54 protein-coding genes, 2 pseudogenes and 1 other annotated feature (2 of these 57 cut by a window edge) are annotated in these 57,671 nt (G+C 33.0%); of the genes and pseudogenes, 43 read left to right on the plus strand and 13 right to left on the minus strand.

What is annotated here, in order from left to right; translation table 11 throughout:
- From DT250_RS05230 to DT250_RS05305, 16 genes and pseudogenes are all read left to right on the plus strand, one after another.
- Nucleotides 1-220, plus strand: partial view of a T7SS effector LXG polymorphic toxin gene (locus tag DT250_RS05230; protein WP_149212726.1) — the 3' portion only. The gene continues 1,421 nt to the left of window position 1, outside the view; only the last 220 of its 1,641 coding nucleotides appear in the window; its start codon lies off the left edge, out of view; its stop codon occupies nucleotides 218-220.
- Between the two features lie 10 nt (nucleotides 221-230).
- A complete protein-coding gene (locus DT250_RS05235) occupies nucleotides 231-947 on the plus strand; it encodes a PoNe immunity protein domain-containing protein (RefSeq protein WP_106074909.1) in 717 nt (238 codons plus the stop codon).
- A gap of 249 nt (nucleotides 948-1,196) precedes the next feature.
- A pseudogene (locus DT250_RS32555) lies at nucleotides 1,197-1,910 on the plus strand (cytoplasmic protein); the annotation flags it as partial.
- A gap of 1 nt (nucleotide 1,911) precedes the next feature.
- Nucleotides 1,912-2,346 carry an SMI1/KNR4 family protein gene (locus tag DT250_RS05245; protein WP_000872947.1) on the plus strand — a complete coding sequence of 145 codons (435 nt, stop codon included), beginning with the start codon at nucleotides 1,912-1,914 and terminating at the stop codon, nucleotides 2,344-2,346.
- 402 nt (nucleotides 2,347-2,748) lie between these two features.
- The gene (locus DT250_RS05250) at nucleotides 2,749-3,396 is read left to right on the plus strand and encodes a hypothetical protein (protein WP_255450013.1); all 648 of its coding nucleotides are present in this window, start codon (nucleotides 2,749-2,751) and stop codon (nucleotides 3,394-3,396) included.
- Between the two features lie 28 nt (nucleotides 3,397-3,424).
- Entirely contained in the window at nucleotides 3,425-4,672 is a 1,248-nt protein-coding gene (locus DT250_RS05255; RefSeq protein WP_149212729.1) for a PoNi-like cognate immunity protein, read from the plus strand.
- 99 nt (nucleotides 4,673-4,771) lie between these two features.
- Nucleotides 4,772-5,086, plus strand: a pseudogene (locus tag DT250_RS05260) (immunity protein Imm33 domain-containing protein); the annotation flags it as partial.
- A 146-nt stretch (nucleotides 5,087-5,232) separates the two neighbouring features.
- Nucleotides 5,233-5,697 (plus strand): hypothetical protein, encoded by a 465-nt coding sequence (locus tag DT250_RS05265; RefSeq protein ID WP_149212731.1) that lies wholly within the window; start codon nucleotides 5,233-5,235, stop codon nucleotides 5,695-5,697.
- 211 nt (nucleotides 5,698-5,908) lie between these two features.
- Nucleotides 5,909-6,841, plus strand: coding sequence for an AAA family ATPase (locus DT250_RS05270; RefSeq protein ID WP_149212732.1), 933 nt, complete (start codon nucleotides 5,909-5,911; stop codon nucleotides 6,839-6,841).
- On the plus strand, nucleotides 6,838-7,947 hold the full coding sequence (locus DT250_RS05275; protein WP_149212733.1) for a DUF58 domain-containing protein: 1,110 nt from the start codon (nucleotides 6,838-6,840) through the stop codon (nucleotides 7,945-7,947). Before DT250_RS05270 ends, DT250_RS05275 begins: the two co-directional genes overlap by 4 nt.
- 15 nt (nucleotides 7,948-7,962) lie before the next feature.
- Entirely contained in the window at nucleotides 7,963-8,697 is a 735-nt protein-coding gene (locus tag DT250_RS05280; protein WP_149212734.1) for a signal peptidase II, read from the plus strand.
- 193 nt (nucleotides 8,698-8,890) lie between these two features.
- Nucleotides 8,891-9,397: a DUF3902 family protein gene (locus DT250_RS05285; RefSeq protein ID WP_097857780.1), complete on the plus strand. Its 507-nt coding sequence runs from the start codon at nucleotides 8,891-8,893 to the stop codon at nucleotides 9,395-9,397.
- A 228-nt stretch (nucleotides 9,398-9,625) separates the two neighbouring features.
- Nucleotides 9,626-10,792 carry a serine hydrolase domain-containing protein gene (locus tag DT250_RS05290; RefSeq protein ID WP_060487218.1) on the plus strand — a complete coding sequence of 389 codons (1,167 nt, stop codon included), beginning with the start codon at nucleotides 9,626-9,628 and terminating at the stop codon, nucleotides 10,790-10,792.
- A 736-nt stretch (nucleotides 10,793-11,528) separates the two neighbouring features.
- Nucleotides 11,529-12,005, plus strand: a complete 477-nt coding sequence (locus DT250_RS05295) for a YbaK/EbsC family protein (protein WP_000278060.1) — start codon at nucleotides 11,529-11,531, stop codon at nucleotides 12,003-12,005.
- A 23-nt stretch (nucleotides 12,006-12,028) separates the two neighbouring features.
- The gene (locus DT250_RS05300) at nucleotides 12,029-12,790 is read left to right on the plus strand and encodes a YqcI/YcgG family protein (protein WP_149212735.1); all 762 of its coding nucleotides are present in this window, start codon (nucleotides 12,029-12,031) and stop codon (nucleotides 12,788-12,790) included.
- Nucleotides 12,783-13,421 (plus strand): LysE family transporter, encoded by a 639-nt coding sequence (locus tag DT250_RS05305; RefSeq protein ID WP_149212736.1) that lies wholly within the window; start codon nucleotides 12,783-12,785, stop codon nucleotides 13,419-13,421. The genes DT250_RS05300 and DT250_RS05305 overlap by 8 nt, the downstream gene beginning before the upstream one ends.
- A 287-nt stretch (nucleotides 13,422-13,708) precedes the next feature.
- Here DT250_RS05305 and DT250_RS05310 read toward each other — a convergent pair whose 3' ends face one another.
- A complete protein-coding gene (locus DT250_RS05310) occupies nucleotides 13,709-14,284 on the minus strand; it encodes a sugar O-acetyltransferase (protein ID WP_149212737.1) in 576 nt (191 codons plus the stop codon).
- A 124-nt stretch (nucleotides 14,285-14,408) separates the two neighbouring features.
- Here DT250_RS05310 and DT250_RS05315 point away from each other — a divergent pair, with 124 nt between their 5' ends.
- From DT250_RS05315 to DT250_RS05325, 3 genes are all read left to right on the plus strand, one after another.
- Nucleotides 14,409-15,287 carry a LysR family transcriptional regulator gene (locus DT250_RS05315; protein ID WP_088609185.1) on the plus strand — a complete coding sequence of 293 codons (879 nt, stop codon included), beginning with the start codon at nucleotides 14,409-14,411 and terminating at the stop codon, nucleotides 15,285-15,287.
- Between the two features lie 291 nt (nucleotides 15,288-15,578).
- A complete protein-coding gene (locus tag DT250_RS05320) occupies nucleotides 15,579-17,333 on the plus strand; it encodes an adenine deaminase C-terminal domain-containing protein (RefSeq protein WP_149212738.1) in 1,755 nt (584 codons plus the stop codon).
- Nucleotides 17,334-17,445: 112 nt separating this feature from the next.
- Nucleotides 17,446-17,973, plus strand: a complete 528-nt coding sequence (locus DT250_RS05325) for a hypothetical protein (RefSeq protein WP_088609183.1) — start codon at nucleotides 17,446-17,448, stop codon at nucleotides 17,971-17,973.
- Nucleotides 17,974-18,098: 125 nt separating this feature from the next.
- Here DT250_RS05325 and DT250_RS05330 read toward each other — a convergent pair whose 3' ends face one another.
- Nucleotides 18,099-19,478, minus strand: a complete 1,380-nt coding sequence (locus DT250_RS05330; RefSeq protein WP_149212739.1) for a catalase — start codon at nucleotides 19,476-19,478, stop codon at nucleotides 18,099-18,101.
- 271 nt (nucleotides 19,479-19,749) lie between these two features.
- On the opposite strand from DT250_RS05330, the gene DT250_RS05335 reads away from it, so the two are divergent.
- The 5 genes from DT250_RS05335 (at nucleotide 19,750) to DT250_RS05355 (ending at nucleotide 27,212) form a co-directional block, all read left to right on the plus strand.
- On the plus strand, nucleotides 19,750-20,967 hold the full coding sequence (locus DT250_RS05335; protein ID WP_097908312.1) for an aspartate aminotransferase family protein: 1,218 nt from the start codon (nucleotides 19,750-19,752) through the stop codon (nucleotides 20,965-20,967).
- Between the two features lie 296 nt (nucleotides 20,968-21,263).
- On the plus strand, nucleotides 21,264-22,286 hold the full coding sequence (locus DT250_RS05340; protein WP_088063826.1) for a hypothetical protein: 1,023 nt from the start codon (nucleotides 21,264-21,266) through the stop codon (nucleotides 22,284-22,286).
- 223 nt (nucleotides 22,287-22,509) lie between these two features.
- The gene (locus tag DT250_RS05345; protein WP_149212740.1) at nucleotides 22,510-24,027 is read left to right on the plus strand and encodes a glycosyltransferase family 2 protein; all 1,518 of its coding nucleotides are present in this window, start codon (nucleotides 22,510-22,512) and stop codon (nucleotides 24,025-24,027) included.
- A gap of 52 nt (nucleotides 24,028-24,079) precedes the next feature.
- The gene (locus tag DT250_RS05350) at nucleotides 24,080-26,401 is read left to right on the plus strand and encodes a glycosyltransferase (protein WP_179952836.1); all 2,322 of its coding nucleotides are present in this window, start codon (nucleotides 24,080-24,082) and stop codon (nucleotides 26,399-26,401) included.
- A gap of 568 nt (nucleotides 26,402-26,969) precedes the next feature.
- Nucleotides 26,970-27,212, plus strand: a complete 243-nt coding sequence (locus DT250_RS05355) for a hypothetical protein (RefSeq protein WP_000752473.1) — start codon at nucleotides 26,970-26,972, stop codon at nucleotides 27,210-27,212.
- Between the two features lie 141 nt (nucleotides 27,213-27,353).
- On the opposite strand, the gene DT250_RS05360 is transcribed toward DT250_RS05355, so the two are convergent.
- Both DT250_RS05360 and DT250_RS05365 read right to left on the minus strand, forming a co-directional pair.
- Nucleotides 27,354-28,841 (minus strand): glycosyltransferase, encoded by a 1,488-nt coding sequence (locus tag DT250_RS05360; RefSeq protein WP_149212742.1) that lies wholly within the window; start codon nucleotides 28,839-28,841, stop codon nucleotides 27,354-27,356.
- An 87-nt stretch (nucleotides 28,842-28,928) separates the two neighbouring features.
- On the minus strand, nucleotides 28,929-29,189 hold the full coding sequence (locus DT250_RS05365; protein WP_000889750.1) for a hypothetical protein: 261 nt from the start codon (nucleotides 29,187-29,189) through the stop codon (nucleotides 28,929-28,931).
- 403 nt (nucleotides 29,190-29,592) lie between these two features.
- Between DT250_RS05365 and DT250_RS05370 the strand changes: the two genes are divergently transcribed.
- Entirely contained in the window at nucleotides 29,593-31,050 is a 1,458-nt protein-coding gene (locus tag DT250_RS05370) for an MFS transporter (RefSeq protein ID WP_097907109.1), read from the plus strand.
- A 58-nt stretch (nucleotides 31,051-31,108) separates the two neighbouring features.
- Here the strand turns inward: DT250_RS05370 and DT250_RS05375 are convergent, their stop codons facing one another.
- The 3 genes from DT250_RS05375 to DT250_RS05385 are packed head-to-tail and all read right to left on the minus strand — an operon-like array spanning nucleotide 31,109 to nucleotide 34,282.
- Nucleotides 31,109-32,218: a DUF4018 domain-containing protein gene (locus tag DT250_RS05375; protein WP_149212743.1), complete on the minus strand. Its 1,110-nt coding sequence runs from the start codon at nucleotides 32,216-32,218 to the stop codon at nucleotides 31,109-31,111.
- Nucleotides 32,193-33,356, minus strand: coding sequence for a DUF58 domain-containing protein (locus DT250_RS05380; RefSeq protein WP_088063821.1), 1,164 nt, complete (start codon nucleotides 33,354-33,356; stop codon nucleotides 32,193-32,195). Before DT250_RS05380 ends, DT250_RS05375 begins: the two co-directional genes overlap by 26 nt.
- Nucleotides 33,353-34,282 (minus strand): AAA family ATPase, encoded by a 930-nt coding sequence (locus DT250_RS05385; protein ID WP_149212744.1) that lies wholly within the window; start codon nucleotides 34,280-34,282, stop codon nucleotides 33,353-33,355. The genes DT250_RS05380 and DT250_RS05385 overlap by 4 nt, the downstream gene beginning before the upstream one ends.
- A 203-nt stretch (nucleotides 34,283-34,485) precedes the next feature.
- On the opposite strand from DT250_RS05385, the gene DT250_RS05390 reads away from it, so the two are divergent.
- Both DT250_RS05390 and DT250_RS05395 read left to right on the plus strand, forming a co-directional pair.
- Entirely contained in the window at nucleotides 34,486-34,803 is a 318-nt protein-coding gene (locus DT250_RS05390) for a PadR family transcriptional regulator (RefSeq protein ID WP_098134109.1), read from the plus strand.
- A gap of 7 nt (nucleotides 34,804-34,810) precedes the next feature.
- The gene (locus tag DT250_RS05395; RefSeq protein ID WP_149212745.1) at nucleotides 34,811-35,347 is read left to right on the plus strand and encodes a DUF2812 domain-containing protein; all 537 of its coding nucleotides are present in this window, start codon (nucleotides 34,811-34,813) and stop codon (nucleotides 35,345-35,347) included.
- 320 nt (nucleotides 35,348-35,667) lie between these two features.
- On the opposite strand, the gene DT250_RS05400 is transcribed toward DT250_RS05395, so the two are convergent.
- Complete coding sequence (locus DT250_RS05400) at nucleotides 35,668-35,916, minus strand: hypothetical protein (protein ID WP_048547666.1); 249 nt, start codon at nucleotides 35,914-35,916, stop codon at nucleotides 35,668-35,670.
- A 283-nt stretch (nucleotides 35,917-36,199) separates the two neighbouring features.
- Here DT250_RS05400 and DT250_RS05405 point away from each other — a divergent pair, with 283 nt between their 5' ends.
- The 8 genes from DT250_RS05405 to DT250_RS05440 all read left to right on the plus strand — a co-directional run bounded on the left by DT250_RS05405 (nucleotide 36,200) and on the right by DT250_RS05440 (nucleotide 41,517).
- Entirely contained in the window at nucleotides 36,200-36,583 is a 384-nt protein-coding gene (locus DT250_RS05405; RefSeq protein WP_001049855.1) for a VOC family protein, read from the plus strand.
- A gap of 14 nt (nucleotides 36,584-36,597) precedes the next feature.
- Nucleotides 36,598-37,140: a GNAT family N-acetyltransferase gene (locus tag DT250_RS05410; RefSeq protein WP_149212746.1), complete on the plus strand. Its 543-nt coding sequence runs from the start codon at nucleotides 36,598-36,600 to the stop codon at nucleotides 37,138-37,140.
- Entirely contained in the window at nucleotides 37,140-37,721 is a 582-nt protein-coding gene (locus tag DT250_RS05415; protein WP_149212834.1) for a kinase, read from the plus strand. Before DT250_RS05410 ends, DT250_RS05415 begins: the two co-directional genes overlap by 1 nt.
- Nucleotides 37,722-37,883: 162 nt before the next feature.
- Nucleotides 37,884-38,618 carry a LytR/AlgR family response regulator transcription factor gene (locus DT250_RS05420; protein WP_088609176.1) on the plus strand — a complete coding sequence of 245 codons (735 nt, stop codon included), beginning with the start codon at nucleotides 37,884-37,886 and terminating at the stop codon, nucleotides 38,616-38,618.
- Entirely contained in the window at nucleotides 38,618-39,934 is a 1,317-nt protein-coding gene (locus DT250_RS05425) for a GHKL domain-containing protein (protein ID WP_149212747.1), read from the plus strand. The genes DT250_RS05420 and DT250_RS05425 overlap by 1 nt, the downstream gene beginning before the upstream one ends.
- Before the next feature lie 89 nt (nucleotides 39,935-40,023).
- Nucleotides 40,024-40,701: a YhfC family glutamic-type intramembrane protease gene (locus DT250_RS05430; protein WP_149212748.1), complete on the plus strand. Its 678-nt coding sequence runs from the start codon at nucleotides 40,024-40,026 to the stop codon at nucleotides 40,699-40,701.
- Between the two features lie 2 nt (nucleotides 40,702-40,703).
- Nucleotides 40,704-41,090 (plus strand): DUF3887 domain-containing protein, encoded by a 387-nt coding sequence (locus DT250_RS05435; protein WP_088063812.1) that lies wholly within the window; start codon nucleotides 40,704-40,706, stop codon nucleotides 41,088-41,090.
- Between the two features lie 115 nt (nucleotides 41,091-41,205).
- Nucleotides 41,206-41,517 carry a hypothetical protein gene (locus DT250_RS05440; RefSeq protein ID WP_149212749.1) on the plus strand — a complete coding sequence of 104 codons (312 nt, stop codon included), beginning with the start codon at nucleotides 41,206-41,208 and terminating at the stop codon, nucleotides 41,515-41,517.
- 40 nt (nucleotides 41,518-41,557) lie between these two features.
- On the opposite strand, the gene DT250_RS05445 is transcribed toward DT250_RS05440, so the two are convergent.
- On the minus strand, nucleotides 41,558-41,773 hold the full coding sequence (locus DT250_RS05445) for a helix-turn-helix domain-containing protein (RefSeq protein WP_000974615.1): 216 nt from the start codon (nucleotides 41,771-41,773) through the stop codon (nucleotides 41,558-41,560).
- 10 nt (nucleotides 41,774-41,783) lie between these two features.
- On the minus strand, nucleotides 41,784-42,266 hold the full coding sequence (locus DT250_RS05450; RefSeq protein WP_088063810.1) for a DUF2975 domain-containing protein: 483 nt from the start codon (nucleotides 42,264-42,266) through the stop codon (nucleotides 41,784-41,786).
- 322 nt (nucleotides 42,267-42,588) lie between these two features.
- Here DT250_RS05450 and DT250_RS05455 point away from each other — a divergent pair, with 322 nt between their 5' ends.
- The 4 genes from DT250_RS05455 to DT250_RS05470 all read left to right on the plus strand — a co-directional run bounded on the left by DT250_RS05455 (nucleotide 42,589) and on the right by DT250_RS05470 (nucleotide 49,801).
- Nucleotides 42,589-44,250: an alkaline phosphatase gene (locus DT250_RS05455; protein ID WP_088063809.1), complete on the plus strand. Its 1,662-nt coding sequence runs from the start codon at nucleotides 42,589-42,591 to the stop codon at nucleotides 44,248-44,250.
- A 302-nt stretch (nucleotides 44,251-44,552) separates the two neighbouring features.
- A complete protein-coding gene (locus DT250_RS05460) occupies nucleotides 44,553-46,934 on the plus strand; it encodes an immune inhibitor A domain-containing protein (RefSeq protein ID WP_088609171.1) in 2,382 nt (793 codons plus the stop codon).
- Between the two features lie 375 nt (nucleotides 46,935-47,309).
- Nucleotides 47,310-48,341: a Delta(5) desaturase DesA gene (desA, locus tag DT250_RS05465; protein ID WP_142291766.1), complete on the plus strand. Its 1,032-nt coding sequence runs from the start codon at nucleotides 47,310-47,312 to the stop codon at nucleotides 48,339-48,341.
- Nucleotides 48,342-48,622: 281 nt separating this feature from the next.
- On the plus strand, nucleotides 48,623-49,801 hold the full coding sequence (locus DT250_RS05470; protein WP_149212750.1) for an RtcB family protein: 1,179 nt from the start codon (nucleotides 48,623-48,625) through the stop codon (nucleotides 49,799-49,801).
- 205 nt (nucleotides 49,802-50,006) lie between these two features.
- On the opposite strand, the gene DT250_RS05475 is transcribed toward DT250_RS05470, so the two are convergent.
- Together DT250_RS05475 and DT250_RS05480 are read right to left on the minus strand one after the other, a co-directional pair.
- Complete coding sequence (locus DT250_RS05475; RefSeq protein WP_048560674.1) at nucleotides 50,007-50,354, minus strand: VOC family protein; 348 nt, start codon at nucleotides 50,352-50,354, stop codon at nucleotides 50,007-50,009.
- A 297-nt stretch (nucleotides 50,355-50,651) separates the two neighbouring features.
- Entirely contained in the window at nucleotides 50,652-52,076 is a 1,425-nt protein-coding gene (locus DT250_RS05480) for an amino acid permease (RefSeq protein WP_098134097.1), read from the minus strand.
- Between the two features lie 270 nt (nucleotides 52,077-52,346).
- On the opposite strand from DT250_RS05480, the gene DT250_RS05490 reads away from it, so the two are divergent.
- Both DT250_RS05490 and DT250_RS05495 read left to right on the plus strand, forming a co-directional pair.
- Nucleotides 52,347-53,096 carry an IclR family transcriptional regulator gene (locus DT250_RS05490; protein WP_000250770.1) on the plus strand — a complete coding sequence of 250 codons (750 nt, stop codon included), beginning with the start codon at nucleotides 52,347-52,349 and terminating at the stop codon, nucleotides 53,094-53,096.
- Nucleotides 53,097-53,172: 76 nt separating this feature from the next.
- Complete coding sequence (locus DT250_RS05495; RefSeq protein ID WP_088063804.1) at nucleotides 53,173-54,813, plus strand: M20/M25/M40 family metallo-hydrolase; 1,641 nt, start codon at nucleotides 53,173-53,175, stop codon at nucleotides 54,811-54,813.
- 191 nt (nucleotides 54,814-55,004) lie between these two features.
- On the opposite strand, the gene proC is transcribed toward DT250_RS05495, so the two are convergent.
- Nucleotides 55,005-55,823 carry a pyrroline-5-carboxylate reductase gene (gene proC, locus DT250_RS05500; RefSeq protein WP_149212751.1) on the minus strand — a complete coding sequence of 273 codons (819 nt, stop codon included), beginning with the start codon at nucleotides 55,821-55,823 and terminating at the stop codon, nucleotides 55,005-55,007.
- Between the two features lie 339 nt (nucleotides 55,824-56,162).
- Nucleotides 56,163-56,373, plus strand: a binding site (T-box leader).
- 144 nt (nucleotides 56,374-56,517) lie between these two features.
- Between proC and proB the strand changes: the two genes are divergently transcribed.
- Nucleotides 56,518-57,621, plus strand: a complete 1,104-nt coding sequence (gene proB / locus DT250_RS05505) for a glutamate 5-kinase (protein ID WP_088063803.1) — start codon at nucleotides 56,518-56,520, stop codon at nucleotides 57,619-57,621.
- Between the two features lie 31 nt (nucleotides 57,622-57,652).
- Nucleotides 57,653-57,671 carry the start of a glutamate-5-semialdehyde dehydrogenase gene (locus DT250_RS05510; protein WP_088609168.1) on the plus strand. Its footprint extends 1,229 nt past the window's final position, so the window shows 19 of its 1,248 coding nt (coding positions 1-19); the start codon lies at nucleotides 57,653-57,655; its stop codon lies beyond the right edge, outside the window.

Here is a 57,671-nt window from a genome sequence, read left to right on the forward strand (position 1 = left end):
GCAACTTTCAAATACAAAAGATGGAAAGCAAATGAGCGAAACATGGATAGATGGTTCTAGACGTTTGGAATCAACTGTTGGAGAAGAAATGGCAGATAAAATTCGAGAAGAAATGCTTTTGAATCCTGAAAATGTACAAAATATACTAATTAATGTTGATAAGGATGGTAATGTGGTTAAAAGCATTTTGGATTCTTCTGGGAAGAAAATAATTGAGTAAGGAGAATAAAATGAGAGATATTTTAAAAAATGAAGATTATTTCGAGGATTATTTAAATAGACAGAATAATAGAATAGAAAAATATAAAGAATTAGCAATAAAAGTAAAAAATGAAAGACCAAATGATTTAGGTAGTATTAAAAGAGCTTATGGATATATTGAATCAATTTGTATTGATAAATTTAATTGTTTATATTCAATGGGAAGACCTATGGAAGTACTAAGAGATTTTTACCCCGAAATAATTGAGGCGATGAAAAAGGGATGGAGTGGTAAATATAGATATATAGATTTATTGTGGGTTCTTTCTATTGGGATAATGCTAGATGTTTCAAAAGATTATATAATTGAATTAGAAAAGTTGGTAGAAAAAGAGAAATTGAATGATTATTTGATTGATTTTTTATTTAATTATAAAGGTGAAAATTGGGAAGGGAATACCACAGAATTTATCTTTGCAGACCCATATAAATCAATTTATCATGTGATCAATGCAAAGAATAAAGAAGAATCAGTAAAGGAATTGAAAGAATATTTAGAGGGGAAATGGTATAAGGGGCATAGTGATACAGGCTGGTATGACTCACATGAAAATAAAAATGATATCTACAATGGTTATTGGAGTTATGAAAGCGGAGCAATCGTAAAGATTTTAAAATTAGATGATTCAAGTTTAAAAAATACTTTATACTACCCTTATGATATGGTGCATTATCAAGGAAAATAAATGTAAGAATCCACAGTGTTCAACTTTTTACACTGTGGATTTTTTAGTTTGTGTTAAAGTATCTATAAGGGTAATGTTGGTAAGGGATCTAGTGAGCTAGAAGTAAGATTGATGCAGAACTAATTAGGAATTATCACTGTTTTTTTTATCTAAATAATCATAATATCTAATTGAATGTTAGTAAATTCATCAACATATTGTTATCACCCTCTGCTTACATCTGTATATAGAAATTAATTGAAGGGTTTAGCTAAATCTTCAATAGGCCATATCACAAAAGGAGCACAAGCATCAAGTGGAGTAAGTACATTTGCTAATGCAGTAAAACTAGCAAAAGAATTGAAGCCTACCCTTGAAATGTTACAATCATTTAAGAGAAATGCTTCCTATGCATTCTCTAGTGTTGGTGGAACTATTGTAACCAAAATACCTCAAGGCGAATTGATAGAAGCTTTTTATAAGTTTGCGAAGTCTAAAGATGGTGGTAAGGGTAAGGGTGATGTTGGTAAGGGCGTCAGTGGGGCTGGAAGTAAGATTGATGGAGAACTAATTAGAAAATATGTACGAGATATTGAAACACAGACAAATAGAAAAATACCAAAAAACCAAATGGAAGAATTAAAAAGTGCATTAAGAAATACAGAATATAAAAAGATGACGTCTTCAGAAACAAAGAGATATAGACGAGAGTTTAATAAAATTAAGAATTCATTAATTGATGAATGGGAAAAACAAACTGGTCAAAAATGGCCAACTTATACAGAAGATGTGATTTCAGAGAAAACAGGAAAAATCTTAAGAAAAAAAGGAGAACCTTATGATGCTCATCATATAATTGAAAACTCTTATCGTGGGGAACATGAGTGGTGGAATATCCATCCTGCTAAATTTCCTAATGAGCATCAAGGTGGTATTCATGGTTCGGGTTCACCAGGAAATAAACTTTTTAATGGAGGTAAATAATATGAAGTATGATTATCTAGTATCAAATAAACATAATAGCTTTTATCCAGTAGCATTAGAAGAGATAGAAGAAGTGGAAGAGGTATTAGGTTTGAAATTTCCAAAAGAACTAAAAGATTTCTTCTTAAATGTTGGGTATGGCTTTATCAAAGGTTCTAAGTACAATATTAATCGTATTATGGACCCTTATTCTATTAGAGATTTTCGATTAAAGCAAAATGATTATGAATTTTTTCCAGACATTGAAGTTTATGATGATCTTGAAGAAGAAATAATCTTTTTTGAAGGTAATGAAACAGTTTTAATTTCAATTAAATTAACAACAGAGGAAAATAATGGGATTTATTATGATGAATTTAAAATTGCCGATTCACTAGAAGATTTTCTTGCAAAAATATCAGAAAATGATTTATATTATATGGATTTAATTGATTGAAATAAGAAGAAATATTTTTATCAAATAATCATAGTTCGAGAACGTAGTCTTATTGAAAAGAGGGTAGAAGCTCGTTCGATTAGGAAACGGCTTTTGTAATCGGATGAATGATAAAAACTATAGTATGTATTAAGATGAAAACTCCAGTGATTTTATGAATCATGACTGGAGTTTTTTATTCGAATATCCACATTTTGGGATTTTGTATAACCTTCCATAATATCTAATTGATTTTTAGCAACTTCATCAACATATTATTTTTATTATTTATTTATATAGATATAGCAGAGTTTAGCTAAATCTTCAATAGGCCATATCGCAAAAGGAGCAAAAGCATCAAGTGGAGTAAGTACATTTGCTAATGCAGTAAAACTAGCAAAAGAATTGAAGCCTACGCTTGAAATGTTACAATCATTTAAGAAAGAGGCTTCCTATGCATTCTCTAGTGTTGGTGGAACTATCATAACCAAAATACCACAAGGTGAATTGATAGAAGCTTATTATAAGTTTGCGAAGTCTAAAGATGGTGGTAACGGTAAACCTAGCAGTAACAAAAATAAAACTGTAGATAATTTTGATGCAAAAACAGCTACCAATAAGCAAAAAGGTAATTATGGTGAAATAAAATCTAGTGACAATTTATTGAATAATCAAAGTTTAAAAGAAGCTGGATTTGATTTAAAACCAGTCGGAAAAAGTGCACCAACAGGTATAAATGATAAAATAGTAAAAGGAATTGATGGATTATACGAAAATGCAAATCAAAATTCAAATATTAAATATGTTATTGATGAAGCAAAGTTTGGTAGTTCACAATTAGGAAAAACTAAAGATGGACGACAAATGTCAAATGATTGGTTGAATGGTGCGAAGACCCGAAAAAGTAGGATATTGAAGGCTGTTGATGGAGATGCAAAATTAGCATCAAAGATTACGAAAGCATTACAAGATCAGGAAGTTGAGAGAGTGTTATCAAAGGTTGATAGTAGTGGAAATGTGAAAACATTTAGAATAGATGCAAAGGGAGACATAATTGGAGAATGGCCATAATTTAAGGCACTAGGAGGAATTGAATAGTATGAGAGATCCTTTATGTATAGAAGAAAAATGTAGAGAAGGAATAGAATATAATAAAGAGTTTATTGAGGAAAATAGAGAGGAGATTAAAAGTTTTGAAGAAGATGAAAGGAATGGTATTCAAAGAAAGGCTAAAGATAATAAAAGTCTTATAGAAGGAAGGTATCTATTAAATTTTAATTATGAGTTAGAGGATATTAACGCAAAATATTCCCTAGGAGAAGCTATCCATACAATAGAAGGAGATTTTGACAACGCTCTTATTGATTTGGGGCATATAGGGGAAAGAGAAGTTGGATATTTAAATCTAATTTGGATGATATCTCTAGGAATTTTATTAGAGACGGAGAAAAAGAATCTTGTAAGTTTAGCTAAGCTAGTTGAGAAGGAAAATATGAATGACGCAGTAATTGATTTCCTCTTATGCGCTAGTGATATTGGATACACAAACATGACGAACAGATATTATAAAGAAAATCCATATGCAAAAACGAGAGAGATTATAGAACTTGCACAAACAGATAAAAAAGAAGCGTCTAAAAGATTACAAACGTACATGGAGAAAGAATGGTTTAGAGGCCATTATGATTATGAATGGGAAAATGCGCATAAAGAACCTGGATATGTAGGATATTGGAGTTTTGAAACGGCAGCGCTTGCAAAAATTTTGGAACTGGATGATATAAGTTTAAAAGATAATAATCACTATCCTTATGATTTGGCACATTATAAAAATGAAATGAAATTTAAGCATATAGACCTAAGTGAATATCACTATGAAGATGAGACAGAAGAAAATGAAGAAATAGTAGAAGGAATTGAACATAATCCTGCATTGGAAAATATTATTCCGCCAAAATGGCATTCATTGGTCAATGAATTAATACATGACTATGAGAATATGGATGATAGTAGTTTTTATGAAAAATACAAAAAAACGATAGGAATAGGTCAAGTGTGGTTCTTACCACAAGAGTATGAAGAAGAAAATGAGCAAAAAAACCTATTAGGAAGTTTAATTGTGTTTGCCCTGACGGTAAGAGATTATATATTACAATTGGACTATAAAGAAGATTTAGAGGACTACATTGATAATCTTAAAAATTTCTGGAATGGATCAGAAACAAAGTTAGTTCAATTCGTTTTAGAGAATGATCAAAATTATTATGCATGGGTACCGAAAGAAGTAAATATCCCAAATATGTATGAAGTGAAGATAGAGAGTGTTGATGTAGAGGAAGTTCTATAACGAACAAATTGTTCAAAGCAAAATTTTTGAATTTATGGTAAATGCAAATAATAAAATCGAGAAACGTTCTGAACGATTATATAAAGCGTTACTAGTTAAATAGAGAGACAATTAATAAAATTTAACGATAAGATTGTGATAGCGAAAAATGTGTTGCAACAAGAAGAGGTGTATTTACAAAGATCTATTGGTTGTGATGAAGGTGATTCAGGTTGGTATATAGGTCCTAACAATGAAGAAGTATCAGGAGAATTGGAAATCATATATGCCCATGAATTATTAAAAATGAAACCTGAAATTATTGAAGTGCTAGCCTTACCGTATAATTATTTAGTAGTATTTGAGAAGGACGAAATGAAAGTGATTTTAAATGAATGTGATGTTGATATTTGGGGTGACACAGATAAGAAATGAAGTGAATATCAATTGAGACTATTAACGATCATGGTAAGTCTATAAGTGTTGACTTACAGTATTTATTTTATAGAATATGATGAAAAAAATAGAAAAGAGGCATATTTTTAAGAGGTTTATAAGGTAGGAGGTAGGGACTATTAACTATGAAAATTTATTATTGTGACGAGTGGTCAGATATTAGAAAGAAACCTTGGAATATGATTGATGAGTGTAAAGCATATTTGTGTCATCAAAATAACGAACCATATACGGCCTTGTTAATTGAAGGTGAAAGGATTAAGTATGTTATTAATATTACAAAAGATTGGGTTTCAGTTGGGTTTTATGATGAATTAGTTCGTAAGTATTTAAATTATGATTTTGAAGTTATAAATGATAATAGAATTTTCTTAAGAACAGCTATGTATTGGGAATATAATGATACGAATAAAAAAGAAAAAACTAGCATGATTTTCAATTTCCACGAAAATGGTTATACAGTAATGGAAAAGGTGGATGTGAATAGAGGGTTAGTTGAGGAACGAGAGAATCATGATGATCCTGAAAATAACTGGGATGTGTTTCCTAATTTTGGTCATTATATTCATTTGTGCAGAGAGGAAAGATAATGTATTTATACAAGGTGTCAAATGCCCAATATGAAAATCAAGAGAGTTAAGCACTTCATTGTCAACAGACGACAATAGGTGCTTTTTTTACGTGGAGTAAAGTAAAAATATAAGTTTGCTTGTTGCTCTGTTTCAACTTCGTGTCATATGTTATAATTTTCTAAAAATATATTCTTAATTTTTAGAAAATTTAAAGGTGGTAGGTTACTATATGAGTACATTAAAGAAAATTACGAACAATATTTCGAAGGTTATTATAGGAAAAGATGAAGCGATTGAACTTGCAGCTATAGCTCTTATAGCAAGGGGACATATTTTATTAGAAGATGTACCTGGGACGGGAAAAACAACATTAGCAAAAAGTTTGGCTAAAAGTGTAGACGCTAAATTTCAAAGGATCCAATTTACAGCGGATACTTTGCCGGGCGATGTTATTGGTCTCGAATATTTTGATGTGAAGGAATCGGAATTTAAAACGAGGTTAGGGCCTATTTTTGCAAATATAGTAGTAGTGGATGAAATTAATCGAGCTGTACCGAGAACGCAATCTTCGTTACTGGAAGTGATGGAAGAACGTACTGTTACAATTGCGAAACAGACACATTCATTACCAGAACCTTTTTTAGTAATTGCAACGCAAAATCCTCTTGAGTCGGCCGGTACATTTCCTTTACCTGATGCTCAGTTAGACAGATTTTTACTCACAATACGCCAAGGTTATCCTACGAGAGAAGCTGAAAAGGAAATGATGAATCGTTTTCAAATGAATGATCCGTTAGAAACGTTACATTCAATAATTTCAACTGAAGAAATTATTATAGTGCAAAAACGAGCAAGAGAAGTGCTAGTAGGGAATGATGTGCAAGATTATCTTCTTGAAATCATTGAGGCAACGCGTAAACATGAGTTAATTGAAATTGGTGTAAGTCCGCGGGGTACTTTGGCATTTATGAGAGCAATTCAAGCAAGGGCAATATTAAATGAAAGAGAGTATTGTACGCCAGATGATATTAAGACGCTTGCTGCAGCCGTTTGCGCTCATCGTTTAACGTTAACGATTGAGGGGGAGATGAAAACGACGAAAGAACAAATCATGAAAGAAATTCTTCATACAATTAATGTGCCAGTGGAGAATGTACAATGAATCAACAACTTGTGTATACACCGTTAGCGGAGCCTTTCGTAATTGGAGTTATGTCAGTTGTAGCCGTTATTTTATGTGTATTTTCAAGTAATCTACTGTTTTTATCTCTCGTATTTTTATATGTAATTTTAATAGGTGCGATGCATGTGTACATACGTACAGTATCTCGTGTTGAATGGGAATACAGTCAAGGGAATTCAAATATTTTTATAGGTGAAGCGAATGTGTGCAAAATGAAAATTTCAAACAAGTCGTTATTCCCTATTTTCAATATCGTATTTCGATTTAAATGTGAAAATAAGTTAACTTGGAATCATGATGAAATAAACAAAAATACGAATACAGGTTCAAATTATTATATGAATTTACATTTAAAAGGAAGAGAGTCAGTTTCATTTGATTTGCAAGCTGTAGCTGTAAAAAGAGGAATTGCGAAATGGGAAGAAGTTGAAATTGTCATTATGGATCCCTTTGGATTCATAACGAACCATATAACATATAAACAAGTTGAAACGCCGTCCTATTTAGTTTTACCAGCTGTTCCGAAAATGCAAGTTCCTGAATTGCAAGAATGGTCACGAGGATTTCGAAAAGCTATGTCATCACCCTTATATGATGAAACGAAAGTAATGGGAGTGAAATCGTATGAAAATGAAGATTTTCGTTCTATACACTGGAGTGCAACAGCGAAAACAGGGACGATAACTGCGAAAAAGTACGAGCGAACACAATCAGACAAATATGCGATATATCTCAACTTGCAAAATAAAAGTGGCATTTCTTTGCGAAATGATACAGAGGAACTAATTGAATTAACGGCAGGCATATGTAAACAATTGCTCATACAAAACTGCTCATTTGAAGTATGGATCAATAGCGTAAAAGATAATGGATTATTGCATATAAAGAACGGTCATAACCGGAAACATTTGCAAAATGTATTAAAAGTACTTGCCGCAATATCGGACCAAGATACGCCTGTATCTTCTACTTATTTTTACACAGCAGGCTTTCGTCGTAAAGAACTGGATGCGGTTCCTTTAATTCTTGGTACTTCACCAAAGAAATATAGTAGAACGAATAAATGGGTTGTAATAAAAGAATAAGAAGGGGTTTATGTCATGGCTAATAAAGAGCGACATATGAAAGGGAAGATTTGGAGTGTTAAAGTTTTCATGATACTTTTCTTTACGGTTAGTGCGATAACGTTATCACAAGGTGTTGTGCATGTACAAGACATGGTAAAAGGGCTTTTTTCTAGTAAGACGGAGACAATATCGGAAAGAAATTATGATTTTACTAGTTTAGACGAACAGTTTGATGAACCTGAAAGAATTATAGATGAAGAAACAGGAGTTGTAGATACAAGAACAAAAATAGATAGGAAAATTCCACTTTTTGTACGAAAAAATTCATGGACTGATGTGTTTTCTGTTCTTTCAAATTCATGGGTTAGTGTCGTTTTTTATGTATTTATTGCAGTGGTCATTCTATATGCTTTTTATAAATTAATGAGGAAAAAGGCAAAGAAATCAGAAATAGGACAGGATAAACAATCGATAACAAAAGAAAGAACGGATAGAACCGAAAAGAACAAGAAAGTGATGCATCAGTTTGAACAGCCGTTACCTAAAGACACGATAAGGAAAACGTTAGTTGAGTGGGAAAGAACTTTACCATTTCACGAACAGAGAAGATCCTATGAAACGATGCAACAATGGTTAAGCAGAATTAGTAGAACGAGAAATATTACTTCGTTATATGAGTCTGTTCGTTATGGTGAAAAGACGTATACGGAGTTAGATGTGGAAAAAATAATGAAGTGGGTAGAGGGAGATGGGAAGGTGGATACGTAAATATCCACCTTTACTTTTTGTAGAGAAATTTGATTATCATGAATCATTTTCATATATAAAACTGCCTTTAAATAAGAAGATGGTATTAACTGTAAATTAACTTTATTTACTTATACTTCATTACATGTTAACCTATACTTAATTTTTATAAATTATAATTAATTTTTAAGTTTTTTAAGGGTGTGAAAATGTAATGAAATCGGTATTGAAAAGCATACTTATTTCCTTTGTTTTTTCTGCAGTAGGTATGTGTTGGTTGTTGTTCTTATTATTCAAAGAGGACGGAGACTGGTTATTGTCTTGGGTAGGTGTATTAATGGCATTTTTATCTTTATACACGTTAATAGATTTATATTGTAAGTATACATACGATATAAAGTTAAGTAAATTGTTTATTAAAGCAACAGTTACTACCTTTAGTTTTGCCGTATTGGGAATCACCTTTGGTATTGTACACGAGCTATTACAGCCATGGAGTCTCAGTTTAATGGTTTGGTATTGGTTGTTAGTGTTACTTTTATTTTTAGCGACCATAATATTATTAGTTTTTGTAGTATTTGTTAATCGAAAAAATTATAATATCCCTGGAAGATATAGAATACTTATACTGCTAAATCTATTTCTTACGTTAGCGCCAGTACTGTGGCCATTACTACTTACTATTATCGGAAATGGCATGAACGCTAGTGCAGGATGGTAAAAGTGAATGAAATGACAAGTTGATATAGGGTTTTAATTATGTAAGAGAACGTGTTTTCATAAATTGAAAACACGTTCTTTTTTATTTTCATACATTACTTTTCACATCTGGTCGTCAAATTTTGAAAGTAAGTATTTCGTAAGGAATGGATAAGAAAAAAGAAAGTTTTATCATTTAGGATTAAGGTATAACTTGAATCAATACGATTTTAAAAGAGGAGAGAACCTTATGAAAAAATGTACTTCAATAAAGTTAGGAAGTTTGGCAGTGTTAATAGCGGGTACTACTCTATTTACACCAGGTTTTACTGTAAAAGCAGAGTCTACTCAAAATATTTCTAGTTCGTCACAAGCACATGATCAAAAGAATCGGAATGGCTGGAAACAAGTAATGCAGGAAACGGTACAGCTTGGCACACCAGGTATATTAGCTAAGGCTTTTAACAACGGAAAAACTAGTAGCTACACTGCTGGCGTGGCGGATTTAAGTACAAAGAAATCGATGAAATCGGATTATCGTTTTCGAATTGGTAGTGTGACCAAGACTTTTACTGCTACGACTGTTCTTCAATTAGTAGGAGAAAATCGTGTGCAACTTGACGATCCAATTGAAAAGTGGCTACCAGGTCTCATTCAAGGAAATGGGTATGATGGCAATCAAATTACGATACGTCAACTTTTGAATCATACGAGTGGTATAGCTGAATACTTAAAATCAAAAGACGCTGACATAATGAATTCGAAGAAAACGTATGCAGCAGAAGAAATAGTAAAGATAGGACTTGCTCTACCTCCAGATTTTTCGCCAGGTAAAGGTTGGTCGTATTCAAACACAGGATACGTAATACTAGGAATGATAATTGAAAAAATAACTGGTAATAGTTATGCAGAAGAAATCGAAAAGCGCATTATTGAGCCTTTGGAACTATCAAATACGTTTTTACCAGGTAATTCACCCGTCATCCCAGGAAAGAATCATGCTCGAGGGTATATGAAAATTGACGAAACAAGTGAATTGAAAGACATGACGTATTATAATCCGAGTTTAGCTAATTCAGCGGGAGATATGATTTCAGATGCGGACGATTTAAATAAGTTCTTTTCATCTTTACTTGGTGGCAAGTTACTAAAGGAAACTCAGCTAAAAGAAATGTTGACAACAGTTCCTACAGAAAGAGAAGACATTGGTCATGGATATGGTCTTGGGATCTATGAAACTAAACTTCCAAACGGTGTATCAGTTTGGGGGCATACAGGAGGAATCCCTGGATTTACTACTTTTGCTGGTGGAGTAATGGGTGGCAAACATATATTGGCTGTCAGTACTAATTCTTTAGGTGTGATTGATATTGGTACACAGTTTAATAAAATGATGCAAATTGAATTTAAGAAATAATAGATGAAAAGAGTTCTACTATAGAGGTATATAAGGACTTGTATGTGATTTAATTGTTATTAAAATATAGTCTTAAAAAATCCCGAATCATGAGCAATTTACTTCCCATGATTCGGGATTTTTATGTGCTGTTACAAGAAAAGTAATGATGTATTTAAATTTTTTCATTTTACTATAAATCTATTATATTTATTTGATATTTCTTATTTATAGTGACTTTTACATTTTTAAAATATTGCAACATACAAAGGTAAGTAGTTATAGATTCCGGAGTTAATAATAAGTAAATTCTGATTTTTGTTGAAAAATATTTAAATGTATTTCCTTAATTTACATAATAATGTACTTTTGTCGTATGAATTAATATCTTAAAGCGTATTAATGTTGACGCATTTCCGAAGGATAAAACAAAACATTTTTGGAAGATGAAAAATAGAACACATATACAAGTCCTTTTTCAAAAGAAACAATATGTATGAATTAATAACAAATAGAATTAAGTATACAAAAATAGATAATTATGATTTGTGTCTAAATGATTGACTATTATGAAATTAATGATTAATATAGGTTTTATATTTTAATTCCATTTTTATTACAAATATGTATTTTATTACAATTTAAATTGTGTTTTAAACTATAATTGAATATATTGTGAAAAAGAATAGGGAGCGGGAACAGCAATAGAAAAGGCTATCTTTTCAAATTGTGTAATGAAATCAAAGGGAGGATAAATATGTATAAACAAGTAGTAGAACTGTTAGAAGAAGCGGCTATATCGTATAAACAATATACACATGAGCCAATATTAGATTATGAAACAGATAGAAAAATTAGAGAAAGGTTTAAATTAGAAGGTGTACCCAGTAAAAGTTTATTTTTAAAAGATAAATCAAATAACTATTACATATTTGTAACTGTTGAAGGAGAAAAATTAGATTCAAAACTTATGAAAGAGTTGGTTGGAAAAAGGATTTCTATTTGTTCAGCCGAGGAGTTAATAGAAAAAACTTCTTGTGTTCCAGGATGCGTATCTCCATTTGGCTATTCAAATGAAATCACACTTATTATAGATCGAAAAATTTATAACTATAATAAATTTTTGTTATCTCCCGGTATACCTGAGATAACAATTGAAATACCTACAAAAAGTATAAATGAAATTTTAAATATTGTTGAGAATGATATTTTACTATATGAGAAAAAATCATAAATATATTAGGAGGGATTTTAATAATGCCAACTACAAAAATGTATTTATACGATCAAAAGAGAATAATTGAAGAACAAAATAAAGGGATTTTAGATGAGTGGAAAACTGTATCTTTCAATAATTTTCACGATAGCATTTTAGATCAATCTAAACCATTTCCGTGTTATTTTGCAGTGGATTCTGAGAAACATGGTTGGTCTAGATATATATTTTCCGAATCGGCTTATGATGAAAATGGATTGTTCAAACTAAGAGATGGGATTTATGAATATATTAAAACATATCAACAAATTGCAAAGAGAACTACTTTAGTAATATTTTTTAAACCATCTAATAAACAATTACTGGCTGAAGAATACAAAAAACAATTTTGGAATGTATTACAATTTTTAATGAGAAATGATCCGGAGCCATGGAATGCAGAAATACCAATAGATCCTTATAATGCTAAATGGGAATTTTGTTTTGGTGGTGAACCTATATTTGTCGTTTGTAGGGCTCCAATATATTCTGAGAGAAAAAGTAGATATACAGGAACCGGCCTTGAAATTACGTTACAACCTCGAGGTACTCTGGATGATATTACAGGTGATACAAAACAAGGGAAACAAGTGCGGAAAGTGATTAGAAAACGTTTGTTAGCATATAATGATATTCCAATGCATCCAGATATAGGGGATTACGGAATAAAAGAAACCTTTGAATGGAAACAATATATGTTACCAGAAACAAATGAAGAAAGTGTAATGAGATGTCCTATTACGGGGTTGAAGAAAAATGATTAGCATGATATTCAGTTATATATTATTAGGGATTTCATTGTCTGCACCAGTCGGTCCGATTAATGTTGCTCAAATAAATAAAGGAATAAAAAATGGTTTTTTGAGTGCATGGTTAGTGGGAGTCGGGGCAATGTCAGCAGATGTTGTAATGATGTTTTTAATTTACTTTGGTATTTCGACTTATTTAACAACCCCAGTTGCTCAACTTTGCATTTGGATTTTTGGTTTTGTAACGATGATTTATTTGGGTTATGAAAGTATGAAAGAAGCTACTAAACAAGTTCAATATATTTCATCAGGTGAAAAAGAACATCCTTTAAAATCTTTTCTATCGGGGTTTGCTATCGCAATTTCTAATCCATTAAATATTATTTTTTGGATAGGGATATATGGATCAGTTCTAACTAGTGCCATGAATACTATTGGAAAAGAACAAGCTTTATGGTATAGTGCAGCCATTTTTGCTGGGATTATGCTTTGGGATATATTTATGGCTACATCTATTCATTTTGGTAGAAGATTTATTAATCATATAGTAATGAAATGGATTTCTATAGTAGCAGGCATTGTTTTAATTCTGTTTGGAATATATTTTGGCTACGAGGCAGTAAAAGGAACTGCTCAACTATTGTGAACTTTTTGACGATTAGAGAGAATAGTGATTTATTAGAAATTTATTCATCGCGAATCTTTTGGTTTTTGAATTTGTTAATCGATGGGTATAGGTTAATTCCATATAGTAAAAGACTTATAGAATCATTCTATAAGTCTTTTTATTGCGGTATAGCAAAATATATAGGTACATTCTCTTCTCACAAGGAGAAATAAAATTCTTAACAAGAGCGATAAAATAAATATATAAGCAGTAAAGCAAATTTCAATCAAAGTAGCTTGTTTGCATTTCAAAAATCTAGAATATTTTTAATTGCTATGAATGACTTTCACACCTTTTGCCGGCACCCCTGCAACGACGGTGTTTGCAGGTACATCTTTTGTAATAACTGAACCTGCAGCAACAATTGAATTGTTCCCAATTGTAACACCAGGAAGTATTGTTGCGCTAGAACCAATCCATACATTTTCACCAATTGTAACAGGGGAAGCGTATGTCGTATTTCTTGTTTCTAAAGTTAGCCCGTGATTAAGTGTGGCAATTGTAACATTCATACCGATCATACAATTGTCTCCTATATGAATTCCGCCTCTATCTTGAAAGGAACATCCAGTGTTAAAAAATACATTTTTTCCAATTGTAATATTTTTACCGAAGTCTGTATGAAACGGTGGAAAACACATAAAAGATGGATCCATGTTGTTACCTGTTAATTCACTAAATATCGCTACAATCTCTTCTTTAGAATGATAAGATGTATTTAATTTCATTGTTATCTTCTGGGCTTCATAGCTACATTGAACTAGTAGATCATGTAATTCTTTATCCTCGCCTGAAATAGGCTTGCCGGCCTTACAAAAATTTATAAAATCTTTCATATCCATTGTTATACTCCCCTCTAAAACGCTAATCTTTTCAATACAATCATAAAATGATACGATTCCAATATCAAATACCTATATTAAATACATTCATATGCTTATTAGCTATATGTAAAAGGAGACTATCGTGGAAATTCGAGTGTTACGCTATTTTATTGCTGTAGCAAATGAAGAAAGTATTTCAGCAGCTGCAAAACAATTACATTTGTCACAGCCAACATTATCAAGGCAACTGAAAGATTTAGAAATGGAATTAGGAATAAATTTATTTATAAGAGGAAATAGGAAAATATCATTAACAGAAGAGGGGAAATACTTATTTAAAAAGGCGAAGGAGATTGTTGATTTAGCAGATAAAACGGAAGCGAACTTAAAAGATTCAAAAGAAATGATAAGCGGGGAAGTTTACATTGGTGCCGGTGAAACTGAAGCGATGCATCTTATTGCGAAAACATTAAAAGTATTAATAAAAGACTATCCAAATATTCGATTTCATTTGTACAGCGGAAATGCTGATGACATTAAGAGTAAATTAGATAGTGGATTATTAGATTTTGGTGTCGTTATAGAGCCAACTGATAAACAAAAATATGAATATGCACAATTGCCAGCTAAAGACACTTGGGGTGTATTAATGTGTAAAGATAGTCCTTTATCGGATAAACAAGTTATTAGCTCAGTGGATTTAATAGAGAAACCATTATTCATTTCACGACAATCTACTGTTAGTAATGAATTAACAGGATGGTTTGGACAAAGTATAGATAATTTAAACATTGTCGCAACCTATAATTTGCTTTATAATGCAGCACTTATGGTTGAAGAAGGTATTGGATATGCATTATGTATAGATAAGATAATTAACACTTCAGGAAATAGTAAACTTTGCTTTAAACCATTACAACCTAAATTAGAAGCGAACTTAAATATTATTTGGAAAAAGAATCAAGTTTTTTCAAATGCAGCCCATGCCTTTATAAATCAGCTCCGAAATAGTATGAACTAATCATAATTTGAAATGCAAAGTAAAAAACGTGCCATCGTATTAAGGTGACACGTTTTTTACTTTACGAAATAGTCGTTATTCTTTCGAAGATTTCAGTAAAACAACTGCACAGAAATGTTTATGTTCAAAAGGAGAAGTAGTGAACAATAAAAACGATATTGATTCTGAAAATTGTTATTTTTATGATTATTAAATATAATAGGGGTACGTATTTAGTGGGCTTGTATGAAAAATAGTTTATTTAATTAATTATTTTTCATCTTAACTAATATAGCATTGGAGTTGAATACAGTGGAACAAAAGGATTTCAGGTGGAGTAACAAGCAATTAAGAGAACATGTTGAAATAATAGATGGCAAAAGAAGTCCGCACATTTTATTTAAGAATGCAACTTATTTAAATTCCTATATGCACGAGTGGATGCAAGCAAATATTTGGATCTATGATGATCGCATTATTTATGTAGGAGAAAGACTGCCAGCGCAACTACATAAATGTGAAGTCATTGATTGTGATGGAAAGTATATAGTTCCAAGTTACATAGAACCGCATGCACATCCATATCAATTATATAATCCAGAAACGTTAGCAAATTATGCGATGCAGTTTGGGACGACGACTTTTATTAATGATAATTTAACTTTATTTTTCACATTACAACGTGAAGAAGCATTTCGTTTATTAGATGAATTTGAAAAGATTCCAGCAAGTATGTATTGGTGGTGTCGTTTTGATGGACAAACTGAATTGCAAAACGGGGAATCTTTATTTAATCGTGAAGAAATAATAGAGTGGCTTAAGCATAAAGCAGTTCTTCAAGGTGGCGAGCTAACAGCGTGGCCAAAGTTATTACATGGCGATGATGAAATGTTACATTGGTTGCAGGAAACGAAACGATTACATAAAAAAGTGGAAGGACATTTTCCAGGAGCATCTGAAACGACTTTAGCGAAGTTAAAACTGTTAGGTACAGATTGTGATCATGAAGCGATGACAGGACAGGAAGCTTTCACTCGTCTTATGCAAGGTTACACGGTTTCCCTAAGAAATTCTTCAATACGCCCAGATTTAGAAGTGTTACTCAAAGAATTGTTGGAACTAGGAGTAAAGCAGTTTGATAGATTTATTCTTACTACAGACGGCTCACATCCTTCGTTTTATGAAAATGGAATGACAAACGTAATGATAGCTACCGCGATAAAACAAGGAGTGCCAATAATAGATGCTTATCATATGGCAAGTTATAATATCGCTCGTTATTATAATATGGAACATCTACATGGTTCAATTGCGACAGGTAGAATTGCTAATATTAATATTTTAGAAAGTAAAGAAAAACCGGTTCCAATAAGCGTAATTGCAAAAGGGAAATGGGTGAAGCGTGACGGAATAAACAAAAATGAATCATTACAAATAGACTGGAGTAAATTCAAAGTAACTCCATTATTATTAAACTGGTCCATAGAAAAAGAGGATATGATTTTTTCTCATAACATGGGTATACATTTATTGAATAACGTTATAACTAAACCATACACGAGTGAAATTGATTTAAACTGTGATGAACTTTCTCTAGATCATGATGAGTGTTTTCTTATGATGATTGCTCGTGACGGTACGTGGCGAGTGAATACAGTTGTAAAGGGGTTTGCGAAAGAACTAGGTGGTCTTGCTAGCTCTTATTCTGGTACCGGCGACATCATTCTTATTGGGAAGAATAAAGAAGATATGCTTACAGCTTTTCATAGAGTAAAAGAGCTTGGCGGGGGAATGGTAATAGCTGAAAAGAATGAAGTATTACACGAAATCGCATTACCATTGCTCGGGATTATGTCTAATTTAAAAATGAGTGAATTAATACAGGAAGAGAAACAGTTGGTGAAATTATTGCAAGAGCGTGGCTACAGGTATGACGATCCGGCATTTACCATTTTATTCTTTTCTGCGACGCACTTGCCTTTTATACGGGTAACGCCTATAGGACTATATGATGTGAAAAATAGTAAGGTAATGGCTTCACCGGTAAATTTAATAAAGCAATGTTAATGTGAAAGGCTCTATAAAAGTCCAATTTATAGGGCCTTTCACATTGTTAGCATAAGAATATTGTAAGACTCAAATGATATAGTATATAAATCATTTGAGGTGATATGTAAATATGAAAAAAATATTTTACATTTTAAGCGTATTTATTTTGTGTGTATCGATACAACACGTTGTACATTCCCAATCAGATGCACCAAGGTTATCTTCTGATTGTCTTGAAAAAAGGAAAATTCGAGATGAGAAGTATGTGAAAAACATTATGAGGGACATTAAATCTACGTTTGATTTAAATATTGATGCACACAGTTTTTGGGAAGTAAGTAAAAGAGATCTGGAGGCTGCCCATTTGATGTATGGTGGAAAGGAAAATGATTCTTATTATAATTCGCTAACTAAAATTTATGATAGTGGTGGATTTAGCGAGCAGCCCAGCTTATTTGTGAGGGCGCAAGAAGCATTTTTACTTTATAAAGAAAAAGATAATATTAATGTAATGAAACGCCTTAAACTAGACGTTGAAAAAGGGGAATGGCTCGTTATAAAAACGAAAAAGAAGAAAGGGAAAAAAGTGAAATTCAAACCGTTACAATGTGAAAAAGATTATCTGAAAAAGAGAAATGAGTACCATAATGTAAAATGAAATAACGGAAATTTTGAAGGGGAAAAATTCCGTTAAGAATTGTAAATGAAGCGGTAGAAATTACTAATAATTTCACCATAAAAAAACGTCATTTTTTATTTTTAAAATGACGTTTTTTTATATACTTAAAGCTTTTGCATTGCACTTTCAATCCTCTTTACCAAATCAGCAGACACTTTATGAAAATACCCCAAAACAACCTTTCGAATATCATCAGAAATAACTTTCATATCACTAGCTAAGTTTTTAGCAAGATGTTCTTTTTCTATCGGTTTTAACTTCGCATAAAATTCACTAGGCTGCGTAAAGTCATCCTGTTTCGTAATAGAAGTTCTTTCAAGTTTACCTTCAACGTATCTTCCGTCACCGCTCGTTATTTGATTAGCAGGCGTCCAATTTTGCTGTTTGTTAATCGCCAATTTGCGAAATTCGGAACCAATTCTTCTTCTTTGAGAATCACTGTAAATGTTAGCACGCCCTTGCAGCATTTTATCATCTGATAGTTCTGCACCGTCTAGTAAATTAGAAGGGGAGAAGGCGACTTTTTCTACTTGCTCCATATAATTTTCAGGATTTTTATTTAATACCATTTTGCCTACTGGTATAAGAGGATACTTCTTTTCATCCCATACTTTTGTATCATCTAAAGGGTCATAAGAAAGATGTGCTTCATCTTTCGGATCCATGAGCTGGACATATAAACCGTATTCTACTGGTTTACCATTTGCAATTGCATCATATAAATCTTTCCCGCTATAATCAGAGTTTTCAGCAGCCAGTTTATTCGCTTCCTCACTAGTAATGTATTGTACACCTTCAAAGGGGTACCAATGATACTTTACATACTTTCGATTACCTTCTGCATTTCTCCATACATATGTATTAACACTATGTCCTGGGATGTGGCGAAGACTTTTGGCCGTACCAGCATCAGAATATAAATGGACAACGAAATGAATGGATTCAGGCGCTCTAGCGACAAAGCTCCAAAATCTATTAGGGTCTATTAAGTTATTTATAGGTGAAGGTAACAACGCTTGAATCGTTTCAGGGAAACGCATCGGATCACGAACGGAAAAGACAGGGATGTGATTACATAAAAGATCGAAAATGCCTTCTTCTGTATAAAACTTTGTAGAAAAACCGCGTACATTTCTAGAAGTGTCAGGTGTTCCTTTCGTACTAACGGCTAATGAAAATCGCACCATAACAGGAACTCTCGCATTAGAATTTTGTAAAAAACGTAGTTTAGTATGTTCAGACATTGGATAGATCGTTTGAAAATAACCGAACACACCAAAGCCTTTTACATGAACAGGTCTTTCTAAAATTTTTTCGTGAATAAATTCTTGTAGCGTCTCGTGAAGTACACTATCTTGCTTTAGAACAGGTCCACGTGAACCAACTGTTTGTGAGTGAAGTATAGCTTGTTCATTACGTTCTCTATTTTCATTAAAGTCATTCCCTAGTAAAGATTGCCCCTGTTTATCATAGTTTTCATCCATCTATATAGCCTCCAAATCTTTTTTGTCCATTGTTACTAAATATGATTTCATAGCCTTGATTATGTATGACACGCAAAGTCCAAAATGGTAACAGACCGCTAGATGAAAAAAATGCACATGTAGTGGACCTGTTGAAATAGAAGAAATTATGGAAAAATGAATATCGGGAAGAAAATTACTATGAAAATTTCAATCTAAAAAATGAATTTATACATGATTTTATAGAGAATGAACATAAATAAACAGGGAAAATAACTAGGAGGAATTTAAAATGTCGGATTGGTTTCAATTAGATAAAGAATATATGATGTCTACGTATTGTCGTACGAAGGTTGCGATAGAAAGAGGAGAAGGTTGCAAACTATATGATGTGGATGGTAAAGAATATGTAGATTTATTTTCTGGTGTCGGAGTGAATGTATTAGGATACAATCACCCGAAAATCGTGCAAATGACAATGGAACAAGTTACGAAATCGTTGCATCTTCCATTTCATTTTTTAAATCCAGTTGCGATTGAGTATGCAAAGAAATTAGTTGACTGCTCTTTAAAAAACGGAAAGGTCTTTTTTACAAACTCTGGTACGGAAGCGACAGAAACGACATTAAAATTAATTGATAAATATAGAGCTAATACGGGAGAGGAACGTGAAGGAATCGTAGTGCTGAAGAATAGTTTCCATGGGCGTACGTTAGGAGCACTTCATTTTACGAGACAAGAAAGTGTATATCAAAATTTCCCTAAAACATCGATTCCGGTATATGAAGTAGAGCGTGAGAATATAGAGCAATTAGAAGAAACAATCGTTAAAGAAAATCCAATTGCGATTATGCTAGAGCCTGTATTAGGCAGCGGGGGGATATACCCTTTATCAAGTGAATATTTACATGGTGTTCAAAACTTATGTGATAAATATAATGTTATTCTTATCGTTGATGAAGTTCAAAGTGGTATGGGGAGAACTGGTAAACTATTTGCTTATCAAAATTTCAATATTACTCCGGATATTATTCAAATTGGTAAGGGAGCAGGAGGCGGGATACCGCTAGGTGGAATCATTGTAGGTGAAAAGTTATGTGATGTATTTGCACCAGGAGATCACGGCACAACGTTTGCTCATTCTTCAATGGGAACCGCTTTAGGGTTAACGGTATTAAACACATTGATTGACGATGGTTTAATGCAAGAAGCGTATGAAACGTCACACTATCTAAATGATAAATTGCAAGAAATTCAGAAAGAAAATTCTTATTATATTCAGGAAGTACGCCATGCTGGTATGATGTTTGGAATTAGTTTGAATGATACGAATGGAAATGTAAAGAAATTACAGGTAGAGCTAATGGAGAAAGGGATGTTAGTTGATGTTACACAAGGGAACATCATCCGTTTACTTCCTCCATATATAATTAAAAAAGAAGAAATTGATGCATTTATTACTCAATTTATTTCTTGTATGGATAAAGTTGCTGCTGTAGTAAGTGCTTAAAAGTTAAAAGCTAAATTTTATATAAAGTGCACTCTAATTGTTAAAAATAGTTTTACAATTGGGGTGCATTTTTTATAGTTGAATTTTGTAAAATACAGTTGTTGGTAAATGATAACGAAAAAAATAGAAGGGATTTCATTATATTTGATACATGATTGAATGATATTTTACTGTTGAAGAAAAGAGAAAGTAAATATAAAGATAGTAGATAAAACGAGTGGTACTAACAACGAGTGATAGAACGTTTTGAAAATAATAGCATACGAATATATAAATAATAAGAATGAGGTGATATATTGGAAAATAATGATATTCAATTTACTTCTTTACAAATGAGAACGGATAAATATGGTTGGGCTGGTATTCAATATGCAAATAAAAAGCAAGCCATCTTATATACTCGAAACGGAGGAGTAGAATGGGATGTTGTTAATCCTCTAAATTCAATTGTATTATTTGCATATCCAATAAACGCTCGAAGCTCTTGGGCATATGGTTTAACAAAAACGAATGACGATCTATTGCCAGCTATATTTTATACAGTTAATAGAGGGGAAAGATGGAGTGAGTTTATTTTACCGGTTGAAGAAGATTGGGAGAAATCGACTGATGTTCAAGTGCAATTGCATGCTACGAATATGGATAGTATATGGATTGTATTATCTAGAAAGCTTGCATCAAATAAATTTGAACATAATTTATACTATTTGAAAACGAAAGGGAAAGCTTGGAAAGTAATAAAAAATATAAGTATTAGTGATAGTATTTCAGGGATAACATTTATAAACGATTTAGTCGGATTTATTTCATTACAAAAACATTATGAAACATCAACGGTATTTAAAACAATAAATGGTGGGGAAAGTTGGCAAGCTATAAAAGATATTCCAAGTCTTGAAGGAATTAATACTGGGACTGCTATGGCTTATAAAGCAATCTACAAAAATAACCTATTAGTAATACCAACTAAAATGAATGATGATAAATTTTTAATGAATTACTCATTTGATAAGGGGAATTCGTGGCATATTTCAAATAAAACAATAAATACTAGTAAAGTGGCTGTTTCTTTTTTTAGTTCCTATTATGGCTGGGTTATAAATAGTGAAAATGGAAGTGTATATCAAATAATAAAAAAAGGATCAAAATGGATAAAAGTATCAAGTAATCCATTGTTAAAAAATGTATTTTGTTTGCATTTTTTTAATCGGCGTAAAGGTTGGGCGTGTAATAAAAAAGAAATATTTACTACAACAGATCGCGGTATAACATGGAAAAAGGTAGTATATAAAATTAATAATATTGATAAATTTGTTTAATAGAGTCCTAAAGAAATTAGGACTTTTTTTGTTTTTAAATGGTGAGAGTTGTAACAAACAATGATAAGAGGAAGGAGGTAAGTGCAGAACTTATATTTTCAAAAATAGACGGTTGTTTTTACACAGTATAATTCACTTTTGAATATGTTAATAAAGTAGCAAATTCATAGGAAATGGTAATACTTAATATTTTATGTCACATGATGTGTAAAGGGGGCGTGTAATGAAATCGTTAACGGTTATTATTTTGTATAGTGAAAGAGCACAAATATTAGAAGAGTCAATTCAATCTATATGGAAGCTAAATCCTCTTGAAATTATAATTTTCGTTCCTAACGATAGAAGTAATTTGTATGAAATAGCAAAGAAACATAAATGCCATATTGTTTTGATGGATAAATATAGTACGTATTATGATGGGTATGAAGCTTCTGTAAAGGCAGCTAAAGGAGAGGTATTGTTATTTGTAGATAGTAATTTTTTATTATCTTCAAATGAAATGAAGAATTTTATTGAGCCAGTTGTTACAAATCAGGCTGATGTAGTATTAAACAAAATAGATAAATTTATAGAAGTTGGTAAATGTCCAAATACGGATATTGTTTGGAGAAAAATGTTAAATGAAATTTTAAGTCGACCAGATTTAAAAAGCAATTCAATACTTTCATTACCATATGCACTTACGAAAGAAGTAGTGGTAAATATCGGCTTTGATTATATAAAAGATATCGTTCTAGCTCATATGAACATAGTTAATCAAGGCTGGCGGATTAACGATCAATATGCAATAAAAACGTTATCTAGAGATGAAACGTTAGAAGAGGAAGGTTATTTAGTTAAAAAAGAATTGTCAGAAAATGAAAGGGAGAAAGTGGGAAAATATTTAATCGGTATTTCTAAATGGATAGAGAAAAAGGGAAAAAGAGTAGGGTTTACTGATGCAGGAAAAAGAAGAGATATTATTCAAAGATTAGGTGAAAGCAAGCAGTATCCTTCGTATCATCGAGGTTGGGGAATGCATTCTTCAATTTATGACGGGAAACAACTATCTGTCATTATACCAGTGCAAAATGAAGAAGAGACTATAGAACAAGTAATGCTTGAGGCAAGAAAAATAGAACCGCTAGAAATAATTGTCGTTGTAAATGGTTCGACAGATCAAACGGCCAATATTGCTAAAAGACTTGGTGCTACTATTATTGAATATAACGAACGACTTGGTCATAATGTTGGACGTGCTATTGGAGCGCTTGAAGCTACAGGAGATATTCTTTTATTTATTGATGGTGATTTTAGTGTTTCAGGAAGTAATTTGCATCACTTTACAAAAGCAGTTTCAGCTGGTGTAGACATAGCATTAAATGATTTGAATCCGATGTTACATCCTCCGTTTTATGTTGTAGACGTCGTAAAGTATATGCTTAATTTAGCATATAATCGTCCAGAATTAAGTAATGGCTCATTAGTAGCAATTCCACATGCTATGAGTAGATCATGTTTAGATGCAATAGGCTGGGAAAGTTTACTATGCCCTAGTCTTGCACAAGTAAAAGCTATATTACAAGGGTATAGAGTAGAATGTGTACATTACGTTGATGTTGTAAAACCGAATAGAATTCGTTTAATGGAGAATGTAAGTCATAATGGACATCCTCCAGCGGTATTAAGAATAATTGGTGATCACGTTGAAGCTCTCTCTTACTTAATAGAACACCTTGAAATAGATGGAAAGGGTGATTAAACTGTTAGACCAGTACAAAAAAATTAACATTTCATATGAAGAATTATGGCAAATGGATTTTCAAACTACAGAACCATTTATACTCAAGGTTGATTGGGGTAAAGTAACGTATGAATTTTTAATTCGTATTAAGCCGGGTGCTTCTAACACTATTGTTTTTGGATCCGGAGCAGGTGGATTTCAAGAACAGCCAATCGGTCCACCTATTTTTCATAGACATTCTTGGATGGAAGAGTTTGAAGATACTGTTATATATTATAATGATCCTACATTATATCTTGGAAAATTATCTTTAGGTTGGGGACAAGGGGAGTTAGATAGATTTTACTTACAAGATATAGCAAATATTTTAGAAATATTATTTACAAAGTTAAAAATTGATTCGAAAAATGTGTTGTTTTATGGCAGTTCCGGGGGAGGGTTTATGTCTTTAATTTTAGCTGGATTCGTTAAGGGCTCCACAGTTTTAATTAATAATCCTCAAACAAATTTATTAAAATGGATACCTGTACCAATAAATCTAGTTTTTGATTTGTCTTATCCAGGTTTATCAAGAGAAGAAGTTGAGGAGAAATTTGGCGAAAGAATTAATGTTGTGAAATTTTTTAATCACATTAAATATGTACCGAATATTTATTTTTTGCAAAATTTCGCGTGTGAATTTGATGTGCAAAATCATTTAATACCATTCATTTCTGAATTAGAACAACTGGATAAAGATACAGAAGTAAATCAAATTGTAATAGACTTATATTTCGATAAAAAAGCAGGGCATGCAGCGGTAGGTAAGAGTGAAACAATTGAATATATAAAAAAAGTAAAGCCTAATCAGACTGTAAAAAAAGAACAAAAAGAAGTGGCACTGTCAGTCGTTATAGTTTTAGGAGAAGAAAAATCAAAATTGAATCAAATTTTAAACAAAGTGCACCATATAAAACCATTAGAAATTATCATTGTAGCTGATGATAGAATGAGTGCGATACAATCCATACCTACATTTGTTGAGAGTAACGTTGTTGTTATTGAAGAGAAAAATAAATGGAAAGCACCAGTTTATGGGGCGAAAATCGCTAATGGAGATGTAATTTTATTTTTAAATGGAGAAGATGTTATTTTTTCGGTAGAATTAGAACGATTTATAGAACCACTACTAAAAAAGGAACAGGATGTAATCTTGAATAACATAGACTCTGTATGTTTTGAAAAGATGAGAGTAGAATGGCCAAGCATTGCTATGGTGTATAGAAAAATAGTAAATGATGTATTGGGGCGTATGGATTTAAAATATGATTCGATGTTATCTATGCCATATGCCATTATAAAAAAAGCAATTGAAGACATTGGATATAACACCTTGCAAAATCCCGTTCTAGCGCAAATAACTCTTATTGAGAAAGGGTGGCGACTACAATCCTCGTCAGCTATCACTACCACCTCTTTGAATAATATAGCCGCAAACAAAACCTCTTTCTATAAAAATGAATTAACTAAATTAGAAGTATGTGAGATTAAAGAAAACATAAAAGCTTTGGAAAGTTGGTTACAGCGAAAAGATGATAGAGGTAACTATACAGATGGAGGAAGAAAAAGAGAAATTATAGAGCAACTAAAAAAACAAAAGAATTATTCAAGTTTTCATAAAGGATGGGGTATGAATTCATCGATTTATAATGGGAAACAGTTATCAATTATTATACCAGCACAAAATGAAGAAGCGACGATTAAAGAAGTTATTCTTGAGGCAAGAAAAGTTGAACCGAAAGAAATAATTGTTGTCATTAATGGGTCAACAGATCGGACAGAAGTAATTGCAAAACAATTAGGAGCAACCGTAATTGTTTATCAAGAAGCATTAGGGCATGATGTAGGACGGGCAATTGGTGCACAAGAAGCCACAGGGGATATACTTCTCTTTATTGATGCTGATTTTGCTATTCCAGCAAAAGATCTTCATCCGTTAACGCAGGCTGTTGCGGATGGTGTTGATATGGTTTTAAATGATTTAAATTTAAATCTTAGATTTCCTCTATATATTGTAAGTTTATATAAATATATGTTGAATATTGCTTGTAATCGTAAAGATTTAGGTGTGGGATCCACAATTGCTGTTCCCCACGCTATTAGTCGAAAATGTTTAGAGGGAATTGGCTGGGATACTCTTCATACAGCGTGTGTTGCGCAAGTAAAGGCAATATTAGAAGGATATAAAGTTGAATGTGTCCATTTTGTAGATGTAATGAAACCAAATCGTATTCGTCCAAATGAGCACTTTGCAACAGTAGGACATCCACCAGCTGTATTGAGAATTACCGGTGATCATGTAGAAGGGCTTTCATATTTACTAAAGAATAGGGATTTTAAAGATTTATTTTAATTTGGAAGATACTTTACTAATAAGCGTAGAATAGCAACGGATAGAGTATAAGTTGAGTATTGGAATGAAAACAAAATTTAAAAAAGTGACCATTTTGGTTCAGGTGTAAGTGAAAAGTAAAAACTTCTTAAAATACATGAAGAGGTTTTTACTTTTTTATTTTAACTTATTTTAAGTATATCAAGTAAAAAATAAATAAAGAAGTAACGATAAGTTCTATATAACTTAATATCAGATGCAAGTAAGGAGGGAATACCTTTTCTTACATCAATAAAAGGTGTTTTAATATGTATTTAGAAATTAAGGTCTATCCAAATGTTGGGGCAGAAATATCTCTAAGGTGCAATTATGAATTTTCATCTGATTTTAATGTAATACCATTTACCGCATGTATTTCTATTTCAGTAAAAGATGATCTGAATTTATTAATTAATTTATCTAGTTTAATAATAAATTAAACATATATAAAACTGATAAGAAAATAGCAGCTAATTTATAAAATTTAGTAGGAGAGTCGTGTCTAAATTCGATAAACTGCATATATTGTTAAGAGAAAGGAGGGAGAGTTATGGCATGTACTACGAATAATGTTTGTTTAGATGTGTGTCTTAAAATTACAATTACCCCTGGTAGTGGAATTGATGCAGAAGTGGATTGTGGGGGCACATGTGGGACAAGTCCTACAATTGTAATTAGTCCTAGTGGATCAATTGTTATTACTTTACCATTAGTTGCATGTTTCTCAATTGCACTAAAAGATGATTTAAGTGTTGAATCTTCATTAACAAGCCTCTCTTTTCAAACTTCTTAAGAAAATAAGAAATGAAAAGCCTGCCTTCTACTTTTCTTTTGAGCTGATGTAAAAATAAAAAAGATGGTTACAAACCATCTTTTTTATTCTGTCATATATTAAAAATGAGATAATATATTATTTAGTAGGCAGGATGTATAATTAAAAGTACTCTTTTTGTTTGATCAGGTAAGAAATTGCTTCTATATGATCACCAATGATTTGTTGTGTTGCTAATGAAAGGCAACCTTGCTCAGAGAAGTGTTTTTCAGGTCGAACACGATTCATTTTATCGACGTCGACAGAATGGACATTTTGCACATGAAAGCCTGCTAAAATTGTTTTAACTTGACTTAAGGTTGGTGAAAGAAGTGAATCAAACCCAATTGTATGAATGCATTTTCGACTAAAAGCATGAGGGACAGCAATTGTGGATCCCATACCTAAATCTTTTCGATTACATGCTAAGTTAATAGCATATTTACATGCGGTGACGATAGAATAGGGGAGACGATACATATAGTAGTAATCTAGTTTATTTAAAGCTAAGTCCGTGCCATTTTGAATAGATTGTACAAATGGTAATAAATCACAACTAGAAATTAAGAAATCTCCATCTATAAATAATAATATGTCACCTTTGGCAAAATAGGCACCAACAGCACGTCCCGTATCATTTCCAAGTGCTTCTTCGTAACTAATAACTGTTGCATCGCAATCCTTCGCCAATTCCTCTGTTTTATCTGTTGATCCATTAACAATAACGATAATTTCAAAAGGTTTTAATTTCTGCACCTCAAAAATGACAGATTCTATCGTTTTTTCTTCATTTTGAACAGGGATGATAACTGATAATTGTTTATCTCCATAAGTATTCGAATAAAACTCTTTACCTGTAATTATTTTTGGAGTGGATTTTTGTTCCCCGTTGTGAAGCCCTAAAATAATATCCCGCTTTCGATTATTATCGGTATAGTTTCCCCTTTGATCTCGCACTAGATTGATCCAATTTGCAATGGCTGCAAGATGATAATGAATGAGTTGAGTTGAAGGAAAAAAGGGAACTTGAGGGATAGAAATGTTTAATTGATCGCAAATCCGAAATTTATGTTCAATAATTTTCATTTGTGCCAATATTGGATTTGATAAACTATTTGAAGTAATTACCTCAAGTACTTCTTTTGTCATTGCATAGGGAGGAAATAATAAGGAGTTAACATTTAAATCTGGGCGATGAAAAAAATGATTCGTAACTTGCTGCCAAATCATTGCTATATTTGGCTGTTGTTTTTGATAGAAAAAATTATCTAAATTATTTAATACGACGTCAGCCGATTGTTTTAGTAATGGTTGAAGAAATTGTATAAGTGAGGGGGAGTGAATAATGTAATTTTCATCTAAAAATAAGAGGTACTCTCCCTTTGCTTTTTTTGCACCAATTACATAACAATTAGTAGATTCTATCGGCTCTTTTAGTGTAATAATTTCACAATTGTAAGATCGCGCAATATCAATAGAATCATCGACACTACTGATAATAGTAAGGATAATTTCAAAAGGTTGTAGTTGTTCACATGCTTTCAAAATTTTAGGTAAATTTTTTATTTTATGTTGTATGGGGATAATAATAGAAATTGAATTTTTACACATAAGCAGTCTCCTTTTTAATCAGAGGTAGTTGTTAATAAGATTAGATAAAAGAGGAGATATATTTTCTTCTTGTTATAAGCATAACAATCATTTAGTTTTATCAGACTCACAATTTTCTTTACTTGTATTAGAACCTTTATTTATTCCAGAAGCGAGTAAATTATTGAGAACGCTAAGGTCTAATTGCAGAGGGATGGAGTTTTCGGATGGAGTTTTCTCATTTTCTTTTTTTGTAGTTAATATAGTCTTTATATTTTTAATTTCTTTATATTGTTTTAAGGTAATGAAAAATCCAGAAATAATTAAGAGAAAAGAAACAGTAGTAAGTGAAAGTATTATTTCCAACATAAAATAGCCTCCTTTAAAACTATAATAATATTATAGTTGAATGTAAAAAAACAGAATTCGAACTAATGAGTTCACTTTTTAAATATATGCAAATCTTTAGTAAAAGTTACTGGTTTCTAAGTTATAGGAAACAATTATAGAAACGTTATAAATATAAATAAATGAAAGGTTCATTTGTAGTGTAAAGGTATATATTATATAGCCTAAACTTCATTTTATAAAAAGTTCAATAGGGTGTAAATTTATACAAAAAGAGCATTTAATTGGACAAATAATTAATTATGTGAAATAATAATAACAGACAAGGAGACGTTGATTTTCCTTAAGTGCTTCGAATTAATTTTATTCAATAAGAGAAGGTGTGCTTAAAGAAGTTAAATTAAAAAAGGAGCTGATTTATTATATGCAACAAAATAATGATTTAAATTTTGAACCTCAAGACGTTAATATTGTCAATCCTAAACAAGCCAGGAAAGCAGTAGTTGCTACTGGTATAGGGAATGCAATGGAGTGGTTTGACTTCGGATTATACGCGTATTTAGCGGTTATCTTAAGTAAATTATTCTTCTCAGGTGTTGATAATAGTGGATTGCAACTTGTACTTACATTCGGTACATTTGCAGCAGCCTTTCTCGTTCGACCAATCGGAGGTGTATTCTTTGGTAGAATAGGAGATAAGTACGGCCGAAAAATCGTGTTAAGTACTACTATTATTTTAATGGCACTTTCTACATTATTCATCGCATTACTACCAACCTATGAACAAATTGGTGTATGGGCACCAATACTACTTTTAGTTGCGCGAATGATTCAAGGCTTCTCTACAGGCGGCGAATATTCAGGAGCAATGGTTTATATCGCAGAATCTTCTCCAGATAAAAAGCGTGGTATACTCGGTAGTGGTCTTGAAATTGGAACACTCTCAGGTTACATTGCTGCATCGGTAATTGTTACCATTTTGACGTTATTGTTAACAGATGAGCAAATGCTCAGCTGGGGCTGGCGTATTCCTTTCTTAATAGCTGCACCAATTGGTTTGGTCGGTTTATATTTACGCCGTCATTTAGATGAATCTCCCATCTTTGAAGAGATGGAAAAAGCACAAGAGGAATCTGAAGACAACGAACAATTTTCATTTATGGATATATTAAAATATCACAAAAAAGACTTCTTATTAAGCACAGTAATTGTCGCCTTCTTTAATATTACGAATTATATGATTCTTTCGTATATTCCTTCTTATCTAACTCAAGTACTTAAAGTCAAAGAAACAACTGGCTTATTAATTATTTCAATTACGATGGCACTTATGATTCCACTGGCATTATATTTCGGTAAATTAAGTGATAAAATTGGTAATAAACGCGTCGTGCAAATTGGTTTACTTGGTTTAACTGTATTTGCAATTCCAGCATTTATATTAATAGGTAACGGACATATTGCTGCTATATTTGCAGGTATTTTCATTTTAGGATTCTTCCTAAGTGTATATGAAGGAACGCTACCTTCATTATTACCATCACTATTTTTCACTGATGTACGTTATCGAGCACTTTCGATCTCATTTAATATTTCTGTATCAATATTCGGTGGAACAACACCGCTCGTATGTTCATACTTAGTTCATGCTACTGGTAACCCGCTTGCACCAGCATTTTATTTAGCAGGTGTAAGTATTATTGGATTAGTCGCATTTAGTGTATTATTCGTTACAACTTCAGGACGTGCGCTAAAAGGCTCATATCCTACAGTAGAAACGAAAAAAGAAGCACACCAAATCGCTAAAGAAGACCCTGAAGAAACACTTTGGTGGCATGAAGAGTCGTTAGAAATTGAAGCAGGGAAGAATGCTTCAATTTAACAAGTAACGTAGAAGTATAAAAAGACTCCTATGAAAATAGGAGTCTTTTTTTGTTATGTTATTTCTTTCTTTTCTTCAAATTCTTCTGATACAAATAAAGCTTATGAATCTCTTCCTTAAATTCCTGAAGTAGCATCATATCCTCACTATTTGAATAACGTACTGTATTATAAGCATTTACAATAATATGACTCTGAATACTTACATCTTCTTCACTATTTATTCTTTCTAACCATGCTTCAACAGTTTCTCCTCGTTTTCTATTTAAAGGAGGAGTTAATTTACTCTCCAGTTTAAAAATTTCTTTTCGAATTTCATTATGTGGCGGTTTGTTTCGTTTAAAATGTTTTAAACTCATTCCTTCTTTATCAGTAATGATAGTAGATTCGAAGGCAGGCATATTTGGTAAACTGAATTGTTTTCGTTTTTTTATTATTTTCCAAACGACGTAAATAGCAATGGTTGTACAGACTATTATTGTAATGCTATTTATAAGTGTTGGATCAAAAGCACGATGTCCAAATTCATCTTTAATTTGAGGATCTTTTAAATTCCCTTTATTCGACCAAAAATCGTCAGTTTCTTTTGATTCAGCTGCCGAAAATAACGGATTAATGGCGTATCCAAATCCTAAAGCAACTACTTGTACGACATAAGAAAAAAGAAGCCGAATGTATGGGAAAATAGGAATAAGGAAAGCACTAATTATTCCAATCGTAATAAGAGAAGCGAAACGTAATAACTGTTGATTACGGTTTATCCCGGTTAACCAAAATGTAATCATAATGTGTAAAACTAAAAGTAATAGTTTCCACAAAGGTGGAAAGGGCGCATAAAATATGGCTGAAATACTAAACCATACAATACCACCTAATGACTTTTGAACTGGATATCCGGGTCCAACTACATGTACGATAAAGAAGAAAAGCGGTAACATAATTGTGCCAAACAGAGAGAAAGGGAGAAAGATAGAACAACCAATTATTTGAGTCATTAACAGTATGACAAAACCTGTTGTTTTTTTCTTCATTAGTTTATGGATAAGAAATACTCCAATATAGCCTGTTGCTAAAAATATAACAATGCCGATGAGTTCATCTCTTTCCGTTAATAACGAAAGGAGGAACAGCAGAATAAAGTCATTAACGTGATAAAGCCAAGTTTTCAAGCTTTTCCACCATCCCTTCGTTATTAATGAGAAACGTAGGCTGAGAAAGAAGAGGGAGTTCATTTCTCTGTAAACCAATGTATATCATTGTAGACGATCGTTCTCTTTTTCTCGTTACATAATGAAGAAATCCTTGTTTCGGAAGTAAAGTACTATCATCTGAAATACGCGCTAATTCCTCTAAAGATATTCCGTAATGTGTTTGCCCTTCGTTTAATGGTAAGTGCAGAGGACCACCTTCAGCTAATACACTAATAAATAGTTCAAACGGTATTTGATGCTTCGTTGCGTATTGACAAATGTATGTTGCAAATGAAATAAGGTCTTCTATATTATCTTTCCAACCAAACCCGCGATCAGCAGCTAATGAAAGACAAATCGTCCAACTATAATTTTTTACAGGTTCATATTGCTTCGCCTGTAATTCTTGCATTTTAGCAGATGCTTTCCAATGAATAGAGCGGAAAGACTCACGTTCATATCGTTTAACACCGATAATAGATGTTTCATCATTGTAAAAAGAAAAATTCGTTCGATAAGATCCGGTTAAAAGTTGCTGTAGTTCTTGTAAGCCTGCTACTTCTTTAGGAGAAGGGTACACAATAATTTCAGTCCGTAATTTATCAAAAATAGGCAAATGTACAGTTAAAAGATGAAAAGGATCTTTCAAGACACATTCGAACTGTTCAATTTGAAACACACCACGTTTCGTTGCGGTTAATGTTAAATCCCACTTTTGCGCCGAATGAGCAGGTTGTGAAAACGGGAAAGAGAATAGTGTTTTTGATATTTGTTCAATTCCTTGATCTTTTTGTGGTAGTAGGGACGGATTTAAATGGAAATAACAAACGCCGTTAACGAGTGGTATATTTGCTCCGTTTTTTAAATGAATAAAAAATTGCCCAGATTCATTAGGAAAAAGCCGAGTAGTTTGTTTCTCATTTATAACTTCAAATTTCTTCTCTATGTAAGCTACATATTTATAAATAAAAATCGCAAATAAATAGTAGAAGAAAAAGAAAAACATAATGATTCGTTGTGGCATAAAAAATGTGAATAGTATAGCACCTGGCACACTTAATTGAATAATATGAAGTTGGAAAAATAAAGGTACAGTTACAACACGCTGTCCATTCATGTTTGTTCAATCTCCACTGGTACGTCAACTTCTTTTAAAATCCTTTGTATAATTTCATTTTTTGTCGTGCGTAATGCCCCTTCCATTGATAAGACGATACGATGATTCCAAACAGAAGGAACTAAAAATTGTATATCTTCTGGCGTGCAATATTCTCTGTCGCGTAAAAAGGCTAGTGCTTGAACTGCGCGTACTAAAGCTAATGTGGCCCGCGGGCTTACACCATTAGCGATGTAATCATGATTTCTTGTAGCGTGAGCAAGTTTAATAATGTAATGTTCTAACGGTTCTGATACGAAAATTTCTTTTACTCGTTTCTGTGCTTCTAAAATATCATCTAAAGAAATAACAGATGTGATACTTTCTAGTGGTACATCGCTACGAAAACGTCGCATCATTTGTAGTTCATCTTCTGGAGATGGATAACCAATTGAAATTGTCATTAAAAAACGATCAAGCTGTGCATCTGGTAGAGGAAACGTTCCTTGTGATTCAATTGGATTTTGCGTCGCAATAACAAAGAACGGTTTCGGAAGAGGAGTAGATTGTTTTTCAAGCGTTACTTGTCGTTCTTCCATCGATTCTAATAAACTAGACTGTGTTCTAGGCATAGCGCGGTTAATTTCATCCGCAAGCAAAATATTGGTCATAACTGGTCCAAGTCTTAATTCGAATTCACTCGTTTTCGGATTGAAATATTCAATACCTGTTACATCACTCGGAAGTACATCAGGTGTAAATTGGACACGAGAAAAATTACCACCAATACTTTTAGAAAGTGTTTTCGCAAGTAACGTTTTCCCCGTACCAGGCACATCCTCAAGCAGTACATGTCCGTCAGCAAGCAAAGAAACAAGTAATAAATCAATAACATTTTCTTTACCGACAAAAACTGATCCTATATTTTCTTTCAATTTATTTATCATATGTATCATTCCTTTCAAAATATAAACGGATATTTCTATATTTTAACAAATTATTCAGAAAATTGATATGATTTTTTAATTCAAAGAAATAGATATTAAGTTATTAAATTACCTTACATATTTTGGGATATGATTATACAATATCGATATACGATGTATCGTTAGTCGATATATCAGATAACGATGTATCGGAGGTAGTTATAATGAATGCGAAAGCGAAAAAATATATTCCGTTAACAGAGGCGACATATTACATATTGTTGTCACTTGTGAAGCCGATGCATGGTTACGGAATTATGCAAATGGTAGAAGAGATGACAAATGGAGAAGTAAAGCTCGGTCCTGGAACTTTATACGGGAATACGACGAAGTTACTAAAAGAGATGTTAATAGTTGAAGTTGCCTCTACAGATAGAAAGAAGTGTTACGAGTTAACACCACTGGGTAGAGAAGTGTTAGAGCTAGAGTATAACAGGTTGCAGAGATCTGTAAGGAATGGAAATAGTATGTTAGGGGAGTGAATGGAAGATGGAGACAAAGAAAATATTTAAATTTTTTGCGGGATGGAGCTTAGAAAAAGAGGAGGCTTTTTTAAGGGAAATGCATCAACAAGGCTGGGCGTTACAAAAGTATAATGTGATGTATACGTTTAAGAAAACCGAGCCGAAAGATGTAATATATAAAGCGGATTTTAGATTGGATTATAAAGATTCAAAAGAAAAACAAAAAGAGTATATTGAAATATATGAAATGTGTGGATGGAAACATGTAACAAGTTTTGCGAAATGGAATTATTTTTGTAAAGAAGTAGAAGAGGAAAATGAGTTGCCTGATATATATTCAGATAAGGAAACGAGGATACAAAAACTAAATGAGTTATTAGTATTCTTTGTTATTATGTTAGCAGCTATATTACCATCAATGTACAATCTATTTATAAGCCCGATGGAATCAAGAGTGCCAATTTGGGCGAAAGCTATGACGGGTCTTACAGGTTGTATGTGGATTTACTTCTTTATAAGACTCACTTGGAAAATTAAGAAATTAAAAAGTGAAATATTATAATAAAAAGTAGAGTTAAAAAGAAGTTGATGTTTTAAGGGAATTACCGGGATCAACTTCTTTTGTTTCTATATAATTGTATTTTTGTTCAATCTTTTTTATATAATAAAAATCTATATAAAGGCACAAAATTAATAGTTACGAACCACACAATACCCCAAAATAATAAATGAAGAAAAAATGATTCATATCGAAGATCAAAAAAATAAAAGATGACTAAAGAGGTGTGGGGTGTAACTAATAATAAGGAAGAAAAACATTTTTGATTAACATATTAAATCGAAAACCCCCTACAAAAAATCTGTAGGGGGTAATAAAAATGTTTAAGAAAACGACTGATTTTGCGCAGGTTTAATAAATTGTTCTGGGTTTTCAACAAGTCCGCATACAGCACATTGGACTCTATATGTTGGTCCTTGATAGGACATATGAAAAGCATTCATCGTTTCATTTGTGTATTCTTCTTCTACTTGACCAGTTTGTGGATTTAACTTGACTGGTTTTACTTGTTGCTCAAGAATATTAAAGCGAGTACGGTTCGTTTTACAGCTTGGACATAGCATTGGTTCCATATGTATACACCTCCATTTGTAGCATTTCTTACTTGATATGATTTTATGCAAGCAAAAAAACTTTCTCAATATAAATGGGTGTTTAAAGTATTCAAAATTCAGAAAAAATAAAATATAATAAAGGTACGAACTGGTTATGTCCAAACCAAATCTCCTGTTTTATGCCAATAAGCTGGGGGGCCGAGAAATCGGCCTCATTTTTTTGTGCTCGTTGCTATAAGGAACAAGGTTTTTATGAGACATTTGTCGAAATTTTAGGGATGGATATAAAGGAGGATGTAAAATGAATTTAAAAATGAAGTACATCATTTTATATGTAGAAAAGTTTGAAGAATGTTTAAGATTTTATAAAGATATTTTACAGTTACCTATAAAAGCAGAGCATGGTACATATATTGAATTTAATACTGGTTCTACAATTTTAGCGATGAACACAAGGCAAGATGTGAAAGAATTAACAGGACTACCACTTACAGAAGGTGAGTTACAATCTTCTCATTTTGAATTGGGATTCGTTGTTGATCATGTACAAGAAACAATCGAACAATTTAGAGAGCAAGGTATTAAAATCTTAGTTGAACCAATTGTGAAACCGTGGGGACAAACAATTGCATACATTGCCGATCCAGATGGGAATTATATTGAAATTTGCAGTTCATTAGAATAGAAGGAGAAAAAGAGATGGGGGTTCCGAAACTAGAAACAGAACGTTTACAATTAAGAGAACTAACACTGTTAGATGCAGAAATGATGTTCCGTTATTTTTCAAAAGAATCTGTTGTACGTTATTTTGGAATGGATTCTTTCGAAAATATTGAGCAAGCGAAAACGACTATTCAAACGTTTAAAAATCGTTATGAAGAAGGAACTGTATTTCGCTGGGGAATTGAGAAAAAGGGTACGGGCCAATTAATCGGAACGTGCGGATTTCATTTAATAAACAAGCATCATAAGCGAGCTGAAATTGGTTATGAACTAGATGATACATATTGGGGACAAGGGTATGCAACGGAAGCGTTACAGGCGATTTTAACTTACGGGTTTGAAACGTTACAACTTATAAGAGTTGCAGCTGTTGTATATGTAGAAAATAAAGCTTCTCAAAAATTATTAAGTAAAGCAGGGTTTCAAGAAGAAGGATTACTTCGAAAACATATGATTCAAAATGGAGTTGCTCATGATACAATTTTATACTCGTTATTAAAAGAAGAGTGGAAGAAGTAATGCGTACAAATGAGCTTATAAATGTTATGAAGAAGCATAAAGAAAATAGGTTCATTTTAGGTATTGATGGACTAAGTCGATCGGGTAAAACAACATTTGTAACAAACTTAAAAGAAAATATGAAACAAGAAAGTATTCCGTTCCATATTTTTCATATTGATGATCATATAGTAGAACGTAATAAACGGTATCATACTGGCTATGAAGAATGGTATGAGTATTATTATTTACAATGGGATATTGAATGGCTTCGGCAGAAGTTTTTTCAGAAGTTACAAAATGACACAAAACTGAAATTACCGTTCTATAATAATGAGACAGACTCAAGTGAGATGAAAAAAGTACAGATCCCCATAGTAGGCGTAATTGTAATAGAAGGTGTTTTTCTACAGAGAAAAGAATGGAGAGATTTCTTTCATTATATGGTGTATTTAGATTGTCCAAGAGAGACACGGTTTCTACGTGAGAGTGAAGAAACGCAGAAAAACCTTTCAAAGTTTGAAAATAGGTATTGGAAAACAGAGGATTATTACTTAGAAACGGAATTGCCGAAGGATCGGGCGGATTTAGTTATAGAATGATTTGAAGAAAACCTCAACTTTGTGCTTGAATAGTTGAGGTTTCTCTATGTAATAGCAAATTAATTATTTTAATTCTTGGGAAGGAGATTAGTATAACAATTTGAATTATATAGTTATAGATAAATCTATAGATGGAAAGATTTCAATAAAGCGAGTGATTACATGAGTATTTTTATTTTAGAAGATGATGTCATACAAGCGCAGCAAATGAAACGGCTAGTTGAAGAGATTTGTGAGAAATATATGTTGCCTTTTGATTTTATCGAGGTGAGTAGTAAAAGTGAAAACATCATTACTAACATTCCTAAGGCGAAGTATATCCCAATCTATTTTTTAGATATAGAGATAAAAAGAGAAGAACGTAAAGGGTTACAAGTGGCACAAGAGATACGAAAGTATGATACGCAAGGAATTATTGTGTTTGTAACGACGCATTCTGAATTTGCACCTATTTCATATCAATACATGGTATCAGCTTTAACTTTTATTGATAAAGGGTTGCCATACGAGGAGAGGCGTAACGTTTTTGAACAATGTTTACTCCAATATGAAGCGCGTAATAAGCATATTATTCCGTCCGATGACTTTATCGTTGAAAATAGTAATGCAACTGTGCGGGTTCCGTTTCATGAAGTTGAATATGTTATGACCGATGAACCGCACCGTTTAGCATTAGTGACGTTAGATCGAATTGTTTATTTTTATGGGACTTTAAAAGAAATTGAATTAGTAGATGAACGTTTATTTCGTTGTCATCAATCATATATCGTGAATACGAAGCAACTGTCTTCTTATGATGCGAAGCAAAAAATGATAGTTTTAAAAAGCGGGAAACGTATTCCAGTATCACGTCGTTTATTCAGTAAAGTACGCAACATCTTAAAGGGTGAGATGTAATGTATATTTATGATTTATTTGCAATACTGCTTACTAGTATGAGCCATATGTTTTTATATATTCAATTAATCCGGTACAATAGATTATCAGTTAGAATGTTAATAGCTTTAAGTGCAGTATTCATTATTTTACTTGCTATTGTCGTAACAGTAACGAGATATCCAGAATTGAATAGTACCATTGTGTTGTTTCTAATAAGTTTAGGATTAATGCAAAATGAATTAAAACTTAAGCATAATGTATATTTTGCACTAGTGAGCATGGTGATTATAACGTTAGTAAAAATGTTGCTTTTCGATTTAGGAATGAAAATCTTTATGTTAACGCCATTCAATTTATATTTATGGACAGGAAGCATGATTCACCTTACCGTATCGACATTTACTTTTATCGGTATTTTTGTAGCCCGTAAAAGAATCCGAAAAATTGCTCAATATATAGTAGGTAGTCCGCTATACTATGTAACTTATATATTATTAATTGCCGGATTTATTATTGAACTAATCTTAACTCAGCCATCTTCTGCGTTATTAGCACAATTAAATCAACAATACAGTGATGTAAGTTATATTTCAGCGATTATTGTATTTTTATTATTAGTCATCATAGTACTTATAAGTTCACATTTATCGAGAGCAAAGTTACAAGAAGAGCATGAAAAACGTTTGGATAAAGAGTTATTAGATTATGTGGAGAAATTAGAGGATATGCATGATGAGCTTGCTAGTTTCCGTCACGATTATATGAATGTATTACTATCGTTAGAAGAGGGAATACGTACGAAAAATGTGAAAGAAATTGAGCAAGTGTACTATGACGTTATAGCTCCTACGTTAAAAACAATAAATGATCATGAACTTGATATTGCGAAATTATCTCGCGTACATATCCCTGAAGTGAGAAGTGTATTAAGGGCGAAAGTTAGCACTGCCCAGCACCAACAAATAAAAATAATGCTCGATATACCAGAGAATATTGAAAGTGTTTCGATGACGGTTATTGCATTTATTCGCATCATTTCAGTTTTAGTAGACAATGCAATTGAAGAAGCAGTACATAGTGAGGAAAAGATATTGCAAATCGCATTCTTTGAAATGGATTCACGACAATATTTTATCGTGCGTAATAGTTCAAAGAGTGAAGCGATTGATTTGCAAAAAATTTATGAGAAAAACCATTCAAGTAAAGAGGGGGCTAGAGGATACGGGTTATTCTCATTAAAACGTATCATGAATAAAACAAATAATGCAACGTTAGAAACAACTTATGTAAGTCCTTATTTCACGCAAACATTCATATTAAAAGAGATAAAATGACCATCTATGATGAAAATGAAACCGAATAGGAAAGAACTACATACTTTCTTCACTCGTTTTTATACACTTCAAGTAAGAGGTGAAGCGAGATGAATGGACTTATTTTTACAACAATGATTTGCTTTGGTTTACCGCTTGTAGCACTTTTATATGCTGTTTGGAAGAAACGCTATATTCCATATATGTTAGGTGTATTGGCTTTTGTTGTATCGCAAATATTGATCCGCATACCAATACTGAATTATGTAAATGGAACTAGCACAGATTTTCAAATGTTTTCAATAATGCAGCCTGTATTATTTGTACTTTTGCTTAGTTTATCAGCTGGAATTTTTGAAGAGATAGCTCGTTTTATCGCAATGCGTTATTTTATGAAGCAACGAGATTGGCAGTCTGGTTTTTTATTTGGAGCAGGGCATGGTGGTATTGAAGCGGTGTTGATAGTTGGTATCCCGGTAATATCCCTATTATTGTCACAAACAGTCATTCAAAATGGTGACAGTTATTATTTGGGCGGTATTGAGCGCATCTTCGCGATGGTATTGCATATTGGACTTTCCTTCATTATATTACAAGCTGTCGCCCAAAAGAAATTTCGTTATGTTTTCTATGCAATTCTCATCCATGGAACTGCAAATGCATTAGCTGGCATTATATCGCTATATGTAACAGGGAAAAGCGGGATCATTATGTCAGAAGTTTCAATAGCAATTTGTGCTTTACTCGTTTTTAGTTATAGTTTCACTTTAAAAAGAAAGGGTGTATGAAAATGAGAAGAATGTTACTTATTATTATAAGTGCTATCGCGGCGTTCGCGCTTGCAGCATGTACCGGTAATAAAGTAGATGAAAGTACGTCAAAAAAGTTTATTCCAAAGGCGGAAGAAATTGTATCATTACTAAATGAGGCGAAGTATAAAGACGTACACGAAAAATTTGATAGTAAAATGAAATCAGCCTTATCAGAAGAGCAAATGAAAGAGCTTACGCCTATAATTGAAAAAGCTGGTACATTCGAAAAAATTGAGAAAAAATCGATTGAAGAAAAAGATGGTTTATATACTGTTATTCTTGTAGCAAAGTATAGTAAAGAACAACGTACCTTTATCGTAACTTATAACGATAAAGAAGAAATAGCTGGGTTAGTAATTAGGTAGAAATGTAATGGCAGATAAAGTGGTTGTGTCCACTTTATCTGTTTTTTTGTTTTAACCAAATTATGGGTATTCATGCTAATATAAACACATAGCTATAGAGAAAGGGTGGGTTAGTATGAAAACTGAAATAGTTCCTAAAAAGACGTACAGTATAATAAGCTACATATCTTTACTCATCGGTGTTTTATGTTTTCTGTTCGTTTTTATTACACCGACAAGGATAGCCAATGTGGGTAATGTAGTGGGAGATTATATTACAGTTGCCCTCACAGTTGCAGGTATTATACTTTCTAGCATTACGATAACGAAACAAACAGAGAAGAAGGGGATTGCTATTATTTCAATAATACTGTCCTTATCATTATTTATATTTTGGATTATCACGATTATATTATTGTTTACTGGTCAAATTAGTTTTGCGCCGTAATATGTAATAAAAAGAGTCCTTCTCGTATGAAGGACTCTTTTTATTCGGTATCTTCCGGTTGATATTCTAAAATATCCCCTGGTTGGCATTCTAACGCTTTACAAATAGCATCTAAAGTTGTAATTCTAATTGCTTTTGCTTTTCCATTTTTTAATATAGAAAGGTTAGCCATTGTAATTCCAACCTTCTCTGAAAGTTCAGTTACACTCATTTTTCTTTTTGCTAACATTACATCAATATTAATTATTATTGCCATGTTATTCACCTCAGACCGTTAAATCATTTTCTGATTTTATATCTATCGCATCTTTTAAAAGTCTTTGGAGAACGGCAGCAAAGACTGCGATAACCATTGAAGAAAAGATAAGGATCATGCCAATTATTATAATACCTGGTGCATCATCTCTCTCTGCTACAAGATAGAAAAGCGGCATACCTACTACATATAATACACTAATTGTAATAGCACATTGTTTTATCTTTTTTAAAGCTCTAACAGATAATTTCGAGAAGGCGTTCCCCTTATCAATGTAGCTTACAAGTTTAAAGGCTTGATATAGAGCAAAATAAAAAGGTATCACCGTTGCATATAGATTGATTAAAACAAGATATTTTATATATGCAATATCCGGGTATAAGTCCGCTGTGTAATTCCCAATATTAGGAATTAAAAATATACACAAAGCAAAAACAGGAATACCGATAAGGATAATTGCTGTCTTTAAAAAGAGTGTTGATCCTTGGTTCATATAAAGCACCTCATTTTTAAATTATCATTTTAATTTAACATAAATTTTATCGTTTAACAATAAATTCTTATTTATTTCAATCGGATTTTTATTGAGAAACAAATTTTAGTGAAGAGAATGATAAGACGTTTTTATAAAAAAGTGTGGTCTCTATTTATTTGAACATAAAAAGCTATGATATGTATCGTTCGTTGCTTTACTAATAAAAGAAAATGAAGGTAATGATTGTTAGCTTCATGAAAATTGGGGACTAATAAAACATATATAGGTTGTGGAAATCTTTTTGTATATAAATGAATGTGAAACATACGGAGGAACAACAATGTCGAATTTGGGTTTATTGATGAAAAGGTTACTGTTAGTAGGAACAATCACACTAAGTATGTTATGTACGGAAAGCATGATGAATTATCATACGGTGGAAGCTAAGGTGAAACAAGTAGAACGGCAACCGAAAAATGTAATCATAATGGTTATGGACGGAACGAGTTCTTCAGCAACGACATTAGCTCGCTTGTATAAAGGGAAACCACTTGCACTAGATGAAATTGTAACAGGAGGAGTTCGTACCTATTCGGCGGAATCAGCTATAACAGACTCAGCCCCAGCAGCTACAGCTTTAGCGACGGGGAATAAATCGAATTCAGGATATGTAGGTATATTACCTTCTATTGTAAGTTCACCTGGCTTAAAATCAATCAAAGAAGAGGACAAGTTACGTCCAGTTGCCAATGTTTTAGAAGGTGCCAAACGCACTGGTCGCGCAACTGGAATAGTTGCTACAGCTGAAATTCAGCATGCTACTCCCGCTGGATTTTCTGCTCACCATATTAACCGTAAGCGTTTTGACGTAATTGCGGAGCAGCAAGTGTATCAAAATATAGATGTCGTATTAGGTGGGGGAAAAGAGGCACTGCTACCTATAAAAAGAAAAGATGGTGAAGATTTAGTAAAGGTGATTCAAAACAAAGGATACGACTTTGTTGAAACGAAAGATGCATTATTGAACTCTAAATCTAAGAAAATTTGGGGCTCTTTCTCACATAATGCTCTTGCGTTTGATATGGATCGTGAAGCAACAAATCCGGAGCAACCAACACTTTCTCAAATGACGGAAAAAGCAATTCAAACTCTATCAAAAGATAAAGATGGTTTCTTTTTATTTGTAGAGGGAAGTAAGCCAGACTGGGCAGCTCATGTGAACGATCCAATAGGGATGATTAGTGATGTATTAGCATTTGATAACGCAGTTGCAGAAGCATTGGAATTTGCAAAAAAAGATGGTAATACGATGTTAATAGCTGTAACTGATCATGGTAACAGCGGTATTTCTATTGGGAATGCGAATACGACAAAAGGCTATAATATTACGCCGGTCTCTGCATACATTGGTCCATTAAAAAAATCGAAAATGACACTTGAAGGTGCTACAAATAAACTAAAATCTGATTTATCAAATGTAGAAGATGTAGCTAAATTATACGGTTTGGACAATTTAACTTATGATGAAAAAGAAAGAGTAAAAGCAGCAAAAAAGAAATCGGATGTAGGTCCAATACTTACTACATTATTGGCCAATCATGCGAACATAGGCTTCACAACAGGAGGCCATACAGGTGAGGATGTGTTTTTATATTCTTACGGTCCTCAAAAGCCAAAAGGTTTGATCCAAAACACAGACATTGCGAAGACGATGGCGAAAGCAATGGACTTTAACTTAGAAGAAGTAACAAACAAATTATTTGTAGAGAGTGAATTAGCCTTTAAACGAAAAGGTGCAACAGTAGCAATAGATAATACTGATGCAGAAAACCCGGTGCTCATAGTAAAACGTAATAATGTAAAAGCTCAATTATTTGTAAATAAAAATATAATTCGTATTAAGAATAAAGAATATGAATTAGGTAGTGTCGTTGTAGAAAGCAATGGCAAGTTCTATATACCAGAAGAAGCAATCCGCTTATTCATAAAGCATTCTCGTTAAAAAAATGCCAATTCCTTAGCAAGTACTTAGGAATTGGCATTTTTTGTGTAGATGAAAATTCATTCGAAAACAAGAGTAAAGAGAATCGCTGTTTCTACAAAAATATTCTCTACGTTTATAAGTTATTGTGAATGAGGATTTTGCAATATTAGACCTATTGCTATCATATATTTTTCGCCCTGCCTAAAAAAATATTTCTCAACATTCTCTTTGTTGAAAAAGATTGAATATTCGTATTATAACGAATATTATGTTGTTATCGGCAAAAAACGATAATTTGCAGACACTGGGGAGGAAATACATTGAAAAAGAAATTAAAACCATTAGCGGTATTAACAACAGCAGCAGTACTAAGTGGTACGTTTGCTTTTGGAGGTCATGCAGCGTATGCTGAGACACCGACATCATCTCTACCAATAGATGAGCACTTAATACCAGAGGAACGTTTGGCAGAAGCGCTGAAACAACGGGGAGTAATTGATCAATCTGCATCACAAGTCGAGACATCAAAGGCTGTCGAAAAATATGTTGAGAAAAAGAAAGGGGAAAACCCTGGAAAAGAAATCTTGACAGGAGATAACCTTACGCAAGAAGCTTCAGATTTTATGAAAAAAGTAAAAGATGCAAAAATGAAGGAGAATGAACAGGCGCAGCAACCAGAAGTAGGACCAGTTGCTGGACAAGATGCAGGATTGAATTCTAGAAAATTAAATGGAAAAGTACCTACTACACCAGCGAAGCAAGCTGAGTACAATGGAGCTGTTCGAAAAGATAAAGTACTTGTTTTACTCGTAGAATTTAGCGATTTTAAGCATAATAATATTGATCAAGAACCGGGTTATATGTATTCTAAGGACTTTAATCGTGAACATTATCAAAAAATGTTATTTGGTGATGAGCCATTTACGTTATTTGATGGATCGAAGATTAATACATTTAAACAATATTATGAAGAACAATCTGGCGGAAGCTACACAGTTGATGGAACTGTAACAGAATGGCTTACTGTTCCAGGGAAAGCGTCAGATTATGGTGCGGATGCGGGTACTGGTCATGATAACAAGGGGCCTTTAGGACCAAAAGATTTTGTGAAAGAAGCATTAAAAGCAGCGGTAGCAAAAGGCATTAATTTAGCTGATTATGATCAATTTGATCAATACGATCAAGATGGTGATGGAAATAAAAACGAGCCAGATGGAATTATTGATCATTTAATGGTTGTACATGCGGGCGTAGGTCAAGAAGCTGGCGGCGGCAAATTGAAAGATGATGCGATTTGGTCTCATCGTTCAAAACTAGGCTCAAAGCCATATGCAATTGATGGTACAAAATCTTCAGTTTCAAATTGGGGCGGAAAGATGGCTGCATATGATTATACAATTGAGCCTGAAGACGGAGCAGTTGGTGTGTTTGCACATGAGTACGGTCATGATTTAGGCTTACCTGATGAATATGATACAAAGTATTCAGGGCAAGGTGAACCTGTTGAATCATGGTCCCTTATGAGCGGCGGTAGCTGGGCTGGAAAAATTGCGGGAACAGAGCCAACAAGTTTCTCGCCACAAAATAAAGAGTTTTTCCAAAAGAATATGAAGGGTAACTGGGCGAATATCGTTGAGGTAGATTATGATAAACTGCGCACAGGAATCGGTACTGCAACATTTTTAGATCAAAGTGTTACAAAATCAAAACGACCAGGAATCGTTCGTGTTAACTTGCCAGACAAAGATATAAAAAATATCGAATCAGCATTTGGTAAGAAGTTTTATTACAGCACAAAAGGAAATGACATTCATACAACACTTGAGACACCAGTATTTGACTTAACGACTGCAACGGATGCTAAGTTTGATTATAAGGCGTTTTATGAATTGGAAGCGAAGTATGATTTCCTTGACGTAAATGCGATTGCAGAAGATGGAACGAAGACACGTATTGATAGAATGGGCGAAAAAGATGTAAAAGGCGGCGTAGATACAACAGATGGTAAGTGGGTTGATAAATCATACGATTTAAGCCAATTTAAAGGAAAGAAAGTAAAACTGCAATTTGAGTATGTAACAGATATTGCAGTAGCTTATAAAGGATTTGCGTTAGACAATGCAGCATTAACTGTAGATGGAAAAGTTGTTTTCTCTGATGATGCAGAAGGACAGCCAGCAATGACGCTAAAAGGATTTACTGTGTCTAACGGATTTGAACAGAAAAAACATAACTACTATATCGAGTGGCGAAATTACGCTGGGTCTGACACGGCGCTACAACATGCACGTGGTCCAGTATTTAATACAGGAATGGTTGTATGGTATGCGGATCAAAGCTTTACAGATAACTGGGTAGGCGTTCATCCAGGCGAAGGATTCCTTGGGGTAGTAGATTCTCATCCAGAGGCAATCGTAGGAACATTAAATGGACAACCAACTGTGAAGAGCAGTACGCGTTATCAAATTGCCGATGCGGCATTCTCATTTGATCAAACGCCAGCATGGAAAGTAAATTCGCCAACTCGCGGTATCTTTGATTATAAAGGATTGCCAGGCGTTGCGAAATTTGATGATTCTAAGCAATACATCAACAGTGTTATTCCAGATGCCGGACGTAAGTTGCCGAAACTTGGATTGAAGTTTGAAGTAGTAGGTCAAGCTGAAGACAAGTCTGCAGGTGCAGTTTGGATCCATCGCTAAAATAAAATGAAAAGGAGCTGCCATAAGTCGGTGAAACCTGACTTATGGCAGCTCTTTTCTTCTTTTGAGAAAAAACTGTTACATAAATACAAATCGAAAAAAATTACCATTTAAAAAAATGAAAAGATGTGCAGAAGTGAAAAAGTCCTCTGCTTTTATATATGTTTATTGGAAAAAATAGATGTTTCTTTTATAATTGAAATGCTCCATCAGTCCGATTCTATAAGTTTTTTTGACCGTAAGTAATTTGTAAGTAATGAGTAAGAAAAAAGAGATTTTTATATTATATAATATTTATTACAGCTACTTTTAACACCTGATACTAATAGTATGCTATAATGTGAATTAGCAACATAAAGGAAAGGAATTAGACCAATGACATTAGAAAATACTAAAAATTTAAAAAAACAAGTTGCTCCGTATGAAAAATCAACGATTAAAAAAAGTGTGTGGCAACTTATTAACACAATTGTGCCGTTCATTATTTTATGGTACCTTGCTTATAAAAGTTTGTCCGTTTCTTATTGGTTATCGGTAGTTCCATCTCTGTTAGCCGCGGGTTTTATGACACGGATTTTCATTATTTTTCATGATTGTACCCATTATTCATTCTTTAAAAGTCGACCTGCAAATAGAATCGTAGGGACATGTATGGGTGTGTTAACTTTATTCCCGTTTGATCAATGGGGACATGAGCATTCTATTCATCACGCTACAAGTGGTAATTTGGATAAGAGAGGTACAGGAGATATTTGGACGCTTACAGTGGATGAATATTTAGCTGCGCCATTTAGACTTCGTTTAGCATATCGCTTATATCGCAATCCATTCGTTATGTTTGGATTAGGTCCGATTTATGTTTTCTTATTTAAAAATAGATTTAACCGAAAAGGTGCTAGACAGAAAGAACGTATGAATACGTATTTGACGAATATTATAATCGTTGCTTTAATAGCTATACTTTGCTGGGCAATTGGGTGGCAATCGTTTCTGTTAGTGCATGGTACGATATTCTTAATAGCGGGTTCAGTAGGAATTTGGCTGTTTTACGTACAGCACACATTCGAAGATTCTTATTTTGAAGAGGATAAAGATTGGGAATATGTGAAAGCGGCAGTGGAAGGAAGTTCATTTTATAAACTTCCAAAAATCTTGCAATTTCTAACTGGTAATATTGGATTCCATCATGTTCACCATTTAAGTCCAAGAGTACCTAACTATAAACTAGAAGAGGCACACAATAATACGCTTCCGTTAAAAAATGTACCAACGATTACACTTGCTACAAGCTTACGATCACTCCGTTTTCGTCTTTGGGATGAGAAAAGTAACAATTTTGTTACCTTTAAAGAATTCAAAAAAATAATTAAAAACAATGTTTCTGTTCGAGTGAAATCTGAACTATAATTTCATCGTAAATAAAAAACTCTCCTTAATCATTTTCGATTTAAGGGGAGTTTTTATTTAATTATTATATGATCGATATTTAGGAGGAGGAATACTTATGTGTAGGTATAAATATAAAGAGACAGTAATTATATTATGTAAACAAAATGAATCATTATAATTTTTTTTATAGTGAAAGATATAGTACATATATATTGGAAAGCAGAAGGTGGATGATAGTAATTATAAGAACACATACAACGTAATAAAATAATTCTTTCAAAAGGAAGGGGACATGAAAGATGTTGAAATTACAAGGAAAATACAATGAAGCAAAAGTATTTACGAATAACGTTGATGAGACTGCAACTGGGCAGATTATTGATCTTTGTAACCAAGAATTCGTAAAGGATAGTCAAATTCGTATTATGCCAGATACACATGCAGGAGCAGGTTGCACGATTGGGACAACAATGACAATACAAGATAAAATTGTTCCTAATCTTGTAGGGGTAGACATTGGTTGTGGTATGGAAGTTGTTGTGATTGATAAGAAAAAAGTAGAAATTAATTTCGATTACTTAGACGAAACGATTCGTAAATTTGTTCCAAGTGGTTTTCATATCCGAGATAAAGAACATCGATTCTCAAAAATGATTGATTTTGATGGTGTGAAGGCCCCATATACATTACAACGAGCTCAAAAAAGTATAGGTACTCTTGGAGGAGGAAATCATTTCATTGAATTAAATGAAGATGATAAAGGAAATGTATATATTGTCATTCATAGTGGTTCTCGTAATTTAGGTAAACAAATAGCAGAGTATTACCAGAACTTCGCGTATGAACAACTAATTCATGTTACATCAATGAAGGATGAGATTATTAAGAGATTAACTAAAGAGGGGAGAGAAAAAGAAATACAAGAAACTTTACGTGGAATTAAGAAGCCACAGATTCGTAAAGAACTAGCTTATTTAGAAGGAGAAGGATTCAAAGATTATATGAATGACATGAATATTGCCCAAAAGTATGCTGAGTTCAATCGTAAAGCAATGATTGATGAAATTGTCACTAAAATGGATTGGAAAGTAACTGATCAATTTACTACAATACATAACTATATTGACATGGAAAATATGATTCTACGAAAAGGTGCTATTTCAGCTCAGAAAGATGAACGAGTAATTATTCCAATTAACATGAGAGATGGTTCAATTATTGCATTTGGTAAAGGTAATCCAGACTGGAACTTTTCTGGTCCGCATGGGGCAGGACGTATCATGAGTCGTAAGAAGGCTAAAGAATTATTGAGTCTAGAGGACTTCCAAAATACGATGAAAGAGGTTTGGACTACATCGGTAGTAGAGAGCACAATTGATGAGGCACCAATGGTATACAAGCCAATGGATGAAATTATAGAAAATACAAAAGAAACAATAGATATAAAGCACATTATTAAGCCATTATATAATTTTTAAGCGAATTAGAAGGGATAAATAAGCAGCCAGAAAAAACTATTTTTCGTATCTTTTGTTCGAAAACAATCTAATCAAGGGAAGTAGTTCCATTTTATTGCGATGGGATAGAAGAAGTCGATTTCCTGTGGAGTTAAGGAATCGACTTTTTTATTTATTTTGTTGAATGAAAGCAACCGTTAGCTTAATAGCAAAGGATTATAACCGTCTATTTCTCCCAAAGCTCAATTAGACGACCTTCAGGATCTTTAATCCAAATAAACTTTCCGAATTCACTAATTTCTTCTTTCTTTTCAAGAGGTACACCAATATGTTCAAGATGCTGAATAGTCTCATTTAAATTATGTACTTCAAAATTTAACATCACTTGCTGTTCTATTGGAAAATAATTATCATTTTCGGTAAAGAAAGAAAAAATAGTCTCATTTCCTAATTGGGGTTTAATCACAGTCCCATTCCAATCTTCTATTTCAATTTTCAACACTTCACTGTACCATTTTTTTATAACATCAAGATTTTTAGTTCTCCAAAATATTCCCCCGAAACCTTTTATCATTGTAGATAACTCCTGTCTTTTTTTAAATTTTTAAGCAATATATATTCAATATATCAAAACAGTAAAGAAAATCAATAACGTATTAAAAGTGAAAAAATCCAATTACTAGTATTGTAGTATTTACCGCATTATGGAAATTGGTATCACTTTTCAAAGAACTTGCAATCCAAGTAAAGGTATATAGTAACACTGAATCGTATGAGGTAATGAATGAAAAGGGAATAGAACAAATGCCAATGATAAAAGACCGCATATGAAATGAAAGCCATGTGCGGTCTTTTATATATAAGTATAGTATTACATAGTCTCGCTAATTTTACTTTCACTATGAGTGTTAGTAGCAATTCTTTTCTTAACTTTAAAGTGATAGTAGGTATAGCAAAAAACGATAAACGGTACAGTGCAATAGATTCCAAGTCGTTGTTCTGGGATAAAAATAAGACTGATTAATATAATGCCATACAATCCAAAACCAAGAATTGGTACAAGTGGATAAAGTGGAGTTTTAAATTTTAAGTCTTCTAATTTTCCACCGTCTGCTAAATAATGTTTACGGAAAAAGAATTGAGAGACACAAATTGACATCCAAACAATGATTGTAATGACGCCAGAAATGGAAATTAACCATAAGTAAACTGTTTCAGCAGCTACAACGCTTGTTAAAAGAGAAAAAGCAGAAATAGAAATTGTCAAAATTAAAGCGTTTAAAGGTATTCCTCGTGAAGATAATTTTTTTAAAAAGGCCGGAGCCATTTCATTTTTTGATAATGACCAAAGCATGCGAGTTGCGGCGTACAGTCCAGAGTTTGCGACAGAAAGAACAGCAGTAAGAATAACAAAATTCATAATATCAGCTGCATATGGAATACCGATATTATCAAATACAGCAACGAATGGGCTCTTTGTTAATCCTGCTTCTTCCCAAGGAATTAAAGCAACAAGAACAAAGATTGCTAAGACGAAGAAAAACATCGTGCGCCATATAATATTTCTAATAGAACGAGGTAAAGTTTTTGCTGGATCTTCACTTTCACCTGCTGCGATTCCGACAAGTTCTGTACCTTGGAAGGAATAATTGACTGTAACCATTGTTAATAGAATAGCTGCAAGTCCATTTGGGAATAAACCGCCATGATTTACGAAATTTGATAATAACGGGGCTGGTTCGTCGCCTTTTAAGTCAATAAAACCGAACATAGCGGCACCGCCAAGGATAATAAAAGCTATAATGGCAGATACTTTTATACTTGAAAACCAAAATTCTGTTTCTGCATAACTACGAGCAGATAATGCGTTAATAGTGAAGATAGTAACGCCAAATATTAAACACCAAACCCAAACAGGAATATTAGGAAACCAGCGCTGCATTGTAATGCCGGCAGTTGTAAATTCAAGACCGGTCGTATTCGCCCAGCTTAACCAATACAACCATCCGATTGTAAAGCCAGTTGCAGGATTGATGAACTTAGTTGCATATTCCTGAAAAGAACCTGAAACAGGCATGGCTACAGCAAGTTCACCAAGACAAAGCATAACGAAATACATTAATAATCCACCAGCCATAAAGGCAAGTACGGATCCACCAGGTCCAGCTTGACTTATAATAAAACCAGATCCGTTAAATAATCCCGTTCCAATCACACCACCGAGTGCAATCATGAATAAGTGTCTACTTTTCATCGTACGTTTTAATTCATTGTTTGTATTACTTACTTGCGTCATTGTTTTCCTCACTTTCGTAGTTGATAGAATGAAGTTTGATGTTTTTCCGTATTGTGGAATGTATTCCGTGATGTGAAATCTTGTTATAATTTTCAGATAATTAAAAAGAAAAGTCAATATTTTTTTGTTCGCGCTTACAAATTGTTATCAGTGGCATATTTTTATTTTTAGAAAATTGAATAAATAGATTGATTTCATTTTAAATTTTTGTTAAATTGATAGGTAATTGAGCGAACTAGCATATTACAAGTCAAGCTGAGGTGAGTTATTATGGTGCAGTCCATTGATAGAGCGATAAGTATTATAAAGTTGTTAAATTCTACTAATGAAAAAGAGTATTGGGCAATTTCTGATATAGCGGACAGAACACATCTCCCAGTTAGTACAGTACATAGATTACTTAACTCTTTAATCGAGCATGGGTTAGTTACGCAAATTTCAGAAACGAAACAGTACAAAATTGGGCCAATGTGGATGGAAATAGGATTACGTCAATTGGAGAAGGTAGACTACAGATCAGTTGCAAGAGAAGTGATGAAGCGGTTAGCCTCTGAAGTGGAAGAGAGTGTTTATTTGAACATTCCAAATGGAACACATTCTATTATCATTGAAAGAATGGATAGCCCTTTAAAAATTCGAGTTATTGATAATTTAGGGGAACAAATTCCACTTTCAATAGGTGCTGCAAATAAAACGATGCTTGCCAATATGAAAACGAATGAAATGGAACATATTGTAGAACATTTACTTTCTTCATTACCAGAACAAAAGCACATTCTTTTAGATCAAATAAAGCAAATAAAAACTGAAGGATATGCGGTAAGTTATGGTGAAAAAACAGAAGGGACAGCTTCAGTAGCTGCACCTATTATCGGATTTAATCATAAAGTAGTAGGAGCATTAAGTGTTGGGTTAATTAGTCATCGCATAAATGATGATCGACTATCTTTTCTTATTAGTAAGGTAAAACAAGCAGCTCATGAAATATCAATAAAAATCGGCAGTACATCAGAACTATAATTTTGATAACTGTCGTCATTTTTTATTCATATACTGGAATTCATTTTCATAATGCGGAAAAAATAGGGGGATTTATATGTCAAAGTGGCAATCAAAAGAACAATTGATTCAATTATTAAGCAGTCTTGTTGAAATTCCTAGTATTACAGGTACAGAAGCTGAAGTGATATTGCCAGACTTTGTTGTGGAACAATTATCTGATTTACAGTACTTCAAAGAAAACCCACATCATTTGCAAAAAAATCCGACGGGGGACGGACGATATTTTGTTACAGCCCTAGTGAAGAAAAGCGATAGTACAAAAAATACCGTAATTTTAGTTAGTCACTTTGATGTTGTAGATGTGCAAGATTACGGAGTTTGGAAAGAAGATGCATTTAATCCTAAAAAGTTAACATCTATGTTTTATTCTCATAAAGATGAATTACCAGACCATGTACGTGAAGATATAGAACAAGGAGATTGGCTGTTTGGCAGAGGAACAATGGATATGAAATGCGGCCTCACATTACAAATGGCAATGATTGAGCAAGCCTGTGAAGGAAGATTTGACGGGAATGTTCTTTTATTAGCTGTTCCAGATGAAGAAGTAAACTCTGTAGGGATGAGGGCTGCTGTTCCAAGACTACTAGAGTTAGCAAGAGAACATAACTTGGATTATAAAACGGTATTAAATTCAGAGCCTATGTTTTCACGACATCCTGGTGACCAAAATAAGTATATTTATACTGGTTCTATTGGTAAAGTGTTACCTGGATTTCTTTGCTATGGTAAAGAAACACATGTGGGTGAACCATTTGCAGGCTTAAATGGGAGTTATATGGCTGCTTTATTAACGGCTGAATTAGAATTGAATACGGACCTTTGTGATGTTGTAGAAGGAGAAGCGAGTCCTCCCCCAACTAACTTACTTCAACGTGATTTAAAGGAGGATTATTCTGTACAAATTCCGCATCGTGCAGTCACATTATTCAATTTGTTTTTACTGGAAAAAACGATGACAGACGTCGTTTCAATGTTACGTCAAAAAGTAACGAAAGTAGCAGAGAAAATAGAAGAATCATACGAGAAGCAAGCATATCGTTTTTCTAAATATAATCCGTTTATACCGCCTAATATGAAAGTAAATGTATTAACGTATGAAGAGCTTATCGCTTATGCAATTGAACAACATGGGCAAGAGAAAATAGATGATATTCAATCTAATATAATAAAAAATAGAGAAGATAAAGATGATCGTGCGGTAACAATTGATTTAGTAGATAAACTATCTATTTTATGTAAAGAAAAGGCGCCGATGATTGTACTTTTCTTTGCTCCACCATATTATCCAGCTGTAAGTTCACGCAACAATCCGTTAATTAAAGATGTAGTTGCAGAAATGGAAAAGTATGCTCACTACAATCATAACATTACATTTGAAAACCAAAACTATTTTGGGGGAATTTCAGATTTGAGCTATGTGGGCTTACAGAATCCACTAGATTCAATGAGTTCACTTGTAGACAATATGCCATTATGGGATAAAGGTTATTCGATTCCACTTCAGGATCTAGAAGAGTTTGACGTTCCGGTATTAAATATGGGGCCGGTAGGAAAAGATGCACATCAATGGACAGAACGTTTAGATGTAAATTACGCATTTGAAACGCTATTAGATATGTTACCGAAATGCATTGAAAAATTATTAGTTTCTAATAAAATTACACAATCATAGTAGAGAATAAGGAAGGGATAAAACTGAAATTTCAAAAGAAGATACAAATAAAATTATTGTAGTATAATCAAAAAAACGGACAAACTCAAGTATCTATGAGTTTGTCCGTTTATCATTTAGTGCAAGCGAGAGAGTATGTAATCCACCGTTTTCAAACTAAATTCAAAGCTAACGTGATCTCTTTTATAGTTTTACTTTTTCGTTTGCCCAGATAGTTCAACAGACTTTTGTGTACAGCGCTGCATTGCCGAAATAATTGCAGTTCGTAATCCTTTTTCCTCTAATGTTGCTACAGCTTCTATCGTTGTTCCGCCAGGAGAACAAACCATATCTTTCAATTCACCTGGATGTATGCCTGTTTCTAGTACCATTTTTGCAGAACCTAACACAGCTTGAGCAGCGAATTTATATGCTTGATTTCTAGGCATACCATCTAATACAGCTGCATCTGCCATCGCTTCTATAATCATATATACGTATGCTGGCGACGAACCACTTACAGATGTTACAACGTTCATTAATTTTTCGCTTACGATCTCTGTTTGACCAAAGCTATTGAAAATGTTTAGCACATCTTCTAAATCTTTTTCTGTCACCATTTCATTAGGGCATAATGCAGACATTCCTTCTCCAACAAGAGCAGGGGTGTTAGGCATTACTCTTACAACCTTTAATTTTTTAGCAAAAGCTTCTTCAGTACTTTTAATGCTTTTCCCGGCAGCGATCGTTACGATGATAACATCGTTTTTGATTACTTCTTTTATTTCGTTAATGATTGATGTGTATAGGTCTGGTTTAATTGATAAAATTAAAATATCAGCATTTTTAGCTACTTCATTGTTGTCAGTAGTTGTAGTTAGCCCATATTTTTCACTAGCATTTTTTAAATTCGTAGTGTTTAAATCCGAACAAATAATATTATTTGCAGACACTATATTTTTGTGTAGCATCCCACCAATCATAGCCATTCCCATATTTCCGCAACCGATAAATCCAATTTGTTTATCCATAATAACTCAATCTTGCTCCTTTTATAATAAATTATATCATTTTGAAATTGCTATCTTAAAATAACAATAACATCTTTATGTAATATAAAGAAACATTCTAAGAGAATATATTCCTTTTTGCAACACCAAAAGATAAAAATCAATTATATTCGACATTATGTAAATATATACACTTTAATTTTAGGTTTTATGTTGATGAATATGAGTTAAACTTATATCGATTTGTATTTTCATTCAGTACTGTAATAATTTCATACAAGTAACTTACCGCTCTATTTATTTTTAAAAATACTTCTTGACACCAAATCAAATTATATCGCATAATATAAAAAATTAAACCGAAAATCGTTGAAGGGAAATAGTACATATGTCTTCTTGCGAAAGAGAGTGGAATTCACCGGCTGAAAGATTCCTCGTATAGAATATATCGAACCTATCCCTGAGTCTTAAATGAAAGTTTAGGCGTTCGCCTGCGTTATAGGCGCCAAGTGGATATCTATGTATATCAATTAAGGTGGTACCGCGGAACAATGACCGTTTCGTCCTTTTTATTTTATTAAGGGCGAAGCGGTCATTTTTATTTTGCTCTTAAATAGGCTAGGCGCAGCATTGAAAAGAATAGAATCGCTGCAAGCTATATGAATAGAAGTGTAATTTATAAAAAACTTTGATTTTAGACTTGGGGGATAAAAAAATGAAAAAACAACGAATTGTTGTAAAGATTGGGAGTAGTTCCTTGGCAGATAGTCACGGAGGCATTTCTAAAGAACAACTTTCAGATCACGTTGCCGCATTGGCTCGATTGAAAGAGGAAGGGCATGAAGTTTTGTTAATTACATCTGGGGCTGTCGCTGCAGGTTTTTCGGCTCTAGGATATCCTACCAGACCTGTGACAATTAAAGGAAAACAGGCTGCTGCGGCTGTTGGACAAAGTTTGTTAATGCAGGCGTACACGGAGGAATTTCGTAAATATGGCATCGTTACAGCGCAACTATTGCTGACGAGAAGTGATTTTTCTAGAAAAGAACAATATAGTAATGCTTACGCTACTTTAGGAGAGTTACTAAACCGTTCTGCTCTACCAATCATTAATGAAAATGATTCCATCTCATTAGAGGAGCTAACGTTCGGTGATAATGATATGCTGTCAGCTTTAGTAAGCGGACTTGTTTCGGCAGATATGCTTATGATTTTTACGGATGTGAACGGTTTATATGACAAAAATCCACAGAAAAATGCGGATGCGAAAAAATATTATTTCCTTCCTGAAGTTACGGAAGAGATTGCTTCTCTTGCAGGAGATGCTGGGTCCAAACTTGGGACTGGCGGTATGAAATCAAAAATTGATGCTGCGAAGACAGCACTTTCTCTTGGCGTGAGTGTATTTATCGGAACAGGACGTGGACAAGAGAAGTTTGTAGATGTTTTGAAGGGCAAAGGTGATGGTACGTATGTCGGAAATGCCCCTCAAAAAGAGATGAAGATGAACAAGCAATGGATCGCGTTGCATTCGCTTGTTAGCGGACAAATTGAAGTAGACGCTGGAGCAGCTACTGCTATCATTCAGCATGGTAAGAGTCTTCTTCCTGCTGGCGTTACAAATGTTTCAGGATTTTTCCAAGTTGGCGATGTCGTAGAAGTAATGACGCAACAAGGGCGCGTAATTGGAAAAGGACAATGCACATATAGCGCAGAGGAATTAAGAGAGATAAAAGGTATGCAAAGTCAACATATTCAAGCAAGAGGCGAAAGGCATAATTATGAAGTCATTCATAGAGATTATTGGGTGTCACTTTAAGAATAGTGATGTTAAAAAGGAGGAAATGAAGATGAATGAAGTGTTGGCAA

Source organism: Bacillus sp. AR2-1 (assembly GCF_008368755.1).
Taxonomy (GTDB): domain Bacteria; phylum Bacillota; class Bacilli; order Bacillales; family Bacillaceae_G; genus Bacillus_A; species Bacillus_A wiedmannii.

Excerpts from the sequence above, each read along its gene's own strand:
- DT250_RS05235 (WP_106074909.1), top strand. The coding sequence starts at position 231 with ATGAGAGATATTTTAAAAAATGAAGATTATTTCGAGGATTATTTAAAT.
- DT250_RS05245 (WP_000872947.1), top strand. The coding sequence starts at position 1,912 with ATGAAGTATGATTATCTAGTATCAAATAAACATAATAGCTTTTATCCA.
- DT250_RS05250 (WP_255450013.1), top strand. The coding sequence starts at position 2,749 with ATGTTACAATCATTTAAGAAAGAGGCTTCCTATGCATTCTCTAGTGTT.
- DT250_RS05255 (WP_149212729.1), top strand. The coding sequence starts at position 3,425 with ATGAGAGATCCTTTATGTATAGAAGAAAAATGTAGAGAAGGAATAGAA.
- DT250_RS05265 (WP_149212731.1), top strand. The coding sequence starts at position 5,233 with ATGAAAATTTATTATTGTGACGAGTGGTCAGATATTAGAAAGAAACCT.
- DT250_RS05270 (WP_149212732.1), top strand. The coding sequence starts at position 5,909 with ATGAGTACATTAAAGAAAATTACGAACAATATTTCGAAGGTTATTATA.
- DT250_RS05275 (WP_149212733.1), top strand. The coding sequence starts at position 6,838 with ATGAATCAACAACTTGTGTATACACCGTTAGCGGAGCCTTTCGTAATT.
- DT250_RS05280 (WP_149212734.1), top strand. The coding sequence starts at position 7,963 with ATGGCTAATAAAGAGCGACATATGAAAGGGAAGATTTGGAGTGTTAAA.
- DT250_RS05285 (WP_097857780.1), top strand. The coding sequence starts at position 8,891 with ATGAAATCGGTATTGAAAAGCATACTTATTTCCTTTGTTTTTTCTGCA.
- DT250_RS05290 (WP_060487218.1), top strand. The coding sequence starts at position 9,626 with ATGAAAAAATGTACTTCAATAAAGTTAGGAAGTTTGGCAGTGTTAATA.
- DT250_RS05295 (WP_000278060.1), top strand. The coding sequence starts at position 11,529 with ATGTATAAACAAGTAGTAGAACTGTTAGAAGAAGCGGCTATATCGTAT.
- DT250_RS05300 (WP_149212735.1), top strand. The coding sequence starts at position 12,029 with ATGCCAACTACAAAAATGTATTTATACGATCAAAAGAGAATAATTGAA.
- DT250_RS05305 (WP_149212736.1), top strand. The coding sequence starts at position 12,783 with ATGATTAGCATGATATTCAGTTATATATTATTAGGGATTTCATTGTCT.
- DT250_RS05310 (WP_149212737.1), bottom strand. The coding sequence starts at position 14,284 with ATGGATATGAAAGATTTTATAAATTTTTGTAAGGCCGGCAAGCCTATT.
- DT250_RS05325 (WP_088609183.1), top strand. The coding sequence starts at position 17,446 with ATGAAAAAAATATTTTACATTTTAAGCGTATTTATTTTGTGTGTATCG.
- DT250_RS05330 (WP_149212739.1), bottom strand. The coding sequence starts at position 19,478 with ATGGATGAAAACTATGATAAACAGGGGCAATCTTTACTAGGGAATGAC.
- DT250_RS05335 (WP_097908312.1), top strand. The coding sequence starts at position 19,750 with ATGTCGGATTGGTTTCAATTAGATAAAGAATATATGATGTCTACGTAT.
- DT250_RS05345 (WP_149212740.1), top strand. The coding sequence starts at position 22,510 with ATGAAATCGTTAACGGTTATTATTTTGTATAGTGAAAGAGCACAAATA.
- DT250_RS05350 (WP_179952836.1), top strand. The coding sequence starts at position 24,080 with ATGGATTTTCAAACTACAGAACCATTTATACTCAAGGTTGATTGGGGT.
- DT250_RS05355 (WP_000752473.1), top strand. The coding sequence starts at position 26,970 with ATGGCATGTACTACGAATAATGTTTGTTTAGATGTGTGTCTTAAAATT.
- DT250_RS05360 (WP_149212742.1), bottom strand. The coding sequence starts at position 28,841 with ATGTGTAAAAATTCAATTTCTATTATTATCCCCATACAACATAAAATA.
- DT250_RS05365 (WP_000889750.1), bottom strand. The coding sequence starts at position 29,189 with ATGTTGGAAATAATACTTTCACTTACTACTGTTTCTTTTCTCTTAATT.
- DT250_RS05370 (WP_097907109.1), top strand. The coding sequence starts at position 29,593 with ATGCAACAAAATAATGATTTAAATTTTGAACCTCAAGACGTTAATATT.
- DT250_RS05380 (WP_088063821.1), bottom strand. The coding sequence starts at position 33,356 with ATGAATGGACAGCGTGTTGTAACTGTACCTTTATTTTTCCAACTTCAT.
- DT250_RS05385 (WP_149212744.1), bottom strand. The coding sequence starts at position 34,282 with ATGATAAATAAATTGAAAGAAAATATAGGATCAGTTTTTGTCGGTAAA.
- DT250_RS05390 (WP_098134109.1), top strand. The coding sequence starts at position 34,486 with ATGAATGCGAAAGCGAAAAAATATATTCCGTTAACAGAGGCGACATAT.
- DT250_RS05395 (WP_149212745.1), top strand. The coding sequence starts at position 34,811 with ATGGAGACAAAGAAAATATTTAAATTTTTTGCGGGATGGAGCTTAGAA.
- DT250_RS05400 (WP_048547666.1), bottom strand. The coding sequence starts at position 35,916 with ATGGAACCAATGCTATGTCCAAGCTGTAAAACGAACCGTACTCGCTTT.
- DT250_RS05405 (WP_001049855.1), top strand. The coding sequence starts at position 36,200 with ATGAATTTAAAAATGAAGTACATCATTTTATATGTAGAAAAGTTTGAA.
- DT250_RS05410 (WP_149212746.1), top strand. The coding sequence starts at position 36,598 with ATGGGGGTTCCGAAACTAGAAACAGAACGTTTACAATTAAGAGAACTA.
- DT250_RS05415 (WP_149212834.1), top strand. The coding sequence starts at position 37,140 with ATGCGTACAAATGAGCTTATAAATGTTATGAAGAAGCATAAAGAAAAT.
- DT250_RS05420 (WP_088609176.1), top strand. The coding sequence starts at position 37,884 with ATGAGTATTTTTATTTTAGAAGATGATGTCATACAAGCGCAGCAAATG.
- DT250_RS05425 (WP_149212747.1), top strand. The coding sequence starts at position 38,618 with ATGTATATTTATGATTTATTTGCAATACTGCTTACTAGTATGAGCCAT.
- DT250_RS05430 (WP_149212748.1), top strand. The coding sequence starts at position 40,024 with ATGAATGGACTTATTTTTACAACAATGATTTGCTTTGGTTTACCGCTT.
- DT250_RS05435 (WP_088063812.1), top strand. The coding sequence starts at position 40,704 with ATGAGAAGAATGTTACTTATTATTATAAGTGCTATCGCGGCGTTCGCG.
- DT250_RS05440 (WP_149212749.1), top strand. The coding sequence starts at position 41,206 with ATGAAAACTGAAATAGTTCCTAAAAAGACGTACAGTATAATAAGCTAC.
- DT250_RS05445 (WP_000974615.1), bottom strand. The coding sequence starts at position 41,773 with ATGGCAATAATAATTAATATTGATGTAATGTTAGCAAAAAGAAAAATG.
- DT250_RS05450 (WP_088063810.1), bottom strand. The coding sequence starts at position 42,266 with ATGAACCAAGGATCAACACTCTTTTTAAAGACAGCAATTATCCTTATC.
- DT250_RS05455 (WP_088063809.1), top strand. The coding sequence starts at position 42,589 with ATGTCGAATTTGGGTTTATTGATGAAAAGGTTACTGTTAGTAGGAACA.
- desA (WP_142291766.1), top strand. The coding sequence starts at position 47,310 with ATGACATTAGAAAATACTAAAAATTTAAAAAAACAAGTTGCTCCGTAT.
- DT250_RS05470 (WP_149212750.1), top strand. The coding sequence starts at position 48,623 with ATGTTGAAATTACAAGGAAAATACAATGAAGCAAAAGTATTTACGAAT.
- DT250_RS05475 (WP_048560674.1), bottom strand. The coding sequence starts at position 50,354 with ATGATAAAAGGTTTCGGGGGAATATTTTGGAGAACTAAAAATCTTGAT.
- DT250_RS05480 (WP_098134097.1), bottom strand. The coding sequence starts at position 52,076 with ATGACGCAAGTAAGTAATACAAACAATGAATTAAAACGTACGATGAAA.
- DT250_RS05490 (WP_000250770.1), top strand. The coding sequence starts at position 52,347 with ATGGTGCAGTCCATTGATAGAGCGATAAGTATTATAAAGTTGTTAAAT.
- DT250_RS05495 (WP_088063804.1), top strand. The coding sequence starts at position 53,173 with ATGTCAAAGTGGCAATCAAAAGAACAATTGATTCAATTATTAAGCAGT.
- proC (WP_149212751.1), bottom strand. The coding sequence starts at position 55,823 with ATGGATAAACAAATTGGATTTATCGGTTGCGGAAATATGGGAATGGCT.
- proB (WP_088063803.1), top strand. The coding sequence starts at position 56,518 with ATGAAAAAACAACGAATTGTTGTAAAGATTGGGAGTAGTTCCTTGGCA.